Origin of the sequence: Streptomyces sp. NPDC006197, from assembly GCF_040613865.1 — a bacterium.
Classification (GTDB): Bacteria; Actinomycetota; Actinomycetes; order Streptomycetales; family Streptomycetaceae; genus Streptomyces.
The window spans coordinates 1-42,787 of the sequence record NZ_JBEXSZ010000068.1 but is presented as its reverse complement, the minus strand read 5'-3'; the positions used below and the strand labels follow the sequence as shown (position 1 = coordinate 42,787).

The window sequence follows — 42,787 nt, the reverse complement described above, 5'->3', positions numbered from 1 at the left end:
ACCGGGGCGACGCCGTCGTCGGCCGGGACGGGGGCGCGTGATGCACACCGTTCCCGACGGCGTGGAGGTCGTCGCGAGCCGGGAGGAGGCCCGTCCGACCAGGGCCAGGAGGGCCTCCGGGGTGGGGCGGGCGGCGGGGTCGGGGGCGAGGCAGGGGAGGACGAGCTCGGCCGCCCCGTCGGGCAGGCCGGTCAGGTCGAGGTCGGCCTCGGCCGCGCGCACCAGCTGCTCCATCGCCGTGCCGTGGCCCATGCCGCGGTACGGGCTGCGGCCGGTGACCAGGTGGAAGAGGGTGGCGCCGAGCGAGAAGACGTCGGAGGCGGGGGTGGTGGGTTCGCCGCGGGCCTGTTCGGGAGCGGCGAACGGGATGGTGCCGAGCGCGCTGCCGGTGCGGGTCAGGTCGGCGGCCTGCGAGATGCCGAAGTCGATCACCCGGGGCCCGTCCTCGGGCAGCAGGATGTTGGACGGCTTCACATCGCGGTGGACCAGGCCGGCGGCGTGGATGCTGACCAGGGCCTCGGCCGTCCCGGCGGCGATCCAGGGCAGGGCGTCGGCGGGCAGCGGCCCGAGGGCGGCGACCAGGTTGCTCAGGGAGGGTGCCGGGATGTACTCGGTGGCCATCCAGGGGACGGGGGCTTCGGCGTCGGCGGCCACGACCCCGGCGGTGTACGCGCCGCGGACGCGCTGGGCCAGGGCCGCCTCGCGGGCGAAGCGGCGCCGGTCCGCGGGGGCGACGGTGCCCGCGTCGGAGGGGACGAGCAGGGTCTTGACCGCGACGGTACGGCCGCCGGGGGAGCGGGCCACGTACACCCGTCCCATGCCGCCACTGGCCAGTTCGGTGAGCACGGTGTACGGGCCGATCCGGTCCCCGGGGCGCACGGACCCCGTCCACTCCGCCTGCACGGCGCCTCCCCCTCCGTCGTGATCGCGTTCCCCCGAGAGGCAGCCTAGGGGAACTGTCCGCAACTCCGGTCGTACGGTGGGAGGTTCGGTGACGGCAGATGTGAGGAGGGGCGGTACGGGAGGCCTGAAGCCCGCCCGTACCGCCCCTCCTCGGGTTGTACGGATCAGTGCGCGGCCGGGTTGGCGACGCTGATCGTCAGGTCGTCGCCGGCGTCACCGGTGACCGTGACGCGCACGCCGTGACCGGCGACCTTCACGCTGGCCTGCGGGGCCGTCGTGTCGTAGTACGCGTTCGGGTCGGTGTCGTCGAAGACCGGGATGCCCGGGGCGGAGGGGGCGCAGGCCGCCAGCGTCTGGACGGTCTGGTTCGGTCCCTTGCCGGTCAGGACCTCCTTGTGGAGGCAGGTGGCGTCCGTGGCCTCCAGGCCGAAGGTCGCGTCGAAGGGCTGACGCCGGTTGCTGGGCGCGGTCCCGTCGGCGTACCGGAAGGGGGCCGGGCGGGCGTCGACGGCCATCGCCGAGCCGCCGCCGGGGTGGTTGCTGACGTTGTTGTCGTCGAAGGAGCGGTCGACGTACCAGACCAGCATGCCGTTCTGGAACTTGAACCACTCGACCCAGTCCGGGGCGGTGACGCCCTTGCTGAACTGGTACGGGCCCTCGGCGAGGAGTGCGTCGGAGCCGACGTACTCGCGGTTCTCCACGAGGTAGTACCGCGGGGCGGTGGCCGTCTCGGTGCCGGTCGAGATCTTCCAGCGGCCCTGTGCGGTCCAGCCGCCCACGCCCTGCTCGACGTCGTCCGACGCCAGGGTCGTCCCGCCGGAGGTCAGCGTGACGTCGTCCAGGAACGCGCCGGCGAAGTGCACGCCGCCGTCGCTCTGGTAGCGGAAGCGGAAGAGGGACGGCTTGCCGGCGGAGTCGTACGAGTAGCGCAGCGTCGTCCACTTGCCGGCCGAGGAGCCGGAGACGGACGCGCCCGCGCGGGCCCAGGTCGCCCCGCCGTCGAGGGAGTACTCGGCGAAGAGGTAGTCGAAGTCGGCCTCGATCTCGTACCAGGCGCTCGCCTTGACGGTCACGCGCGGGGCGGCCGGGACGGAGCGGGTGAGGGACTGGTTGAGGCCGTCGGCGGAGCCGGTCCACCAGGCGTGCGTGCCCGAGGTGGGCGTGGCGTAGGTGGTGCTGCTCGTCTTGTCCGGGAGCGCGATGCGGACGGCCTGCTCCTTGCCGGTGACTTGGAGCGCGGCCGGGTTCAGCGTGTACGTGCCGGTGGCGCCGAGCGGCGCGTCGGCGTGGTCCAGCCAGCCGAGGAAGAGCTTCTCCTCGGCACCCATGAGGCCGGGGTGGGTGCCGATGCCCTCGTTGGCGGCGGCGCCGTGGCCGAGCCAGGAGCCGGAGCTCATCAGGGTCCAGAAGGCGGTGGAGTTCTCGCCGCCGTCGGTGTCGTAGTAGTCCGGCAGGCCGAGGTCGTGGCCGAACTCGTGGCAGAAGACGCCGAGTCCGCCGTTCTCGCCCTCGGTGGTGTAGTCGCCGAGCCAGTACCTGGACTGGCCGATGCGGGCGCCGCCGGCCTTGTTCTGCGTACCGGACACATCGGGTCCGGTCAGGCCGTAGTCGTCGCCGTTCACGTACCAGCGGTGGGACCAGATGGCGTCCTCGCCCTGTGCGCCGCCGCCCGCGTCCTCGCCCATGCCGGCGTGCACGGCCTGGAAGTGGTCGATGTAGCCGTCGGCCTCGTCGAAGTTGCCGTCGTGGTCCCAGTCGTTGCGGTCCCAGACGTCGAACTGGGCGAGGTACGCGTCGATCTCGGCCGGGGTTTTGCCGGCGGCGAGCTGGGCGTTCCACCAGGCGTCGCCGGTGTCCTGGATGAAGGCCCAGGAGCCGCCGGTGTCCTCGACGGAGTTGTCGCCGTAGGTGGAGGCGTTGCCGGGGACCTTGACCCAGTCCTCGACGGTGTTGGAGACCGAGTAGCGGCCGCTGGACAGCTTCTCGTAGAAGGTCTTCATGGACTCGCCGGAGCCGTTGAAGTGGTTCTCGTAGTAGGCCTTCGAGAAGTCGGCGGTCCAGGCGTTGGAGTTGTCCGTGGTCCGGTCGGGCTGCGGTATCCGGTTGTGCAGCGGGCCGGGGACGGTGCCGAGCTTGCCGGAGCCCTGGTCGCCGAACTCGGAGAGGATCGTGAAGATCTTCTCCTGGCGGGTGGCGGTGGTGGTCTCGGTCTCGGTGAACTTGCCGGGCGCGACCTCGACGACGCCCTTGGCGTTCGCCTTGGCCTTGCCCTTGGCGATCAGGTCGATCGCCTGCTCGCGCAGCTGGGTGCGCTGCTTCGTGAGGGGCCCGGGGCGGTTGTCGGGCCGGTGCGCGTTCGCGCCCGCCGGTGCGGCGTCCCGGGCTTCCTGCGCGGCGGCGGGGGTGAGCCCCGCGGCGAGGAGTGCGGTGAGCGCCGACCCGATGGTCATGCCCACGACAATCTTCTTCACGTGTTTTGCGATCCTTCCGCTTGCCTCATGCGTCTCATGGGGAAAAACGGATCGCCTGGGGGAACGATCGCCGTGAGTCTGACACGGGAGGACCCCTCAGGAGGAGGGGTCGGTCGTACCGATTACCAGTCACGGGTCACCGGTTACCGGAGCAGCAGGTCCACCACGCCGGTGAGGCCCTCCTCACCGCTGCCCGTCTCCAGCCGGCGGCGCATCAGCTCGAAGTACGGCAGGAGCAATTCGGTGCTCACCCCCTGCTGTTCGGCCGTGGCCAGGAAGGTCGGGGTCCCGGCCACCTGCATGGCGAGAGGGGACGCCACCCCCTCGGTGTAGTCGCCGGACCGCAGCTGGGCCGCGGTCCCATGGACGCTCCGGGCCATGGCGGCGAGCCAGTCGGCGAGCAGCGGGGCGAACGCCACGGGATCGACGTCCTCCCTCCGGACCAGCGCGAAGGCGTGCGCGGCCCCCGCGAACATCCCGTACATGGCGCTGAGCAGAGCCACGTCGTACAGGGCGGCGAACCCGGCGTCCTCCCCGACGTACTTCGCGCCGACGGGGACGGAGAGGGCGGCCCGACGGAACTCGAACGACTCCCGCGAACCGCTGTAGAAGACGTACCCGCCGGCCTCCGGGACGCCCACCATCGGCGGGACGGCCATGATGCCGCCGTCCAGGTACCGGGCGCCCCGCTCCTCGGCCCACGCGGCCCGGGCCCGGGCCTGGGCAGGGGTCGTGGTGGTCAGGTTGACGAGGTCCTTGCCGGCCAGGTCCGCGTCGGCGAGGACCGCGCCCACCGAGTCGTCGTCGAGGAGGCAGACCACGACGAGCCCGCTCGCCGCGACGGCCCCGGCCGCACTCTCGGCGGCCTTCGCCCCCTCGGCGGCGAGCGCCTCGGCGCGGCCCGGGGTGCGGTTCCAGACGGTGAGCGGATGCCCGGCGGCGAGCCAGGCGCGGGCGAGGGCGGTACCCATGGAGCCGAGGCCGAGGAGGGAGACGGGGGACTTGTCAGCACTGTTCTGCGTCATGCCCGAAAGGCTGCTCCAGCGCCTCCGACCTGCTCAAGTACCCACTTGGAAGTGGGTGGTTACCCTGAGGTGAGCGAACAGGTCAGAGGGGTGGGGCTGATGGCGACACTGAACCGGCCGGGTGCGCCCGACGGGCACATCTGCGGCATCGACACCGCGATGGAGGTGATCGGCGGCAAGTGGAAGGTGCTCATCCTCTGGGCCCTCCACGAGCAGCCCCACCGCCGCTTCGGCGAACTGCGCCGCCTGATTCCGGGCATCACGGAGAAGGTCCTCGCCTCCCACCTGCGCGAGCTGGAGACGGACGGCATCGTCGACCGCGTCTCCCACGACGAGGTCCCGCCCCGCGTCGAATACGCCCTCACCCCCTCCGGCATCCGCCTCAACGAAGCCCTGGAGCCGCTGGCGGCGTGGGGCAGGGAGCGGCGGGAGGAACGAACGACCGCCTGAGCCGCTGATGGGCCATGCCGTGACCTCGGCCCACGACAGCCCGCACGACGGCCTCGGTCCACGACGGCCCGCACGACGGCCTCGGTCCACGACGGCCCGCACGACGGCCTCGGCCCACCGGGGCGACACGGCCCTGGAGGCGGGCCGGGACGGTCGCCCCGCGGCTCGGTGAGAACGCCGAGCCGGCCTGGTCTAGCGTGGAAGGGACGCACCGCGGCAGACGGCAGACGCCCTCTGCCCGGAGCCGATTCCACCGGGCGGTGTGCTCGATCGGCAGGTGAGGTCCATGACCAGCACGGCCGGCGCGTCCGGCGCCGAAACCCATGACCACGACGTGATCGTCGTCGGCGCACGGTGTGCGGGTGCGCCGACCGCCATGCTTCTGGCCCGCCTCGGTCACCGGGTCCTCCTCGTCGACCGGGCGACGTTCCCGAGCGACACGATCTCCACCCATCTGATCCACCCGCCCGGTCTGGCCGCGCTCGAGCGCTGGGGGCTGCTGGACCGGGTGGTCGGGACCGGCTGTCCCCCCATCGACACCTATGCCTACGACCTCGGCCCCTACGTCATCACCGGGTCCCCTGCCGGTGAGGGCTTCGAAGCCTCCTACGCCCCACGCCGCACGGTCCTGGACGAGATCCTCGTCGACGCCGCCACAGAGTCGGGCGTCGAGGTCCGACAGGGCTTCACCGTCGAGGAGATCCTGTTCGACGGCGGCACGGTCACCGGAACCAAGGGGCACGGCAAGGACGGCAGGACCGTCACCGACCACGCCCGGATCGTCGTCGGCGCCGACGGACTCCACTCGTCCGTCGCGAAGGCGACAGGCGCCACGGCGTACGCGGAGAAGCCCAAGATCAACGCCTACTACTACACCTACTGGGCAGGACTGCCCATGAACGGGACCTTCGAGGCGTTCGACCGCGAGGGCCGCGCCTTCGCCGCATGGCCCACCAACGACGACCTGACGATGGTCATCTGCGCCTGGCCCATGCGCGACTTCGAGGCCAACCGCGGCGACGTCGAGGGCAGCTACCACGCCGCGCTGGCCCGCGAGCCGGCCTTCGCCGAACGGGTCTCGAAGGCCACCCGGGCCGAGCGGTTCGTCGGCACGGCCATCCCGAACTACCTCCGCAAACCCTACGGCCCCGGCTGGATCCTCGTGGGCGACGCCGGATACCTGAAAGATCCCATCACCGCCCAGGGCATCCAGGACGCCTTCCGGGACGCGGAGCGGTGCGCCCGAGCACTCGACGACGCGCTCGGCGGCCGTCGGCCCTTCGACGAAGCCATGGGGGCCTGCCAGGAGGCGAGGGACTCCGAGGTCATGAGCATGTACGAGTTCACGGCCGAGTTCGCGGTCCTGGAACCACCGCCCCCCGAGATGCAGGAACTGCTCTTCGCCGTGTCCCGGAGCCGCTCGGCACAGGACGAGTTCGTCCGGGTGACGGCCGGCGTGACGCGACCGGAGGAGTTCTTCGGACACATGCAGGAACGGATGGAGCACCAGGCGCCCCACGCCGCCTAGGGCCTGCCCCTTCGACGGGCCGGTCGGTCGAAGAGGCGGAACCTAGCTCCGCAGCGCCTCCAGCTGGTTCAGGAACCAGCGCTGCGGGGGCTGGGACGTGGCCGTGGACGCCAGGCGTTTCGTGCGGTCCGTGCGTTCGGGCGGGGGCATCGTGAGGGCCGCGTGCAGGGCCTCGGCGGTCTCCGTCACGTCGAAGGGGTTCACCGTGAGCGCGTCCTCGTGGAGTTCCTCGTAGGCGCCCGCCTCCCGGGACAGGACGAGGGCGCAGCCCGCCTCCGAGACGACCGGTATCTCCTTCGCGACCAGGTTCATGCCGTCGCGCACCGGGTTCACCAGGGCCACGTCCGCCAGGCGGTAGGCGGCCAGGGAGCGGGTGAAGTCGTCCTTCACCGAGACCAGGACCGGCTGCCAGTCCGCCGTGCCGAACTCGGCGTTGATCTCCTCCGCCAGATCCCTCACCGCCGTCGTGTACGTGCGGTAGGAGTCCAGGTCCTGGCGGGACGGGTACGCCGAGGCCAGGTGGACCACCCGGTCCCGCCATTCCGGGTGGGTGGTCAGGAGCTCCCGGTAGGCCAGCAGGCCGCGCAGGATGTTCTTCGACGGCTCCGTGCGGTCGACCCTGACGATGCTCTTGCGGCCGCCGATCTCCGCGCGGAGCCCCGCCAGGCGCTCGTCCACCTCCGGGCGGTGCGCCAGCGCCCGCAGCTCCTCGCCGTCGACGCCCAGGGGGTACGCCGCGACCCGCGTGCGCCCGAGGTCGCCCGCGCACTCCTCGAACGCCGACGCCCAGGCCCGGGTGTGGAAGCCCAGCCGGTCCGCGCCGAGCATGCCCCGGAGGAGTTCCTCGCGGATGTCGGTCGGGAGCATCCGCAGGTACGGGGGCGAGGCCCACGGCGTGTGGGTGAAGTGGGCGATGCGGAGGTCCGGGCGGAGCGCGCGGAGCTGACCGGGGACGAGGGCCAGGTGGTAGTCCTGGACCAGGACCGCCGCGCCCTCCGCGGCCTCCGCCGCCAGCGCCTCGGCGAAGGCGCGGTTGTAGGCGCGGTACGACTCCCAGCGGCGGCGGAACTCCGCGTCGAAGACCGGCTCGCGCGGGATGTCGTACAGGTGGTGGTGGAGGAACCACAGCACCGAGTTCGCGATGCCGTTGTACGCGTCGGCGTACACGGACGGATCGATGTCCAGCATGCGGACGCCCGGTTCGGCGATGCCCCGCCGGACCGCCTCCCGGTCGCCCTCGCCGAGCGCCGCGCACACCCAGAGACTGTCCTGGGAGCCGATGGCGCTCAGACCCGAGACCAGGCCGCCGCCGCCCCTTCGGGCGTCGAGCGAGCCGCCCTCGCCGAGCACGTACGAGACGGGGCCCCGGTTGGATGCGACGAGCACAGTAGCCATGTGGCGAACCTAGCCCGTCCCGTAAACGCTCAAACGTACGTATACGAGACAGGCTGATCCGGCCACGCTCAGTCGCCGCGGCGGGCGCCGCGTCACGCCACGCGCCGCTGCGCGTACTCCGTGATCTCGGCCATCGGCGGGCGCTCCTCCGTGTCCACCGCGTACGTCCGCGGCTCGAAGCCCTTCTCGCCCCGCTCGAACTGCGTCAGCCACGGCCGCACCAGATGCCCCCGCGAGAGCCGCAGCTGCGCCGTCCGGTAGATCGCCGCCGCCATCCGGCCCAGCGCCTGCCCGTCCTGGTGCCGGTGCTTGCGCACCCCCACGTCCACCTGTGCGAGCGCGTCCAGGCCCACCGTGTGCAGGGCGTCCACGAGCAGGCCCAGCTCCACTCCGTAACCGACGGGGAACGGGAGGCGCTCAAGGAGCGAGCGGCGTGCCGCGTACTCGCCGCCGAGGGGCTGCACGAAGCCGGCCAGCCGCGGCCAGTGGAGGTTGAGCAGCGGGCGGGCCACCAGCTCCGTCACCCTGCCGCCCTGGCCCGGAGTCCTGCCGGAGGCGAGCCCGTCGAGTTCGGTGCCGAAGGGGCGGTCGTACATCGCCTTCACGAAGTCGACGTCCGGGTCGGTGAGGAGCGGGCCCACGATCCCCGTCACGAAGTCCGCCGAGAAGTCCCGCAGGTCCGCGTCGACGAAGCACACGACGTCCCCGCTCGTCACCATCAGCGACCGCCACAGGACCTCGCCCTTGCCGGGCACGGCCGGTATCCGGGGGAGTATCGAGTCCCGCGCGACCACCCGCGCGCCGGCGGCCGCGGCCACCTCCGCCGTGCGGTCCGTGGAACCCGAGTCGATCACCACCAGCTCGTCGACGAGCGGCACCGCCTCCGTCATCAGCTCGCGGCGGATCACGGCGACGATGTCCCCGACCGTCGCCTCCTCGTTCAGCGCCGGCAGGACGACGCTGACCTTCGTGTTCCGCTTGGCGGCGAGGATCCGCTCCAGCGGCCTGTCCGCCACGGACCAGGACCGCCGGTCCAGCCAGCGCTCCACCTCTTCCAGCACCTGATCTCCATCTCGCGGTTCGGACGGCCGGTCCACGCCTCCGGGCCTTCGGTTACAGTCTTGAACAACGCGGATGCCCGATGCACGTCGGGGTGCCGCCCGCGTCGGAGCGCAGGAACGAAAGTCCACCGCGCTTCACAATCGAATACCGCTCATCCAGAGGGGCAGAGGGAAACGGCCCGTTGAAGCCCCGGCAACCCTCCAGTCGGTTTGTCTCGCCCACCCGTCTCCCGGCCACCACCCCTAGTGGTGTCCTGACGGACGCAGCTTGTTTGCGCGAGGTCCCCGGCTAGGGAAGGTGCCAAATCCGTCTCATGGCGAAAAATTCGTCAATGGGAAAGATGAGGAGAAAGGGCCTCGCCTCCATGGCTGTACAGACCGCTACCCCCGCCACCGTCGACCTCGGTCCCGCGTCCGGACTCTCCTGTCGCGAATGCGGTGAGGTCTTCCCGCTCGGCCCGATCTTCGCCTGCGAACTCTGTTTCGGACCGCTCGAAGTCGCGTACGAGCTTCCCACCGGCGACCCCGAGGCGCTGCGCAAGCAGATCGAGGCCGGCCCCGCCAACATCTGGCGCTACGCCCCGCTGCTGCCCGTCCCCGCCGACGTCGCCGAGAAGCCGAACCTGAACCCCGGCTGGACCAAGCTCGTCCAGGCCGACAACCTCGCCCGCGAGATCGGCGTCGCCCCCGGCAAGCTCTTCGTCAAGGACGACTCCGGCAACCCGACCCACTCCTTCAAGGACCGGGTCGTCGCCCAGGCCCTCGAAGCCGCCCGCGCCTTCGGCTTCACCACCCTCTCCTGCTCCTCCACCGGCAACCTGGCCGGCGCCGTCGGCGCCGCCGCCGCCCGCGCCGGCTTCCGCTCCTGCGTGTTCATCCCGCACGACCTGGAGCAGGGCAAGGTCGTCATGGCCGGTGTCTACGGCGGTGACCTCGTCGCCATCGAGGGCAACTACGACGACGTCAACCGCTTCTGCTCGGAGCTCATCGGCGACCCGCTCGGCGAGGGCTGGGGCTTCGTGAACGTCAACCTCCGCCCGTACTACGGCGAGGGCTCCAAGACGCTCGCGTACGAGATCTGCGAGCAGCTCGGCTGGGTCATCCCCGACCAGCTCGTCATCCCGATCGCCTCCGGCTCCCAGCTCACGAAGATCGACAAGGGTCTGCAGGAGCTCATCAAGCTGGGCCTCGTCGAGGACAAGCCGTACAAGATCTTCGGCGCCCAGGCCGAGGGCTGCTCCCCGGTCTCCGCCGCCTTCAAGGCCGGCCACGACGTCGTCCGGCCGCAGAAGCCGAACACCATCGCCAAGTCGCTCGCCATCGGCAACCCGGCCGACGGCCCCTACGTCCTCGACATCGCCCGCCGGACCGGCGGCGCCGTGGAGGACGTGAACGACGAGCAGGTCGTGGACGCGATCAAGCTCCTCGCGCAGACCGAGGGCATCTTCGCGGAGACCGCGGGCGGCGTGACCGTCGGCGTGACGAAGAAGCTCGTCGAGGCGGGTCTGATCGACCCGGACCTCACCACCGTCGTCCTCAACACCGGCGACGGACTCAAGACCCTGGACGCGGTGGCCGACACCTCTCAGGCGACCGCCACCATCCGCCCGAGCCTGGACGCGTTCCGCGACGCCGGCCTGGCGCTCTGAAAGGTTACGAACACATGGCCGTGAACGTCCGCATCCCCACCATCCTCCGCACCTACACGGGCGGCCAGGCCGAGGTCCAGGCCGAGGGCGCGACCCTCGCCGAGGTCATCGCCGACCTGGAGAAGAACCACACGGGCATCGCCGCCCGCGTCCTGGACGACCAGGGCAAGCTGCGCCGCTTCGTCAACGTCTACGTGAACGACGACGACGTGCGCTTCGAGCAGGGCCTGGAGACGGCCACCCCGGCCGGCGCGGGCGTCTCGATCATCCCGGCCGTCGCCGGAGGCTGCTGAGCCTTACCAGTCAGTACGAATTGCCCCTTCCGCGCGATAAGCGGAAGGGGCAATTCTGCATGGTTGAGCGCGGTAGAGTTGGGGAAGTCCCCTCCGCTGCTCATGCCAGACGCATATGAGAATGCGTCTCCGCGCGACAAGAAGCAGCCAAAGTGCGTGCGCGTTGTGTACCTTCTGCACGCTTTGCCGGGCCCGACTTGCCCCGTGATCCAGGGGATTCTCCCCAATTCCCCTTTCCGCCATGCCCAGAATTCTCGGTCGAATGGCCTGTTGCAGAGGGCAGTTGGGCAGATACATTCAGCCGCGGTCGACGCGTTCCGGCGCAGAGGTCTGACCCGGGTCCGCGAAGTGCGGGTCCCGCGCAAGGGCCAGTAATAGGGGAGTTAGGCATGGCTCAGGGCACCGTCAAGTGGTTCAACGCGGAGAAGGGCTACGGCTTCATCGCGGTAGACGGTGGTGCGGATGTTTTCGTCCACTACAGCGCGATCCAGATGGATGGCTACCGCAGCCTCGAAGAGGGCCAGCGGGTCGAGTTCGAGATCTCGCAGGGCCAGAAGGGTCCGCAGGCGGACATGGTCAAGCTCGCCGTCTGAGCGCGGCGCGATCGGCCACCGACGCAACGCCGTCGAGGGGTCCGCATCCCTGAGGGGATGCGGACCCCTCGCGCGTTCCCGGCCCTCCCTCGGTCCACCTCTGGATCCACCCCCTGATCCACCTCCCGAAACTCGAGAGTCGCTTGCACTCTCATAGGGCGAGTGCTAATCATTGGCGTTAGCACTCGGAAGGTGAGAGTGCTACGAGGATCGGGCAGACGAGGCCGCCGGCCGGGTGGGGCAAGGAACCACGCGGAGTCGCGGAGGCCGTCCGTCGCGGGCGTCGGCGCGGTCCTGGAGCGTTATCCACCCCATGTCCGGGAGGACCACTTCACATGGCCAAGATCATCGCGTTCGACGAGGAGGCCCGGCGCGGTCTCGAGCGCGGCATGAACCAGCTCGCTGACGCCGTCAAGGTCACCCTCGGCCCCAAGGGCCGCAACGTCGTCCTCGAGAAGAAGTGGGGTGCCCCCACGATCACCAACGATGGTGTCTCCATCGCCAAGGAGATCGAGCTCGAGGACCCGTACGAGAAGATCGGCGCCGAGCTGGTCAAGGAAGTCGCCAAGAAGACGGACGACGTCGCCGGCGACGGTACGACCACCGCCACCGTCCTCGCCCAGGCGCTCGTCCGCGAGGGCCTCCGCAACGTCGCCGCCGGTGCCAACCCGATGGCCCTCAAGCGCGGCATCGAGAAGGCCGTCGAGGCCGTCTCCGGCGCCCTGCTCGAGCAGGCGAAGGATGTCGAGACCAAGGAGCAGATCGCTTCCACGGCCTCCATCTCCGCCGCCGACACCCAGATCGGCGAGCTCATCGCCGAGGCGATGGACAAGGTCGGCAAGGAAGGCGTCATCACCGTCGAGGAGTCCCAGACCTTCGGTCTGGAGCTGGAGCTCACCGAGGGCATGCGCTTCGACAAGGGCTACATCTCGGCGTACTTCGCCACCGACATGGAGCGCATGGAGGCGTCGCTCGACGACCCCTACCTCCTGATCGTCAACTCCAAGATCTCCTCCGTGAAGGACCTGCTCCCGCTCCTGGAGAAGGTCATGCAGTCGGGCAAGCCGCTGCTGATCATCGCCGAGGACGTCGAGGGCGAGGCCCTGTCGACCCTGGTCGTCAACAAGATCCGCGGCACCTTCAAGTCCGTCGCCGTCAAGGCCCCGGGCTTCGGCGACCGCCGCAAGGCGATGCTGAACGACATCGCCATCCTCACGGGCGGCACGGTCATCTCCGAGGAGGTCGGCCTCAAGCTCGAGAACGCCGGCCTGGACCTGCTGGGCCGCGCCCGCAAGGTCGTCATCACCAAGGACGAGACCACCATCGTCGACGGTGCCGGTGACAGCGACCAGGTCGCCGGTCGCGTGAACCAGATCCGCGCCGAGATCGAGAACTCCGACTCGGACTACGACCGCGAGAAGCTCCAGGAGCGCCTTGCGAAGCTGGCCGGCGGCGTGGCCGTCATCAAGGCCGGTGCCGCGACCGAGGTCGAGCTCAAGGAGCGCAAGCACCGCATCGAGGACGCCGTTCGCAACGCGAAGGCGGCCGTCGAGGAGGGCATCGTCGCCGGCGGTGGCGTGGCCCTGCTCCAGGCGTCGAACGTCTTCGAGAAGCTCGAGGCCGACCTGTCGGGCGACGAGGCCACGGGTGCGAACATCGTGAAGCTGGCCCTCGAGGCCCCGCTGAAGCAGATCGCCGTCAACGCCGGCCTCGAGGGCGGCGTCGTGGCGGAGAAGGTCCGCAACCTGCCCGTCGGCCACGGCCTGAACGCCGCGACCAACGAGTACGTCGACCTCATCGCCGAGGGCATCATCGACCCGGCCAAGGTCACGCGCTCCGCGCTGCAGAACGCCGCGTCGATCGCCGCGCTGTTCCTCACCACCGAGGCCGTCATCGCCGACAAGCCGGAGAAGGCCGCCGCGCCGGCCGGCGGCGGCATGCCGGGCGGTGACATGGACTTCTGATCCTGACGGATCGGCAGTCCATCGCTGAACGCGAACGAGGGCGGCACCCCCTGGTGGGGGTGCCGCCCTCGGGCGTTCGGCGGATGCTGGAAGGGGCGGGACTCCCCCGGGAAGGGATCGGAACCATGGTCACCCTCCTCACGACGCCGGCCGATCGCGAACTGGTCGTCACCCGCACGTTCGACGCCCCGCCGGCCCGCGTCTGGGAGGCCTGGACCCGGCCCGAGCACGTACGGGAGTGGTACGGGGGAGCCGGGCTGACCACGTCCGTCGTCGACATCGACCTGCGGGTGGGCGGCGCCTGGCGCTGGGGCCAGACCGGGCCGGGCGGTCAGGAGATCGTCTTCTCCGGCACGTACGAGGACGTCGTCCCGGCGGAGCGGCTCGACTACACGGAGGTCTTCGAGCAGATGCCGGACGCCGGGCACGTCCGCGTGACCCTCACCTTCGACGCGACCCCCGACGGCGGCACGGCCCTGACCAGCACCTCCTTCTGGCCCTCGAACGAGATCCGGGACCAGGCGCTGGCGGCGGGCATGGAGGCGGGGGTGAGGGAGCAGTACGACCGGCTGGCGGAGCACCTGGAGGGGATGCGGTGAGCCCCCGGCGGGGTCAGCGCCGGAAGAGGGCCGTCCAGAGGAAGGACTCGCCGAAGACCGGGGAGTCGGCGGTCTGCGCGTGCATGCGGCGCAGCTCGATCTCCGTGAGGTGGGCGAAGATCGCGCGGAGCGAGGTGTCGGTGTAGGCGAGTCCGCCCTCCAGGCGGCCCTTCCGGTAGAACTCGGCGTCCGGGAGCTCGGAGCCCATGCCGCCCTCGCCGGCCGCGAACGCGGTGAGCGCGAAGTGGCCGCCGGGGGCGAGGACGCGGTCGAGGAGGGCGAGGTAGGTGACGCGGCGGTGCGGGGGCAGGTGGTGGAAGCAGCCGGAGTCGTAGACGAGGTCGTACGGCCCGTCGAGGGGCGCGGTGAAGGCGTCGCCGCACAGGAACCGGACGTTCTCGGCGCCCGTCTCGGCGGCCCGTTCCTCCGCCCAGGCGATCGCGGTGGGCGAGAGGTCGACCGCGGTCACGTCGAAGCCGCCCGAGGCGAGGTGGAGGGCGTTCCGGCCGGGCCCGCAGCCGAGGTCGAGCACCCGGCCGCCGGCCGGGAGCAGGCCCTGCTCGACGTACGCCACGAGGTTCTCGTCGGGCTTGGCGACGAAGAACGGCACGGGCTTGTCCCGGTCCGCGTAGAAACCGTCCCACCACTCGGCCCCGCCCTCCGTCCAGCGGTCGGCGCCGGGCGAGAACAGGCCGTCGAGCAGGGTGAGGACGTCGTCGACGGTGCGGATGGTGCGGTCGGTCTGGCTCATGTGGATCTCCCCTCCGAGTCCCCCAAGAATACGGGGAGTTGGGGTAAAAGCCCAGGTCGGAGGTGGTGTGGAGACCCGGCAGGCGGGGCCTGGGTGGCCTCGTGGGCGGATGCCGGGGGTGGGGGAGGGGAGGGGGTCGCCGGTGGTCGGGCGGGGGCCTCCAGGGCCGGGAAAGGGCCGTTCTCGGTCATCGCCGGGAGGGTTTTCCGGTCGGGCGCCGGAGGGGGAGTTGAACGGGTTCGAAAAATATTCTGCGGGTGCTCCGGCCTCTGCTAGTGTCTGGCTGCTCGCGGGGGACGAGAGGCGGGACCACAGGCCCCTCCCCCGCGCCGTATTCCCTGGGGAGGGACTTCCACGTGATCAACCCGTCGGATCGACGTCGGCGCCGCCGTGCGCTCGGCCGCATCGCCCTCACCGTCACCCTCGCGGTGACGGCGGGGGTCGGCACCACCGTGGGGGCGGTGGCCGACACTCCCGGCGCGACGGCCGGCGAGGCCGTCGTCGTCAGTCCGGGCGCGCGCTTCGTACCCCGCGCCACCATCGTCCTGAACGCCGGCGAGACCGGCTTCCTCACCGCGCAGGAGGGCGACGACCGGCTCCGCTGGATCGACTACGCGACCGGCGCGGCGACCGTCCTCGAGCACCGCCTGCCGAAGCCGCTGGCGTACGACGTCGACGACTTCCGATTCGCCGAGTACCCGGCCGGCTTCGGACACGGCTCCGACACCGTGGCCATCTACTCGGAGAGCCCGACCCCGCACGTGACGCTCCAGCAGCGGGCCGGCTACGGGGAGACGGTCACGGTCCCGATCCCCGACGGGCAGACGTACGTCGCGACGTACGGAAACACCGTCATCACCCGCACCGGCACCGAGGGCGCCGTCACCGGCCTGAACCTCCTGCGCCCGACCGACGGCGGCGTGCAGGCCCAGCGGGTGGAGGACCTGCCCGAGGACTGGAACCTCTCCGTCGGCGAGGGCGACGCACGGTCGATCGCCGTCCATGGCACCAAGTGGGTCGACGCCACGATGAGCCAGGGCTGGTGGGTCGTCGACCTCGCGACCGGGAAGGTCAAGACGCTCCCCAACCAGAGCGAGAGCGTCTCCTTCGACAAGGACACCGTCCTCCAGCTGGGCTCCGAGTACGGCATCGCCGAGGTGTACGACCGCGACGACCTCAACGCGTCCCCGACCCGCCTCGACGTCCGGGACATCGCGTACGGCGACGTCGTACGCAAGCTCGGCGACCACCTGGTCACCGTGACCCCGCCCAACCCCGGAAACAACGAGTACCGGGGCAACGCCCTCTGGCAGTACGGCTCCGACACGCCCCTGCTCGACGTCTCCTCCACCGCCCTCAACCGCACGCCCGACGGCTCGATCCTCGTCGCGGGCGCCGAGAAGCGCACGGACCAGGGCGCGCTCGACTGGGGCTACTACCTCTTCTCCAAGGCCCCCGACGGCACCGTCACGCGCAAGCGCGTCGCGGGCATCACGGACATGGAGGCCAAGCCCGCCGGGATCTCCCTCGGCAGCGGCATCCTCACCACGGCCGACGACTCCCACCTCTACAGCCCCTCCACCTACATCGGCGGCTACCGGAGCACCTGGCTGAAGACCTCCGGGCGGCCCGAGGAGCTGCGCTCGACGGTCGACGGCCTCACGGGCGGCAGGGACGACGACTGCGGAAACTCCTCCGACGGCGGCTACTGCGTCAGCATGTTCGCGAGCGGTGACGGCCACCACGGCCGCAAGGCGGGCACCGAGCAGGACGTGACCATGCTCTACCGGAACGGTTCCGCCGCGTGGGGCCCCAGGCTTTCGACCGGTCTCGGCAGCCCGCGGCTCGTCGACCTCTCCGGTCGGTTCGGCGTCGTGGACCAGGGCTGGGACGGCAGCCAGGCCGTCGTCGAGTTCCGCGGCACCGACTCCGGCGCCGTGCTCCAGAAGCGCACCCCGGTCGCCTCGGCCGTCTGGGGCAACACGCTGTGGAGCGCTCTCGGTCGCCCGGACGGCAGCGGCAGCGTGTCGACCACCGTGGTCTCCAAGACCCTCCCGGCGGCGACCACCACCGTGCGGTCCTTCGACGCGGGCTGCGTCCCCGGCCAGCTCCAGGCCGTGGGCCGCCTGGTGTACTGGAAGTGCACGAACTCCTGGGGCGACGACTTCAAGGGCGCGGGCCTGTACGACCAGGCCAGCGGGCGCATCCTGCGCCTCGGCAAGGACGACGTCCTCCTCGGCGACGGTTACTTCGTCTCCCGCTCGGACGCCGACGGCCTCACGCTCTACGACGTCCACAACGGCCTCCCGACGAGCGGAAACCCCGCCGACGCGCCGCACCGCGTCGTCGCCACCCCCGCCGCCCTCGGCAAGAACACCGTCCGCCGCGCCGGCTGGACCGTCGACCGCTTCGGCGGGCACGTCGCCTACACCGGTGACGACCGCCGCGTGCGGATCGTCCCCTCCGGGGTCCCGGCCTCCCGGGCCGCCGTCATCGACGCCGACGCGGCCGCGTCCGTGAACGTCGCGACGGGCACCTGGAAGCCCCGCTGGTGGCTGTCCAAGCCCGCCGCCTCCTGGTCCCTCGAGCTCAGGCACAAGGGCACCGGCAAGGTCGTCCGCACCCTGACGGGCGGCGAGGCCCGTGGCCTGGTCGCTCCCACGTGGGACGGCAAGGACGCGGCGGGGAAGCTGCCTCCGAAGGGGGCCTACACGTGGACGCTCAGGGCGACGCCCGCCGACGGCGTCGACGCGGAACTGTCCGTCTCCGGCGCCCTCTCCGTCACCGGTGGCGCAGCCGTCTGGCGGGACCTCGCCGGGGACGACGGTTTCGGGGACCTGCTGGTGATGGACACGGCCGGGCTCGTGTCGATGTACCGGGGGACCGGGACGGGCGCGCTGTCCGCGCGGATCGCCGGTACGGGGACCAAGTTCGCGACAACCTCGGTGTTCGTGCCGACGGGAGACCTCGACGGCGACCGGTGCTCCGACGTCTACGCGCGCGTGGGCGACCAGCTGCGGGCGTACCGGCCCGGGTGCGGGAAGGTCGTCTCGGCCTCCTCGCCGTACACGGCGGTCGGCTCGGGCTGGGGACAGTACGACGTGATCACGTCCTCCGGCGACGTGAACGGCGACGGGTACGCCGACCTGATCGCCCGCCAGGCGTCCACCGGTGACGTGTACTTCTACGGCGGCACCGCCGACCACCGGCTCAAGACCCGGGTCCGGATCGGCACCAACTGGAAGCTGTACAAGAAGCTCGTCGGAGCCGGCGACCTCAACGGCGACGGACGCGGCGACCTGCTGGGCGTGGACGCCTCCGGTGTTCTCTGGCGGTACTACGGCACCGCGACCGGCGGCGTCGGCGCGCGCGTGAAGGTCGGCGGCGGCTGGGGCGGCTACTCCTCGCTCGTGGGCGTCGGCGATCTGTCGGGTGACGGCCGCGCCGACCTGCTGGCCCGCGACACCGCCGGGAAGCTGTGGCGCTACAGCGGTACGGGGACGGGCCTCTACGGGACCCGGGTGGCCGTCGGCAGCGGGTGGAGCGTCTTCAAGGGGCTCTACTGACCTGTGGGGGCTCCACTGCCCCCGTTCGACCCCGAGGGCCCGGTCGCGCAGTCGCGGCCGGGCCCTCGGGCGTCCCCCCGTCCGTCAGGCCGGCGGGGCCAGCAGGCCCGCCTCCTGGCCCGAGCGGCGCAGCGACTCCGCGACGAAACCGTTCGCCTTCAACTCCTCGACCGTGTCGCGGAGGAAGGCGACCGTCTCGGGGCGGCGCCCGACCGTCGTCCCCACGGCCTGCCGGATCTCCATGAACCGGCCCTCGATCAGCCGGACCTCCGGGTGCGCGGCGGCGTACGCGGTCATCGGCTGGCGGATGCCCGCGCCCGCCTCCAGGCCCTCGGACCGGAACACGTCGACGCCCTCCTCACCCCGTACGACCGTGGCGCGGTCCAGCGACCGCGACAGGAACAGGTCGTACGCGGAGCCCTTCTTGACCCCGATCCGCACGCCCGGCGCGTCCACCTCGGCCACGGTGGTGAGCGCCGAGTCGCGCGGCACGGCGTACACCCCCTCGATGACGACGTACGGGGCGGTGAACGCGACCTCCGCCTCCCGGGCCGGGTCCACGGCGAGGAAGCAGAGGTCGGCCCGGCCGTCCGCCATCGCCTCGAAGGACTTCCGCGCCGCGTCGAAGCAGAGCAGCTCGACGGGGAGGCCGAGCCGCGCCCCGATCTCCCGTGCCAGGTCCACGGTGATCCCGCCCGGCGCCTCGGGCGTGCCCTGGGCGAGGACGGGATTGCCGAGGTTGATCGAGGCCCGCAGGACTCCGGTGGGGGCGAGGTCGGAGGCGAGGGACTTCGGCGCGGTCGTCATGGGGCGGAGTCTAGGCGGCGGCGTTCCGGCGGACGCGGCCGAGGAGGACCGGCTCGTCCGCGTCCGTCGGCGCGGCCGGTGCCCCTCCTCCGGATCGTGCACGCTCATGCCCTGAGTCAACCGGCTCCGGCCGTACGGGGGTTGGCCCCACCCCCGACCCGCCAGCCCGCCGGATGGGGGCCGACGGCGCCGTCCGCGAGGCTGTGCGCATGACAACGAATCGTGGACGCAAGGCCCTGATGCTCGCCCTCTCCGTCGCCGCCGTCGCCGGCGTCGGACTCGCCGCCGGGGGCGCCGCCCCCGCCGCTGCCGCCCCCGCCGGGCTGGACTGGGGCGACTGCGACGCCGCCGTGAAGCCGCTGCCGGGGCAGCGGTGCGCCACGCTCTCCGTACCCCTCGACTACGCCGACCCCGACGGCGAGCAGATCGGTCTCGCCGTGGCCCGGCTGCCCAGCACCCGGCCCGAGGCGCGGCGCGGGACGCTCATGGTGATCCCGGGCGGCCCGGGCAGCTCCGGTGTGCAGCGGCTCGGGCAGAAGGGGGCCGCTCTGGCGAAGGAGATGGACGGCGCGTACGACCTGGTGGCCTTCGATCCGCGCGGGATCGGCGGCTCCGCCAAGGCCCGGTGCGGCTTCGCCGAGGAGGACCGGCGCCTGGTGACCATGCGGGCCTGGCCCGCCGCCGACGGCGGCATCGGCGAGAACGTGGCCCGCTCGCGCCGGATGGCCGAAGCGTGCGAGCGCAACGGCGGGGCGATGCTCCGCAGCCTCACGACGGCCAACCAGGTGCGGGACCTCGACCGGCTGCGGCAGGCGCTCGGCGAGCGGAAGCTGTCCGCGTGGAGTGTGTCGTACGGGACGTACGTGGCCGCCGTGTACGCGCAGAAGTTCCCGGAGCGCACCGACCGCTGGGTTCTCGACAGCAGCTCCGACCCCGACCCGAAGCGCGTCGCCCGCGGCTGGCTGGCGGCCATGGCGCGCGGCGCCGAGGACCGCTTCCCGGACTTCGCGACCTGGGCCGCCCACCCCGACCGGGCGGGCGAAGGGCTGCGCCTCGCCGAAAGGGCCGAGGACGTACGGCCCCTGTTCCTCGACCTCGCCGCCCGCCTCGACCGCGCGCCGCGCGCCTCGACGACCCCCGGCGTACCGCTGACCGGCACCGTGCTGCGGCAGGCGCTCCAGCAGGCGCTGTACTCCGATGCCTCCTTCCCGGCCTTCGCGCGTCTGGTGTCCCAGGCCCTCGACCCGGCGGGCGTGCCGGTCCTTCCGCCCGAGCTGGCCGGGCCGATGCCCGACGAGGCGGCGACCGTCAGCGTGGGCGTGGTCTGCAACGACGTGGACTGGCCGGCCTCCGTACCGGCGTACGGTCGGGCTGTCGCCGCGTACCGCGAGCGGTACCCGCTGACGGCCGGGATGCCGGCGAACATCACGCCGTGCGCCTTCTGGAAGGGCGGCGCGGTGGAGAAGCCGACCCGGATCACCGACCGGGGCCCGTCGAACGTGCTCATGATCCAGAACCTGCGCGACCCGTCGACCCCGTACTTCATGGGGCTGAGGATGCGGGAGGCCCTCGGCGACCGGGCGCGCCTCGTCTCGGTCGACAAGGGCGGCCACGCGGTCTACCTCGGGAACGGGAACGCGTGCGGCGACCGGGCCGTGACCCGCTTCCTGACCGAGGGCGTGCGGCCGGCGGAGGACGTCCTCTGCCGGTGACGGGGCCGGGTCAGGTGGTGGGCGCGTGCAGCGCCGCGCGCAGGTGTCCCCGGGAGGCGGTCAGCCGCTCGGCGGCCGTGGGGGCGTCGATGTCGGCGAGGATCATGAGGATGGCGTTCTTCACCTCGCCGTCGGCGGCGGCGAGCGCGGTCTCGATCTGCTCGTCCGGCGCGCCGGTGGCCAGGGCGACGATCCGCCGGGAGCGGGCCTGGAGCTTGTCGTTGGAGGCGCGGACGTCGACCATCAGGTTCCCGTAGGTCTTGCCGAGGCGGATCATCGTGAGGGTCGAGATCATGTTGAGGACGAGCTTCTGGGCGGTGCCGGCCTTGAGGCGGGTGGAGCCGGTGAGGAGCTCGGGCCCGGGGACGACCTCGATGCCGTGCTCGGCGGCGGCGGCGAGCGCGCTGTCCTCGTTGCAGGCGAGGCCGATGGTCAGCGCGCCCTGGGCGCGGGCGTGTTCGACGGCGCCGACGGCGTACGGGGTCCGGCCGGAGGCGGAGATGCCGACGACGGTGTCGTCGGCGGTGAGGCCGAGCGCGGTGAGGTCCGCGACCGCGAGTTCCTTGGAGTCCTCGGCGCCTTCGACGGCCTTGACCAGGGCGGTGGGGCCGCCCGCGACGAGACCGACGACCTGCGACGGGTCGGTGTTGAAGGTGGGCGGGCACTCGCTGGCGTCGAGGACGCCGAGGCGGCCGGCGGTGCCCGCGCCCATGTAGACGAGGCGGCCGCCGCGGGCCATGCGGGCGGCGGTGGCGTCGATGGCGGCGGCGATCGCGGGGAGCTGCCGCTCGACGGCCTCGGGGACGGTCCGGTCCTCGCCGTTCATGAGGCGGGCGATGTCCAGCGTCGGGAGCCGGTCGATCTCGGCGAGTTCGGGGCGGAAGGCCTCGGTGGTGAGGGTGGCGAGCTGGGCGCGGAGTGCGGAGTACGTGGTGGGCACGGGAGCTCTTTCGGTACGGCGGCGCCGGTTCTGGGCGGGCTGCGGTCAGCGGGTGCGGGGGGAGTGGCGGTGGGCGAGGGCTTCGTACGAGGCGGCGAGGGCGGGGGCGGCCGTCTCGTACGTGCGCTGGGTGACGCAGGTGAACAGGCAGTCCACGACCAGGAGTTGGCTGGTGCGCGACGACATGGCGGCGGGGCGCAGTTCGCTCTCGCGGGCGGTGGAGGTGGTCAGGACGTGGTCGGCGTACTGGGTGACGGGGCCGTCCGGGCGGCCGGTGATGGCGACCGTGGTGGCGCCGTGGTCGAAGGCCACGCGCAGGGGTTCTATGACGTCGCCGGTGGAGCCGGAGTGGGTGATGGCGATGGCGACGTCTCCGGAGCGGAGCTGCACGGCGTTGGTGACGGCGAGGTGCGGGTCGCTGTGGGCGTGTGCGATCAGGCCGATCCGGAGCAGCTTCTGGCCGAGGTCCTGGGCGACGAGGCCGGAGGCGCCGATGCCGTAGATGTCGATGCGGCGGGCGGCGGCGAGGGCGGCGACGGCGGCGCCGAGCTGGACGGTGTCGAGTCCGGCGGCGGTGTCGGCGAGGGTCTGCTGCTCGTCGTAGGCCAGCTTGGCGACGACGTCGGCGACGGGGTCGTCGACGGCGATGTCGGCGGTGACGGCCGGGGCGCGGCCGGACTGCTGCTGGGCGGCGAGGCCCGCGAGGGCGAGGCGGAGGTCGCGGTAGCCGGGGTAGCCGAGGAGCCGGGCGGTGCGGACGACGGTCGCCTCGCTGGTGCCGGTGAGCTCGGCGAGGCCGGTGACGGTGAGGGCGGCGCAGCCGGCCGGGTCTGCGGCGACGGCCTCGGCGACCCGCTGCATGGAGCGGGTCATGGACGGCGCGAGGGTCCGCACCTTGGCCGCGAGCGCGGCGGGGGCGGGGGGAGCGTCGCCGGTGAAACTTTCCTTCACATCATGGGTCACATGTGAAAGATACTTTCGGCGGGGTGGGGCGACAAGACCCCGTGGGCCCCGGATCGGGAGGAAGCCTTCGCCCTTTCCCGTAGCCGGGCGACAATGAGTCCATGGACGACATCGACCCCGTGGAGCAGGCGCTGCACGCCGCTCGCGCGCTGGTTCTGGCCGACCTGGTGGCCCGGCAGGTGGCCGCCGCCGAGGTCGTGTCGATGGTGGAGGACGCGGTGACCCACCGTCGCTGGTGGGTCGAGCAGTGGCCCGAGGGGGTGTCGTACGTCGCCGGGCTCGTCGCCCAGGACGTGCAGGACGCCCTGCTCGAACGGTACGGACGCTGGCCGCTCTGCCCGGTCTGCGCCTCGGGCGACCCGCACGCCCTCGACGTGGAGCCGGAGCTCGGCCCCGACCCGCACTGGGTCTGCGGCAAGCAGGGCGTGGTGGTGGCCCCGGTGGGCGGCCTGACGTGACGGGAGCTCTCGCGTGACCCTCTACATCGACCCGCCGACCTGGCCGGGCCACGGCCGCATGTGGTCGCACCTGGTCAGCGACGTCTCCTTCGAGGAGCTGCACGCCTTCGCCGCCTCGATCGGCGCCCCGCCGCGCGCCTTCGAGCGGGACCACTACGACATCCCCTCCGACCGGTACGCGGACGCGGTGGCGGCGGGCGCGATCGAGGTCGGCTCGAAGGAGCTGCTCCGGCACCTCACGAAGGCGGGCCTCCGCAGGCCGAAGGGCCGGCCTGCGGAGGGGTGACTCAGATGCCCTCGGCCACGAGCTGCTTCAGCCAGGCCCGGAAGTCGGGGCCCAGGTCTTCGCGCTCGCAGGCCAGGCGGACGATGGCACGCAGGTAGTCACCGCGGTCGCCGGTGTCGTACCGCCGGCCGGAGAAGACCACGCCGTGGACCGGGCCGCCGAGGGTCTCGTCGTCGGTGAGCCGGCGCAGGGCGTCGGTGAGCTGGATCTCGCCGCCGTGGCCGGGCGCGGTGGTGTCGAGCACGTCGAAGACGGCGGGGGTGAGGACGTAGCGGCCGATCACCACGTGGTTGCTGGGGGCTTTGCCCGGGGCGGGCTTCTCCACCAGGTCGGTGATCCGCACGACGTCCTCGTCGGCGGTGGGCTTCACGGCCGCGCAGCCGTAGAGGTGAACCTGGTCGGGGTCGACCTCCATGAGCGCGACGACGCTGCCGCCGTGCTGCTGGTGCACCTCGATCATCCGGGTCAGGAGCGGGTCGCGCGGGTCGATCAGGTCGTCGCCCAGCAGCACCACGAACGGCTCGTCGCCGACGTGGGGCCTGGCGCAGAGGACGGCGTGGCCCAGCCCGCGCGGGTCGCCCTGGCGGACGTAGTGCAGGGCCGCGAGGGAGGTGGACTCCTCGACGCGGGCCAGGCGCTGGTGGTCGCCCTTCCGGCGGAGCGCGTCCTCCAGCTCGTGGTTGCGGTCGAAGTGGTCCTCCAGGGCCCGCTTGTTGCGGCCCGTGATCATCAGTACGTCGGTGAGGCCGGCTGCGACGGCCTCCTCGACGACGTACTGGATGGCCGGCTTGTCGACCACCGGAAGCATTTCCTTCGGGGTCGCCTTGGTGGCGGGGAGGAACCGGGTGCCGAGACCGGCCGCCGGGATGACGGCCTTGACGACGCCGGGCTTCTTGGTGCTCACGAATGCTGGTCCACTTCGTACGGATGGAGGGTCTGGGTCACGGGGCCGCCCGGGGTGTCGGGCGTGCCGGGGGCGGGTGCGGGGGCGGGGGTGGCGACGGCCGCGGCGGAGCCGGCGGTGGCGTCCCCGGTGGTGGCGGTGGCGGTCCCCGCCCGGCGCCGCACCACATGGGCGTAGCCGATCATCATCAGGGAGATGGTCCCGGCGATGGCGGGCCAGTACACGTAGCGGTAGCTGGACTCGGGTGCCGTCGGCAGGTAGGCGAGGAGGTACAGGATCGTGCTCGCGCCGAGGAGGCGGATCTCCCTGGTGTACGGGCCGATCCAGCGGCGGCGCAGGGTGAGCACCAGGGCGACGGCCAGCCAGAACCAGCCCTTGAAGAGGATCGGGGTGTCCTTGACGAAGCCCTGCACGTAGTACTGGAGGCTCGACTTGAGCAGGTCGTTGGCCGGCTCCTCCCGGAGCGGGACGGGCTGGAGCTCCGGCTTGGCCCGCGTGCCGTCCTGGAAGGTGTAGTTGGTCTGGAAGATGAGCCGGTTGAAGAGCTTCACCCGGTACTGGGTGTAGGCCTTCCAGTGGCGGGGCATCTGCTCGATCCACATGTCCACCATGACGTCGACGTTCTCCGGCCTCATCGGGGCGGGTCCCGTCTTCCTCGGGTAGCAGTGGAAGAGCGCGTCCGAGGGGATCTTCTTGGTCTGGCAGACCGAGGCGGTGGTGGCCAGGGCGTCGCGGAAGGCGGGGTCGGCGCCCGCCCGGTCGGCGGCGGACCGGATCTGTCCGGGCGTCAGGACGTGGGTGAGGTCGTCGAGCGGGATCTGCGCGTACTGGCGGGTGGCGATCGGGTCCACGACCGCGTTCACGCCCGCGCTGGCGCCGGCGGTGACGGCGATCAGGACGCCGGTGGAGACGAGCCAGCGGCGGCGGCCCGGCTTGGGCCAGAGCGCGAGGACCAGCAGGGCGAAGACCGGGATGACGGCCGGGAAGGCGTTCTTGCGGACGAGGATGGCGTACGCGAGGAGCAGGACGCCCACCACCAGCAGCACCCAGCGGGTCCTGGTCCGGTCGGCCGGCAGTTCGCGCGCGGTGAGCGCGATCGCCACCGTGGCGAGGAGGACGTACGCCATCTGGACGTCCTTCCACACCACGCCGGTGAAGTTCAGGACGTACGGGAAGAGGCCGAGGGAGAGCGTGAGGAGGGAGAGGTTGCGGCTGCGGGTCTTCAGCCACGTGAGCCGGGCGAGCAGCCACAGGGACGCCCACAGCAGGGCGGCCTGGAGGGCGGCCATGGTGGCGAGGGTGCCGGTGGCGCGGATCAGGACCTTCCACAGGACCACCATGACCGGCGGGTGCCAGTCCTCGACCGGGGTCTCGCCGAGCGTCTGCCGCAGCTGGGAGAGGCTGTCCGAGCTGAGGTAGCCGGGGTGGAACACGACCGACACGAGGTATCCGCAGACCGCGGCGATGACCGCCAGCGTCCAGGGCCAGAGCGCGTCGCGACGCCAGGCGTTCCGCAGCGTCGCGCCGGGGCGCTCAGTGGTTCCGGGCACGTGTGTGGAGTCCTCTCCAGGGCTGACGAACACGAGGCTGCGGTAGGCGACGAAGCGCACCACCGTGGCGGCCGCCCACCCGACGAGTCGGGCCACGTTGTCGCTCAGCGGCGATCCGAGCCCGAGGAGCGAGTGGGAGACGTAGAGGGGGAGGGCGGTGACGGCCATCCCGACGAGGTTGACCCCCACGAAGAGGGTGACTTCCCGTCGGTCGAGCGGACCGCGCCGGTCCCGGTAGGTCCAGTAGCGGTTGCCGAACCAGCTCACCAGCATGGCCAGCACGGTCGCGAGGACCGAGGCGACCACCGGGTTGGCTCCGCGCGTCCCACCGTCGGAGGCGGAGCCGAGGATCAGGAGATTGAAGCTCGCGGTCTCCACGACGAAGGCGACGGCACCGACCACGCCGAAGGCGGCGACTTCTCGCCAGATCTTCCGCGCCCACGAGGGGGCACGTCGGCTCCACGCCGACCACTGAATCATGGCGGAAACGTAAGCTTGTGCGAGTCAAATTTACAAATCAAGATAACATCCCCTCGAACTTCAAAGAAACGCCACACTGCGTGCGTCCCCAGAGGAACCTTCACATGAGTCCCTTGATCGCCTGCGTCGTCCCCTGTTACAACGAGGAAGCCGCGATCGGCAAGGTCGTCCGCGACCTGCGCGCGTCCCTCCCCGAGGCCGTCATCTACGTGTACGACAACGCCTCCACCGACAACACCGTCGAGGAGGCCCGCAAGGCCGGCGCGATCGTGCGCCACGAACCCCGCAAGGGCAAGGGCAATGTGATCCGTCGCGCCTTCGCCGACGTCGAGGCCGACGCGCTGCTGATCATCGACGGCGACGACACGTACGACGCCTCCCGCGCCCGCGAGATGGTGGACCTGCTCTTCGAAGGCCCCTACGACCAGGTCGTCGGCGCCCGCCGCGAGACCACGGACGCGGCCTACCGGCCGGGCCACGCCGTCGGCAACAAGATGCTCACGGGCGCCGTGCGATCGCTCTTCGGCAACGACGTCAGCGACATGCTCAGCGGCTACCGGGTCTTCTCCCGCCGCTACATCAAGTCCTTCCCGGCGCTCTCGCACGAGTTCGAGACCGAGACCGAGATGACGGTGCACGCCCTCAGCCTGCGCCTGCCGACCGCCGAGATGGCCGTCGACTTCAAGGACCGGCCGGCCGGCAGCGTCAGCAAGCTCCGCACGTACCGTGACGGCTGGCGCATCCTGAAGCTGATCCTGGGCCTCGCCCGCCGTCAGCGCCCCTCGCTCTTCCACTCGGTCATCGCCGGCGTGCTGGCCCTGATCTCGCTCGGCATGGGCATCCCGGTCATCGCCGAGTTCATCGAGTCCGGCACCGTGCCGCGCTTCCCGACGGCGATCCTGGCCTCCGCCATCATGATCATCGCGGTGCTCGTGCTGCTGGTGGGCTACATATTGGAGTCCTTCATGCACATGCGCCAGGAGCAGTCGCGTCTCTCCCACCTCGCGTACCCGGCGCCGTCCCGCAGCGCCGACTTCGTGCCGGAGAGGCTTCCGCAGCCCGTCTCCTAGGCGGACAGCCGCACGGTCCGACCCCGCGCGAAGCATCCCGACGCATTCCGACGCCTCCCGCCGCTCTCCGGAGCGGCGGGAGGCGTCGTGCTGTCCGCCGTCCTACGAGCGGACCCGGGCCCTGATGGCGTGGGCGCCGGCCCAGGCCCTGTCGTCAGTGGACGACGTCGAACACGTTCTTCTGCAGGCCGTTCGCGTAGACCTCGTGCTCGACCAGCTTCAGCTTCTGCGCGTCCTTGTCGGTGGCGCTGAAGAGGCGCTTGCCCGCGCCGAGCAGCAGCGGGAAGACGAGCAGGTGGTACCGGTCGATCAGGCCGGCGTCCGAGAGGGCCTGGTTCAGGGAGGCGCTGCCGTGGACGATGATCGGCCCGCCCTCGGTCTCCTTCAGGGCGGCGACCTCGTCGAGCGAGCGCAGGATCGTCGTCTCGCCCCAGTTCGACACGAGGTCGTCCTCGGTGAGGGTCGTGGAGACGACGTACTTCGGCATCGCCTTGTAGTCGGCGAAGTCCTCCATGTCGGGCCACACGGGGCTGAACGCCTCGTAGCTGGTGCGGCCCATCAGCATCGCGGCCGCCTCCTTCTGCTCGCGGCCCTTGATCTCGAACGCCTCGGGGAGGAACTCCACGTCCTTGAAGGTCCATCCGGAATTGCGGTAGCCGGGCTCGCCGCCCGGGGCCTCCACGACGCCGTCGAGCGAGATGAAGGCGGTGCTGATCAGGGTGCGCATCTGGGGTTCCTCGGCTTCCGGTGTCCGGTGCGTTCTGCTGTGCGGTGTGTTCTCGTGTCCGGTGCGGACGTTCATGACCTCTGACCGCCGGTCACGGGGAAACTCATCGCCCGCCCGCCGCCTTCTTCCCGGCGGGTTTCTCAGCAGGACGCCCCGGCCTGCCGCTCCTGCTCCCGGTCCTCCCGGGTCGTGCCCGAAGTCACCACCCGGGACGGGGACTTGTGGAGCCTGAGGGCGACCGCCGCCGTGGCGAGGCCCAGGGCCGTCATGGCCGCGCCCGCCCAGGCCGTGGAGGCGTAGCCGAGGCCGGCGTCGATGACGGTGCCGCCGAGCCAGGGGCCGCCGGTGTTGCCGAGGTTGAAGGCGGCGGTGGTGGTGGCGCCCGCGAGGGTGGGGGCGGCACCGGCGACGTTGAACATGCGGGCGTTGAGGGCCGGGGCGGTGTAGAAGGCGGAGACGCCGAGGAGGAAGGCGAGCAGGACCGTGGCCACGGGACTGGACGCGAAGAGGGCCAGGGCGACCAGGAAGACGGTCGAGGCGGCGATGCCGCTGAGCATCACCCCGAAGAGGTGGGCGTCGGCCACGCGGCCGCCGATCGTCGTACCGACCAGGGCGCCGATGCCGAAGAGCCCGAGGACGGCCGAGACCCAGCTCTCGTCGAGTCCGGAGACGTCGGTGAGGAGCGGGGCGAGGTAGGAGAAGGCGCAGAAGACGCCGCCCGCGGCGAGCGCGGTGACCGCGACGGAGAGGAGGACCTGCCGGTCGCGGTAGATGGCCAGTTCCCGCTTGAGACGGGGCCTGGTCTCGGGGAGGGGGAGGTGCGGGATGCGGGTGACGACTCCGACGAGCGCGATCGCGGAGGCCGCGCCGACCGCCCAGAACGCCGAGCGCCAGCCGAGGTGCTCGCCGAGGAACGCGCCGGCGGGGACGCCGAGGACGTTGGCGATGGACAGGCCGCCGATCATGACGGCCATTGCCTTGGCGCGGGAGCCGACCGGGACCATCGCGATGGCGACGGCCGCGCCGACCGCCCAGAACCCGGCGCAGGCGAGCGCGCTCACGACGCGGGAGGCGAAGAGGACGGCGTAGTTCGGAGCCAGCGCGCCGGCGATCTGCCCGAGGCCGAAGACGGTGATGAGGACGACGAGCGTCGTCTTGCGGGGCAGCCGGAGCGTCGCGACGGCGAGCAGCGGCGCGCCGACGACCATGCCGATCGCGAAGGCGGAGATGAGCAGCCCGGCGCGGGGGATGGAGACGCCCATGTCCTGCGCGATGGGTGGCAGCAGCCCGGACAGCATGAACTCGCTCGTGCCGAGGGCGAAGACGGAGAGCCCCAGGACGTACACGGCCAGGGGCATGCGGGCGGGGGGTACGGAGGGGGTGGCGGTCGCGGCGGACGTTGTGTGCTCGGCTGACGGAGACGGCATGACATGCGTCAACCTGCGGTTCGTTCCTGTCATTCCGTGATCGCCGGACTTCTCGGGATGTGGGACGCCGCGCCCCCCGCTCGGGTCGTCAGCCCGTCAGCCCGTCAGCTCCGCCAGTTCCCGCTCCAGGTTCTCCCGGGCCCGTTCCTCCCAGGCCGCCGCGCCGTAGGGGGTGCGGAAGAGGCGGGGGAGGGCGAGGAGTTGGCGGAGGACGGCGGCGCGGCCTTCGCGGAAGGCGTCGGCGGGGACGAAGGAGTACTCCTCGCGGACCGCCGCCGTATACCCCCCGTACGTATCGGGGTCCGTGGCCAGGATCGCGAGGTCCGCGTCGCAGAGGGTCTCGCCGTTGAGGTCGCCCGGGGCGGGGTCGTGGGTGGTGGTGAGGCGGACCAGGCGGGCCACCTCGGTGACCTCGTGGGGGGTGAGTCCGGCTTCGGTGAGGGCCTTCTCGGCCAGGGCGGCCGAGCGTTCCTCGTTCTCCGAGCGCTCCGGGCGGTAGACGGCGTCGTGGAACCAGGCGGCGAGCCGTACGAGCTCCAGCTCGCCGCCCTCCCCGCCCTGGTCGGCGAGCTCGTCGATGCGGTCGAGGACCGCCCGGAGGTGGGCGACCGTGTGGTAGCGGCGCTGCGGTTCGGCCCAGCGGGACAGCAGGTTCCGGCCGTACGGGGCGGGGTCGGGACCCTCGCGGCCGGCGCGGGCGGCGAGCAGGGTGGTGTTCCACCGCCGCAGTAGATCCAGGTCCAGGTCCCGGGCGTGCTCTTCCTCGGTGGTCATGGGGGCATTCTGCCCGGCCGGGGGTGCGGAGCGAGTGCTTCCCGCGCGCCCTCCCCTCACTCTTACATACCCCCCATGGGTATGCTACGGTGCTCCGCACAGGTACCCCCTAGGGGTATGCAGCAGCGAGTGAAGGGTCAGGGCAATGTCAACCGTCAATCCCCGGCGCTGGTGGGCACTTGTCGTGCTCGCCGCCGCTCAGTTCATGGTCATCATGGACACCTCGATCATCGGGGTCGCGCTCCCCGAGATGCAGAAGGACCTGGGCTTCTCGCAGAGCGAGCTCCAGTGGATCTTCAACGCGTACGTGATCGTCTTCGGCGGTCTGCTGCTCCTCGGCGGACGCCTCTCCGACCTCGTCGGAGCCCGCAGGATCTTCGTCTCCGGCTGGGCGGTCATGATCGCCGGTTCGGTCGTGGCCGCGGCCGCGCAGACCGCCTGGGTCGAGATCGTCGGCCGCGCCGTCCAGGGCGTCGGCGGCGCGCTGATCGCGCCCTCCGCCATGACCCTGCTCATGATGCTCTTCATGCACGACCCGAAGGAGCTCGGCAAGGCGATGGCGCTCTACGGTGCCGCCGCCCCCGCCGGCGGCACCGCGGGCGTCTTCCTCGGCGGCGTCTTCACCGAGTGGATGAGCTGGCAGTGGGTCTTCATCATCTACATCCCGATCGGCCTCGCGACCCTCGCGGCGACCAAGCTCCTCCCGGACGTCGAGTCCCGCCGCGGCTCCGTCGACGTCCTCGGCGCCGTCGCCGTCACCGCCGGTCTCGCGCTCGCCGTCTTCGCCGTCGTCCGCGCCCCCGAGGTCGGCTGGGGCGCCACCGCCACCATCCTGGAGCTGGCCGGCGCCGCCGTCCTCCTGATCCTCTTCTTCGTCGTCCAGAAGAGCATCCGCGAGCCCCTCATGCCGCTCAGCGTCTGGCGGGTCCCGCGCCTGGGCTCGGCCAACCTGGCCATGACGCTGCTCGGCGCCGCGTGGATCCCGATGTGGTACTTCCTCAACCTGTACCTCCAGCAGGTCCTGGGCTTCGGCGCCTTCGAGTCCGGTGCCGCGCTGCTCCCGATGACCGTGCTCCTCATGATCTTCATGACGGCCATCACGGCCCGGCTCATGATGAAGGTCGGCGCCAAGCCGCTCATCGCGGGCGGTCTGCTGGTCCTCGCCGCCGGTCTGGTCTGGCTCGCCGCCGTCCCGCCCACCGGCTCCTTCCTCGTCGACGTCCTGCCGGCCTCGCTGGTCGCCGCGCTCGGCATGTCCCTCGCCTACATCCCGACGATGATGACCGCGATGTCCGGGGCCCCGCAGGAGCAGGCCGGTCTCGCCTCCGGCATCGTCAACACCACCTACAACGTGGGCTCCGCGCTCGGCCTCGCCGCGCTCACCGCCGTCGCCATGTCGCAGGGCGCCGACCAGCTCGGCAACCTGCCGAAGCTGACGGACGGCTTCTCCTCCGCCTTCGTCGGCGCCGCGATCGTCGCCGCCGTCGGCGGTGTGGTCACCCTCCTCGTCATGAAGGGCGACAAGGCGGTCGCGGCCGAGGCCGCCGCCCCCGCCCCGCAGGCCGAGAAGGTCTCCGCCTGATCCCCGCCCCGAAGGGGCCGCCCGATGTCCGCCCGGACGTCGGGCGGCCCCTTTCCCGTCCCCAGGAAGGAATCCCGTGGAGCTCAACACCCGTGCCGTGCACGTCGTCAACGAACCTTTCCAGGCCGGCAGCTGGCCGCTCTCCGTGCCCCTCGTCCAGTCCTCCGCCTTCGCCTTCGACTCCGCCGCCGAGCTTGCCGGGGCGATGGCCGACCCCGACGGCCGGTACGTCTACGGCCGCCGCGGCAACCCGACCGTCCGGGCCCTGGAGCAGACCCTCGCCGGCCTGGAGTCGGGGGAGGGGGCCATCGCCTTCGCCTCCGGCATGGGCGCCATCAGCGGAGTCCTGCTCGCCCTGCTCAGGCCCGGCGACCGGGTGGTCGCCCAGCGCTGTCTGTACGGGGGGACGCACGCGGTCCTGTCGGACCTGGCCGAGCGGTACGGGATCGAGGTCGTACGGATATCCGGCGACGATCCGGCCGAGTTCGAGGCCGCCGCCGTCCACCCCGCCGCCCGGCTCCTCGTCCTGGAGACGATAGCCAACCCCACCGGCCAGGTCCCGGACCTGCCCGGGCTCCTCGCCGCGGCCCGCGGCCTCGGGGTGACGAGCCTGGTCGACAACTCGCTCGCCTCGCCCGTGCTGTGCCGCCCCCTGGAGCTCGGTGCCGACGTCGTCGTGCACTCCACCACCAAGTACCTCTCCGGGCACTCGGACGTCCTCGGCGGCGCCGCCGTCTTCGCGGACGACGGACTGCGCCGCCGGGTGTGGCCCCGCACGGTCGAACTCGGCGCCTGCGCCGACCCGTTCGCGGCCTGGCTCACCCTGCGCGGGATCCCCACGCTGCCGCTGCGGATGCGCGAGCACTGCGCCAACGCCGCGGCCCTCGCCGAGCTCCTGGCGGCCCGCGCCGGCGTCACGGCCGTCCACTACCCCTGGCGCGCCGGCCACCCCTCGTACGACACCGCCCGGAAGGTCCTCGCGGGCGGCGGCGGGCTGCTCTCCTTCGAGCTCGCCGGGGGCCGGGAGGCGGGCCGGGCCTTCATCGAGCGCGTACGGCTCGCGAAGCTCGCGCTCTCGCTCGGCGGCGTGGAGACGCTGGTGGCCCATCCGGCGTCCACCTCCCACCGCGAGCTGGACGAGGCCGCCCTCGCGGCCGCGGGGATCGCTCCCGGGCTCGTGCGGATGTCCGTCGGGATCGAGGACGTCGAGGACCTCTGGTCCGACATACAGCAAGCCACGTGATGAAGGGCCCCCGGGCCCTTCTTTTGGGTTGACAAAATAAATGGTCGATTCGTAGATTGGGTGATGCCAGGAAACGTTGACTCCTAGGTCAAGGGGGGCGCGCGATGCGCTACTTCGAGGACTTCCGGCCCGGCGACGTCCACGAACTGGGCACCGTCACCGTCACGACGGAGGAGGTGCTGGAGTTCGGCAGGCGCTTCGACCCGCAGCCCTTCCACACGGACCCCGAGCTCGCGAAGGACTCCCCGTTCGGCGGTCTGATCGCGAGCGGGTTCCACACGCAGTCGATGTTCATGCGCCGCTACGTCGACGGACTGCTCGCCTACAGCGCCTGTACGGGCTCGCCCGGCATCGACGAGGTCCGCTACCTGCGGCCCGTCCGCCCGGGCGACGTCCTCACCGCCCGCGTCGAGATCCTCGGCGCGACCCCGTCGCCGTTCCAGCCCGCCACCGGCACCGTCAAGCCGCGGTGCACGCTCGTGGCCCCCGACGGGACGGCCGTGTTCAGCATGATCCTGCACAGCATCTTCCGCCGGCGCCCCGCCGACACCGAGGCCGGCCATCCGTCGTCGATGCCCGCGGCCGAGGACCCCGTCGCCTGCGGGCGACCGGCCAGGACCTGCGCCCCGGCCACGAGCGCCTGACGGACCGTCGTTTCGTCGGGCCCCTTGAACACGGCCGTTCCGTATCTCCGCACACCCACCGAAGCGAAGGGGGACCTCCTGTGGAGGCCGTATCCCGCACCGCCCAGTGGACCGCCGCCGCGCGTGCCCTGGAGACCAAGCGCGAGGACCGGCTGTTCGCCGATCCCTACGCGCGCACCGTCGCCGACGAGATCGGCTTCGAACTGCTCGCGCGCTACGACGGGGGCGGCATCGTGCCGTTCCTCGCCATCCGCACCACCTACCTCGACCGGGCCATCGTGAAGGCGGTGGAGGAGCGCGGCATCCGGCAGGTCGTCTTCCTCGCCGCCGGCATGGACACCCGCTTCTTCCGGCTGCCCTGGCCAGACGGCGTCACCGTCTACGAGCTCGACCGCCCGGCCCTCCTGGAGGCCAAGGCCGAGATGCTCAAGGACGAGCCGCAGCCCGCCGGCCGCACCCGGGTCCCGATCCCGGTCGACCTCACCCAGGACTGGACCGGCCCCCTGAAGGAGGCCGGCTGGAAGAGCGAGGAGCCGGTCCTGTGGGTGGTCGAAGGGCTGCTGTTCTTCCTGCCCGAGCAGGCCGTGCGCACCCTCATCTCGACCCTCTCCGCGCACGCCGCGCCCGGCTCCGTGCTGGTCGGCGACGTCATCTCGAAGTCCGCCCTGGAGAACCCGCTGGCCCGCACCTTCATGAGCGCGCTCGAGGAGGACGGCAACCCGTGGCTCTTCGGCACCGAGGAGCCCGAGGCGCTGCTCGCCGACTGCGGCTGGGCCGTGCGCGAGGTCAAGCAGCCCGGTGAGGACGGCGCCGCCTTCGACCGCTGGCCCTACCCGGTGCCGGCCCGCTCCGTGCCGAGCGTCCCCCGCTCCTTCCTCTTCACGTGCGATCTCCCGAGCCACCGGGAGGAGCAGGCCGCATGAGCGCCCACGACTTCCACCAGCGGGTCATCACCGACGCGGGCGCGGCCGTCCGCGGTCTGACCGTCGCCCTCGGCGAGCGCCTCGGCCTCTACAAGGCCCTCGCCTCCGAAGGCCCCCTGACCTCCGCGCAGCTCGCCGCGCAGACCGGCACGAACGAGCGGTACGTCGAGGAGTGGCTGCACGCCCAGCTCTCCGCCGGGTACGTCGAGCGGCACCCCAGCTCCCTCACGTACACGCTCCCCGCCGACCACGTCGAGGTCCTCGCCGACCCGAAGGCCGTCACCTACGCCGCCGGGTTCTTCACCGCCCTCAAGGCGCTGTACGCCACGGAGGACCTGCTCGTCGAGGCGTACCGCACCGGCGAGGGCGTCGGCTGGGCCGAGCACGACGCGGCCCTCGACACCGGCATGGGCTCCTTCTTCCAGCCCACGTACGAGCACAAGCTCGTCCCGGACTGGCTGCCCGCCCTCCACCAGGTCACCGACAAGCTCGCCGCCGGCGGCACCGTCGCCGACGTCGGCTGCGGCGTCGGGCACACCACCCTCCTCATCGCGAAGGCCTTCCCGAACGCCACCGTCCACGGCTTCGACTACTCCGAGGAGGCCGTCTCGATCGCGCGGGAGCTCGCCGAGGAGGCCGGCCTCTCCGACCGGGTCGTCTTCGAGGTCGCCTCCGCCGACGACTACCCCGGCTCCGGCTACGACCTGGTGTGCTTCTTCAACGCCCTGCACGACATGGGCGACCCGGTGGCAGCCGCCCAGCACGTCCACAAGTCGCTCGACGCGGACGGCACCTGGATGCTCGTCGAGTCCAACGTCTCCCCGCAGGACGTCGACACCCAGACCCCCGCCGCCCGCATGTTCATGGCCCTGTCCGCCGTGATGTGCCTGCCGGTCGCCGTCGCCCAGCGCGGCCCGCACGCCCTCGGCAACCACTCCGGCGAGAAGGCCTTCCGGGCCATCGCCGAGGAGGCCGGCTTCACCCGCTGGCGGCGCGCCACCGAGACGCCGGTCAACGCGGTCTACGAAGTCCGCCCGTAACCCCCTCCGAAGGAGCGAGAACATGGGCGTCACCGCCCCGCTGCCCGTCACCGACCGGTTCATGGAGGTCCTGGAGCGTCTCAGCGAGCGCTCGGTCGAGGACTACTACAACCCGTACCAGACCTTCCAGTGGCCCGAGACGCTGGAGGAGAACCGTTTCTGGATGACGCCGGAACTGCTCACCGTCTACGGCACCGAGCACTACGACACCCTCGGTGAGGAAACGCTTCAGCGCCTGTCGAAGTGGGAGTCCGTCAACTTCTACAGCCTCAACGTGCACGGCATCCGCGAACTCCTCATCGAGGTCGTCGGCCGCATCCACATGCCCGGCTTCGAGGTCCCCTCGGACTTCTTCCACCACTTCATCGGCGAGGAGAACGAACACATGTGGTTCTTCTCCGAGTTCTGCCGGCGATACGGCCACAAGATCTACGGCTCCACCGCCATGCGCGCCGACGCCGCCTGGGAGCCCGAGGTCGAGAACTTCCTCGTCTTCACCCGCATCCTCTTCTTCGAGGAGCTCGTCGACCACTACAACTCCCGGATGGCGAAGGACGACTCCCTCTGCCACACCATCCGCGAGGTCAACCGCATCCACCACCAGGACGAGTCCCGCCACATCGCCTTCGGGCGCGAGCTGGTCTCCCTGCTGTACCAGCGGATGTGCCAGGCCGTGAGCGCCGACCGGGTCCGCGAGGTCGAGGCGTACCTCAAGCGGTACGTCGTCTACAGCATCAACTCCCTCTACAACCCGCACGTCTACCGCGACGCCGGCATCGCCGACCCGCTGGCCCTGCGCAACGCGCTCATCGCCGACGAGTCCCGTCGTGCCCACGAGCGCAAGTCCATCCGCAAGCCGCTCGGCTTCTTCCTGAAGACCGGCATCTTCTCCGACGACATCCTGCCCGTCCTCTGAGCGACGCCCTCACCCGAGAGGTGCACCGACCATGACCGTGACGACCCCCGAGACCGTCGGGGAGACCAGGGGCCTGCCCTCGCTCGGCCCGGAGGGGACCCGCCTGCTGCGGCTCCTCGACGACACCTTCGAGGGCTGGGGAGTGGCCGCGGGCGCCCGCCCGATGACCATGCCCCCGCTCCTGCCCGCCGCCGACCTGGCGAAGCTCGACTACTACGACAACTTCCCCCACCAGGCCGTCGTCGCCACCCCGCTCGACCTGGAGCGCCGCGCGACCACGCCCTTCGACACCACCGCCGGCCGCTTCCCGAGTGACGCGCTCGAACCCGCCGCGCTCGGCCTGCCCTCGGCGTCCTGCTACGCCGTCTACCTCGACCACCGGGGCACCCGGGTCGCGGACGACACCCTCGTCACCGTCTGCTCCTGGTGCTTCCGCAAGGAGACCCACTACGAGGGCATGCGGCGCCAGCTCGGCTTCCGCATGCGGGAGATCGTCGCGATCGGCTCGCGCGAGCACGCCGAGACGCACCTCGCGGACTTCACCGCCCGCGTCCGGGCCTTCGCCGCGGCGCTCGACCTGCCGCTGCGCAAGGAGGCCGCCTGCGACCCCTTCTTCGACAAGGGCAGCTCCAAGGCGGTCCTCCAGCGGCTCACCCCGGTGAAGTACGAGTTCCTGTACGAGGACCTGGCGATCGCCTCGGTCAACACGCACCGGAACTTCTTCGGCGACCGCTGCGACATCACCCTCGCGTCGACCGGCGGACCGGCCTTCACCAGCTGCGTCGCCTTCGGCCTGGAGCGCTGGCTGTCCGCGCTGACCCGCCGGTACGGCGACTGGGAGGCCGCCACCCGGGCGGTCCTCGACGCCGGTGCGAACCGCGCGGCCGGGCCGGTGACCTGACGTGCCGGCCCGTCCCGCCGCCCCGCCGGCGGGCGGCCTGGGGTGGGCGAACCTCGGCATGGACATCGTGTCCGTCAACCGCGTCCGCAGACTCCTCGCGCAGTACGGGGAGAAGTTCTTCGAGCGGATGCTCACCCCCGGCGAACTCGCCGACTGCCGCACCTCCTCCGGGCTCGACGTACTGAGCCTGTGCGGACGGATCGCGGCGAAGGAGGCGGCCTTCAAGACCCTGCGCGTCCGGGGCAGGTTCCTGCCCTGGCCCGACATCGTCGTACGCCGCTCCGAGGGCGGCTGGCCGCTGGTGGAGCTGCACGGTCCGGCCGCCGAGATGGCGGCCGAGTCCGGCATCTCCGAGATCACCGTGTCCATCAGCCACGACGTGGACTACGCGGTCGCGGTCGCCGCGCCGATCATCGCCCCCACCCATCCGTAACCAGCAGTAGCTAAAAGGAGAGCAACCATGGCCGACGGCCTGCAGACGGTGAAGAACTGGATCCTCGAGCGTCACCCCGAGCGCGACGACATCGCGCCCGACCTCGACCTGGTCGAGAACCGGCTCATCGACTCGCTGTCCTTCGTCGAGTTCGTCTTCCTCCTGGAGCAGGAGAGCGGCACCGCCATCCGGATGGAGACCCTGGAGGTCGACTCCATCCGCACCCTCGGCGCCATCGAGCAGCACTTCTTCACGGCGAAGGCGGAGGTGGGCCAGGCATGAGCCGCCGCCTCTTCACCTCGGAGTCCGTGACCGAGGGCCACCCCGACAAGATCGCCGACCGGATCAGCGACACCATCCTCGACGCGCTGCTCGCCGAGGACCCGTCCTCGCGCGTGGCGGTCGAGACCCTGATCACCACCGGCCAGGTCCACATCGCCGGCGAGGTCACCACCTCCGCGTACGCGCCGATAGCCCAACTGGTGCGCGACGCCGTCCTCGACATCGGCTACGACTCCTCCGCGAAGGGCTTCGACGGCGCCTCCTGCGGCGTGTCGGTGTCCATCGGCGCCCAGTCGCCGGACATCGCGCAGGGCGTCGACACCGCCCACGAGGTCCGGGTGGAGGGCGAGGCCGACGAGCTGGCCGCGCAGGGCGCCGGCGACCAGGGCCTGATGTTCGGCTACGCCTGCGACGACACGGCCGAGCTGATGCCGCTGCCGATCGCCCTCGCCCACCGCCTCTCCCGGCGGCTCACCGAGGTCCGCAAGGACGGCACCGTGCCGTACCTGCGGCCGGACGGCAAGACGCAGGTCACCATCGAGTACGACGGCGACCGCCCGGTCCGCCTCGACACGGTCGTCGTCTCCTCGCAGCACGCCGCCGACATCTCCGTCGAGGGCCTGCTCACCCCGGACGTCCGCGAGTACGTCGTCGAACACGTCCTGAAGCAGCTCGTCGAGGAGGGCGTCAGCCTGGAGTCCGACGGCTACCGGCTCCTGGTCAACCCGACCGGGCGCTTCGAGGTCGGCGGCCCGATGGGCGACGCCGGACTCACCGGCCGGAAGATCATCATCGACACGTACGGCGGGATGGCCCGGCACGGCGGCGGCGCGTTCTCCGGCAAGGACCCGTCGAAGGTGGACCGCTCGGCGGCGTACGCCATGCGCTGGGTCGCGAAGAACGTCGTCGCGGCCGGCTTGGCGAAGCGCTGCGAGGTGCAGGTCGCGTACGCCATCGGCAAGGCCGAGCCGGTCGGCCTCTTCGTGGAGACCTTCGGGACGGGCACGCTCCCGGACGAGAGGATCCAGGAGGCGGTCGGCGAGGTCTTCGACCTGCGGCCGGCGGCGATCATCCGCGACCTGGACCTCAAGCGGCCGATCTACGCGGCGACGGCGGCGTACGGCCACTTCGGCCGCGAACTCCCCGACTTCACCTGGGAGCGCACCGACCGCGTGGAGGCCCTGAAGAAGGCGGCGGGGGTTTAAGGCCATGCGCATCGCTGTCACGGGATCCATCGCGACCGACCATCTGATGACCTTCCCCGGCTGGTTCAGCGAGCAGCTGCTCGCCGGCCGGCTCGACCGGGTCTCCCTGTCGTTCCTCGCCGACGACCTGGAGGTCAGGCGCGGCGGAGTGGCAGCGAACATCGCCTTCGGACTCGGCGTCCTCGGCCTGCGGCCCGCCCTCGTGGGCGCGGTCGGCGCCGACTTCGAGCCGTACCGGGTCTGGCTGAAGGACCACGGCGTGGACACCGACTCGGTGCGCGTCAGCGAGTCGCTCCACACCGCCCGCTTCGTCTGTACCACCGACCGGGCCCAGAACCAGATCGCCACCTTCTACGCGGGGGCGATGGCCGAGGCGCGCGAGATCGACCTCCGCGAGGTCGTGGCGCGCACCGGCCGCCTGGAGCTGGTCCTGGTCTCCCCGGACGACCCCGAGGCCATGCTCCGGCACACCCGCACCTGCCGTGACCTGGGGATCCCCTTCGCCGCCGACCCGTCGCAGCAGCTGGCGCGGCTCGACGGGGGCCAGGTGCGGGAGCTGGTGGACGGGGCCCGGTTCCTGTTCACCAACGAGTACGAGGCGGCGCTCCTCCTGGAGAGGTCCGGCTGGCCGGAGGCGGAGGTCCTGCGTCGCGTCGGCACCTGGGTCACCACCCACGGCGAGGCCGGCGTCCGCATCCGCGGCGAGGACCGGGGCCCCCTCTCCGTGCCCGCGGTGGAGGTCCCCGCGGTCGTCGACCCGACCGGCGTCGGGGACGCCTTCCGGGCCGGGTTCCTCGCGGGGACGCTGTGGGGCGTGCCCGAGCGGTGCGCGGCGCAGCTGGGCTGCGCGGTCGCGGCGACCGTCCTGGACTACGTGGGGACGCAGGAGTACCGGCTGCACCGGGACTCCCTCCTGGACCGGATCAGGACGACGTACGGCGTCGGCTGCACGGCGACGCTCGTCACCCATCTGAGGGGGCTGACGTGAGGCGCTCCCTCCGCGAGGAGTTCGCGACGCGGGTCGTCGTCGCCGACGGGGCGATGGGCACCATGCTCCAGGCCGCCGACCCGTCGATGGACGACTTCCGGCAGCTGGAGGGCTGCAACGAGATCCTCAACCTCACGCGCCCCGACATCGTCGCCGCCGTCCACGACGCCTACTTCTCGGTCGGCGTGGACTGCGTCGAGACCAACACCTTCGGGGCGAACCTGACCGCGCTCGCCGAGTACGGCATCGAGGACCAGGTGTACGAGCTGTCCGAGGCCGGCGCCCGCATCGCCCGCGCCTCCGCCGACGCGCACACGGCCGCCGACGGCCGCCCCCGCTGGGTCCTCGGCTCCATGGGACCCGGCACGAAGCTGCCGACCCTGGGCCACGTCACGTACGAGCCGCTCCGGGACGCCTTCCAGCAGAACGCGGAGGGCCTGATCCGCGGCGGCGCCGACGCCCTGCTCGTCGAGACCTCGCAGGACCTGCTCCAGACGAAGGCGGCCGTCATCGGCGCCCGCCGGGCCCTGGACTGGATCGGCGTGGACCTGCCCGTGATCGTGCAGGTCACGGTGGAGACGACGGGCACGATGCTGCTCGGCTCGGAGATCGGCGCGGCGCTGACCGCCCTGGAGCCCCTCGGCATCGACATGATCGGCCTGAACTGCGCCACGGGCCCGGTGGAGATGGCCGAGCACCTGCGGCACCTCTCCCGGCACGCCCGCGTCCCGATCTCGGTCATGCCGAACGCGGGCCTGCCCGTCCTCGGGAAGGACGGCGCCCACTACCCCCTGTCACCTGCCGAACTGGCCGACGCACAGGAGCAGTTCGTACGGGAGTACGGCCCCGCCCTGGTCGGCGGCTGCTGCGGGACGACCCCGGAGCACCTGCGGGAGATCGTGGCGCGGGTGCGCGGCGCGGCCGTACTCGACCGCCGGCCGGTCTCCGAACCCGGCGCGTCCTCCCTGTACGGGCACGTGCCGTTCCGGCAGGACACCTCGTACCTGGCGATCGGCGAGCGGACCAACGCCAACGGGTCGAAGAAGTTCCGTGAGGCCATGCTGGAGGGCCGCTGGGACGACTGCGTGGAGATGGCGCGGGACCAGATCCGCGAGGGCGCGCACATGCTCGACCTGTGCGTGGACTACGTGGGCCGTGACGGCGTGGCGGACATGCAGGAGCTCGCCGGTCGCTTCGCGACGGCCTCCACGCTGCCGATCGTGCTGGACTCCACCGAGGTGGACGTCCTGCGGGCGGGTCTGGAGAAGCTCGGCGGCCGGGCGGTGATCAACTCGGTCAACTACGAGGACGGCGACGGGCCCGACTCCCGCTTCGCGAAGGTCACGGCGCTCGCCAAGGAGCACGGCGCGGCGCTGATGGCGCTGACGATCGACGAGGAGGGCCAGGCCCGGACGGCCGAGGCGAAGGTCGCGATCGCCGAGCGCCTCATCGAGGACCTCACCGAGAACTGGGGGATCAGGGAGTCGGACATCCTCATCGACACCCTGACCTTCACCATCTGCACCGGCCAGGAGGAGTCGCGGGGCGACGGCATCGCCACCATCGAGGCGATCCGCGAGCTGAAGCGCCGCCACCCGGACGTGCAGACCACGCTGGGCCTGTCGAACATCTCCTTCGGCCTCAACCCGGCCGCCCGCATCGTGCTGAACTCGGTCTTCCTCGACGAGTGCGTGAAGGCGGGCCTGGACTCGGCGATCGTCCACGCGTCGAAGATCCTGCCCATCGCCCGCTTCGACGAGGAGCAGGTCACCACCGCCCTCGACCTGATCTACGACCGGCGCGCCGAGGGCTACGACCCGCTGCAGAAGCTGATGGCCCTCTTCGAGGGCGCCACCACCAAGTCGATGAAGGCCGGCAAGACCGAGGAGCTCCTCGCCCTGCCGCTGGACGAGCGGCTCAAGCGGCGGATCGTCGACGGCGAGAAGAACGGCCTGGAGGCCGATCTGGACTCCGCTCTGGCGGAGAGGCCCGCCCTGGAGATCGTCAACGACGTGCTGCTCGACGGCATGAAGACGGTCGGTGAGCTGTTCGGCTCCGGTCAGATGCAGCTGCCGTTCGTGCTCCAGTCCGCCGAGGTCATGAAGACGGCCGTGGCGTATCTCGAACCGCACATGGAGAAGTCCGACGCGGACGGCAAGGGCACGATCGTGCTGGCCACCGTCCGCGGCGACGTCCACGACATCGGCAAGAACCTCGTCGACATCATCCTGTCCAACAACGGCTACAACGTCGTCAACATCGGCATCAAGCAGCCGGTCTCCGC

At 71.5% G+C, this 42,787-nt stretch carries 38 protein-coding genes and 1 riboswitch; of the genes, 24 read left to right on the top strand and 14 right to left on the bottom strand.

What is annotated here, in order from left to right; all coding sequences use genetic code 11:
- From ABZ318_RS21765 to ABZ318_RS21755, 3 genes are all read right to left on the bottom strand, one after another.
- The coding region (locus ABZ318_RS21765; RefSeq protein ID WP_356904135.1) for a serine/threonine-protein kinase at positions 1–903 on the bottom strand (903 nt) is incomplete at its 3' end.
- Between the two features lie 164 nt (positions 904–1,067).
- On the bottom strand, positions 1,068–3,374 hold the full coding sequence (locus tag ABZ318_RS21760; protein WP_356904134.1) for an immune inhibitor A domain-containing protein: 2,307 nt from the start codon (positions 3,372–3,374) through the stop codon (positions 1,068–1,070).
- 143 nt (positions 3,375–3,517) lie between these two features.
- Complete coding sequence (locus ABZ318_RS21755; protein WP_356904133.1) at positions 3,518–4,399, bottom strand: NAD(P)-binding domain-containing protein; 882 nt, start codon at positions 4,397–4,399, stop codon at positions 3,518–3,520.
- Positions 4,400–4,498: 99 nt separating this feature from the next.
- On the opposite strand from ABZ318_RS21755, the gene ABZ318_RS21750 reads away from it, so the two are divergent.
- Both ABZ318_RS21750 and ABZ318_RS21745 read left to right on the top strand, forming a co-directional pair.
- On the top strand, positions 4,499–4,849 hold the full coding sequence (locus ABZ318_RS21750; protein WP_356904132.1) for a helix-turn-helix domain-containing protein: 351 nt from the start codon (positions 4,499–4,501) through the stop codon (positions 4,847–4,849).
- Positions 4,850–5,135: 286 nt separating this feature from the next.
- The gene (locus tag ABZ318_RS21745; protein WP_356904131.1) at positions 5,136–6,377 is read left to right on the top strand and encodes an NAD(P)/FAD-dependent oxidoreductase; all 1,242 of its coding nucleotides are present in this window, start codon (positions 5,136–5,138) and stop codon (positions 6,375–6,377) included.
- 42 nt (positions 6,378–6,419) lie between these two features.
- Here the strand turns inward: ABZ318_RS21745 and ABZ318_RS21740 are convergent, their stop codons facing one another.
- Both ABZ318_RS21740 and ABZ318_RS21735 read right to left on the bottom strand, forming a co-directional pair.
- Entirely contained in the window at positions 6,420–7,772 is a 1,353-nt protein-coding gene (locus tag ABZ318_RS21740; protein ID WP_356904130.1) for a trehalose-6-phosphate synthase, read from the bottom strand.
- Positions 7,773–7,864: 92 nt separating this feature from the next.
- A complete protein-coding gene (locus ABZ318_RS21735; protein ID WP_356904129.1) occupies positions 7,865–8,833 on the bottom strand; it encodes a glucosyl-3-phosphoglycerate synthase in 969 nt (322 codons plus the stop codon).
- Between the two features lie 149 nt (positions 8,834–8,982).
- A riboswitch (SAM riboswitch) is annotated at positions 8,983–9,181 on the top strand.
- On the opposite strand from ABZ318_RS21735, the gene thrC reads away from it, so the two are divergent.
- The 5 genes from thrC to ABZ318_RS21710 all read left to right on the top strand — a co-directional run bounded on the left by thrC (position 9,175) and on the right by ABZ318_RS21710 (position 13,931).
- Positions 9,175–10,482: a threonine synthase gene (thrC, locus tag ABZ318_RS21730; RefSeq protein WP_356904128.1), complete on the top strand. Its 1,308-nt coding sequence runs from the start codon at positions 9,175–9,177 to the stop codon at positions 10,480–10,482. It overlaps the preceding riboswitch by 7 nt.
- Before the next feature lie 14 nt (positions 10,483–10,496).
- A complete protein-coding gene (locus tag ABZ318_RS21725) occupies positions 10,497–10,775 on the top strand; it encodes a MoaD/ThiS family protein (RefSeq protein WP_351180164.1) in 279 nt (92 codons plus the stop codon).
- 389 nt (positions 10,776–11,164) lie between these two features.
- The gene (locus tag ABZ318_RS21720; RefSeq protein WP_015035246.1) at positions 11,165–11,368 is read left to right on the top strand and encodes a cold-shock protein; all 204 of its coding nucleotides are present in this window, start codon (positions 11,165–11,167) and stop codon (positions 11,366–11,368) included.
- A 335-nt stretch (positions 11,369–11,703) separates the two neighbouring features.
- Complete coding sequence (gene groL, locus ABZ318_RS21715; protein WP_030693129.1) at positions 11,704–13,332, top strand: chaperonin GroEL; 1,629 nt, start codon at positions 11,704–11,706, stop codon at positions 13,330–13,332.
- Between the two features lie 125 nt (positions 13,333–13,457).
- Positions 13,458–13,931, top strand: a complete 474-nt coding sequence (locus tag ABZ318_RS21710; protein WP_356904127.1) for an SRPBCC domain-containing protein — start codon at positions 13,458–13,460, stop codon at positions 13,929–13,931.
- A 13-nt stretch (positions 13,932–13,944) separates the two neighbouring features.
- Here the strand turns inward: ABZ318_RS21710 and ABZ318_RS21705 are convergent, their stop codons facing one another.
- Positions 13,945–14,682, bottom strand: a complete 738-nt coding sequence (locus ABZ318_RS21705; RefSeq protein ID WP_356904126.1) for a class I SAM-dependent methyltransferase — start codon at positions 14,680–14,682, stop codon at positions 13,945–13,947.
- 356 nt (positions 14,683–15,038) lie between these two features.
- On the opposite strand from ABZ318_RS21705, the gene ABZ318_RS21700 reads away from it, so the two are divergent.
- Positions 15,039–18,248 (top strand): FG-GAP-like repeat-containing protein, encoded by a 3,210-nt coding sequence (locus ABZ318_RS21700; protein WP_356904125.1) that lies wholly within the window; start codon positions 15,039–15,041, stop codon positions 18,246–18,248.
- Between the two features lie 84 nt (positions 18,249–18,332).
- On the opposite strand, the gene ABZ318_RS21695 is transcribed toward ABZ318_RS21700, so the two are convergent.
- Complete coding sequence (locus ABZ318_RS21695) at positions 18,333–19,055, bottom strand: transporter substrate-binding domain-containing protein (RefSeq protein WP_356904124.1); 723 nt, start codon at positions 19,053–19,055, stop codon at positions 18,333–18,335.
- A 209-nt stretch (positions 19,056–19,264) separates the two neighbouring features.
- Between ABZ318_RS21695 and ABZ318_RS21690 the strand changes: the two genes are divergently transcribed.
- The gene (locus ABZ318_RS21690; protein ID WP_356904123.1) at positions 19,265–20,767 is read left to right on the top strand and encodes an alpha/beta hydrolase; all 1,503 of its coding nucleotides are present in this window, start codon (positions 19,265–19,267) and stop codon (positions 20,765–20,767) included.
- 10 nt (positions 20,768–20,777) lie between these two features.
- Here the strand turns inward: ABZ318_RS21690 and murQ are convergent, their stop codons facing one another.
- Together murQ and ABZ318_RS21680 are read right to left on the bottom strand one after the other, a co-directional pair.
- Positions 20,778–21,707 carry an N-acetylmuramic acid 6-phosphate etherase gene (gene murQ / locus ABZ318_RS21685; protein ID WP_356904122.1) on the bottom strand — a complete coding sequence of 310 codons (930 nt, stop codon included), beginning with the start codon at positions 21,705–21,707 and terminating at the stop codon, positions 20,778–20,780.
- 45 nt (positions 21,708–21,752) lie between these two features.
- Positions 21,753–22,670, bottom strand: a complete 918-nt coding sequence (locus ABZ318_RS21680) for a MurR/RpiR family transcriptional regulator (protein ID WP_356904121.1) — start codon at positions 22,668–22,670, stop codon at positions 21,753–21,755.
- A gap of 101 nt (positions 22,671–22,771) precedes the next feature.
- Here ABZ318_RS21680 and ABZ318_RS21675 point away from each other — a divergent pair, with 101 nt between their 5' ends.
- Together ABZ318_RS21675 and ABZ318_RS21670 are read left to right on the top strand one after the other, a co-directional pair.
- Entirely contained in the window at positions 22,772–23,128 is a 357-nt protein-coding gene (locus ABZ318_RS21675; protein WP_351180124.1) for a hypothetical protein, read from the top strand.
- 13 nt (positions 23,129–23,141) lie between these two features.
- On the top strand, positions 23,142–23,414 hold the full coding sequence (locus ABZ318_RS21670) for a DUF4031 domain-containing protein (protein WP_356904120.1): 273 nt from the start codon (positions 23,142–23,144) through the stop codon (positions 23,412–23,414).
- Between the two features lies 1 nt (position 23,415).
- Here the strand turns inward: ABZ318_RS21670 and galU are convergent, their stop codons facing one another.
- Positions 23,416–24,318, bottom strand: a complete 903-nt coding sequence (gene galU, locus ABZ318_RS21665; RefSeq protein ID WP_356904119.1) for a UTP--glucose-1-phosphate uridylyltransferase GalU — start codon at positions 24,316–24,318, stop codon at positions 23,416–23,418.
- On the bottom strand, positions 24,315–26,348 hold the full coding sequence (locus ABZ318_RS21660) for a GtrA family protein (RefSeq protein WP_356904118.1): 2,034 nt from the start codon (positions 26,346–26,348) through the stop codon (positions 24,315–24,317). The genes galU and ABZ318_RS21660 overlap by 4 nt, the downstream gene beginning before the upstream one ends.
- Before the next feature lie 104 nt (positions 26,349–26,452).
- Between ABZ318_RS21660 and ABZ318_RS21655 the strand changes: the two genes are divergently transcribed.
- A complete protein-coding gene (locus ABZ318_RS21655; protein WP_356904116.1) occupies positions 26,453–27,418 on the top strand; it encodes a glycosyltransferase family 2 protein in 966 nt (321 codons plus the stop codon).
- Positions 27,419–27,572: 154 nt separating this feature from the next.
- On the opposite strand, the gene ABZ318_RS21650 is transcribed toward ABZ318_RS21655, so the two are convergent.
- The 3 genes from ABZ318_RS21650 to ABZ318_RS21640 form a co-directional block, all read right to left on the bottom strand.
- On the bottom strand, positions 27,573–28,145 hold the full coding sequence (locus tag ABZ318_RS21650; protein WP_356904115.1) for a dihydrofolate reductase family protein: 573 nt from the start codon (positions 28,143–28,145) through the stop codon (positions 27,573–27,575).
- A gap of 140 nt (positions 28,146–28,285) precedes the next feature.
- Positions 28,286–29,503 (bottom strand): Cmx/CmrA family chloramphenicol efflux MFS transporter, encoded by a 1,218-nt coding sequence (locus tag ABZ318_RS21645; protein ID WP_356904114.1) that lies wholly within the window; start codon positions 29,501–29,503, stop codon positions 28,286–28,288.
- Positions 29,504–29,668: 165 nt separating this feature from the next.
- The gene (locus ABZ318_RS21640) at positions 29,669–30,346 is read right to left on the bottom strand and encodes a hypothetical protein (RefSeq protein ID WP_356904113.1); all 678 of its coding nucleotides are present in this window, start codon (positions 30,344–30,346) and stop codon (positions 29,669–29,671) included.
- Between the two features lie 145 nt (positions 30,347–30,491).
- Here ABZ318_RS21640 and ABZ318_RS21635 point away from each other — a divergent pair, with 145 nt between their 5' ends.
- The 12 genes from ABZ318_RS21635 to ABZ318_RS21580 form a co-directional block, all read left to right on the top strand.
- Positions 30,492–31,928 carry an MFS transporter gene (locus tag ABZ318_RS21635; RefSeq protein WP_356904112.1) on the top strand — a complete coding sequence of 479 codons (1,437 nt, stop codon included), beginning with the start codon at positions 30,492–30,494 and terminating at the stop codon, positions 31,926–31,928.
- A gap of 76 nt (positions 31,929–32,004) precedes the next feature.
- Positions 32,005–33,171: an aminotransferase class I/II-fold pyridoxal phosphate-dependent enzyme gene (locus tag ABZ318_RS21630; RefSeq protein ID WP_356904111.1), complete on the top strand. Its 1,167-nt coding sequence runs from the start codon at positions 32,005–32,007 to the stop codon at positions 33,169–33,171.
- 104 nt (positions 33,172–33,275) lie between these two features.
- On the top strand, positions 33,276–33,815 hold the full coding sequence (locus ABZ318_RS21625) for a MaoC family dehydratase (RefSeq protein WP_356904110.1): 540 nt from the start codon (positions 33,276–33,278) through the stop codon (positions 33,813–33,815).
- Between the two features lie 80 nt (positions 33,816–33,895).
- The gene (locus ABZ318_RS21620; RefSeq protein WP_356904109.1) at positions 33,896–34,738 is read left to right on the top strand and encodes an SAM-dependent methyltransferase; all 843 of its coding nucleotides are present in this window, start codon (positions 33,896–33,898) and stop codon (positions 34,736–34,738) included.
- Complete coding sequence (locus tag ABZ318_RS21615; RefSeq protein WP_356904108.1) at positions 34,735–35,778, top strand: class I SAM-dependent methyltransferase; 1,044 nt, start codon at positions 34,735–34,737, stop codon at positions 35,776–35,778. Before ABZ318_RS21620 ends, ABZ318_RS21615 begins: the two co-directional genes overlap by 4 nt.
- Before the next feature lie 22 nt (positions 35,779–35,800).
- Positions 35,801–36,694, top strand: coding sequence for a diiron oxygenase (locus ABZ318_RS21610; RefSeq protein WP_356904107.1), 894 nt, complete (start codon positions 35,801–35,803; stop codon positions 36,692–36,694).
- 31 nt (positions 36,695–36,725) lie between these two features.
- Entirely contained in the window at positions 36,726–37,595 is an 870-nt protein-coding gene (locus ABZ318_RS21605) for a hypothetical protein (protein WP_356904106.1), read from the top strand.
- Between the two features lies 1 nt (position 37,596).
- Positions 37,597–38,028, top strand: a complete 432-nt coding sequence (acpS, locus tag ABZ318_RS21600; protein ID WP_225803526.1) for a holo-ACP synthase — start codon at positions 37,597–37,599, stop codon at positions 38,026–38,028.
- A gap of 27 nt (positions 38,029–38,055) precedes the next feature.
- A complete protein-coding gene (locus ABZ318_RS21595; RefSeq protein WP_356904105.1) occupies positions 38,056–38,310 on the top strand; it encodes an acyl carrier protein in 255 nt (84 codons plus the stop codon).
- The gene (gene metK / locus ABZ318_RS21590) at positions 38,307–39,515 is read left to right on the top strand and encodes a methionine adenosyltransferase (RefSeq protein WP_356904104.1); all 1,209 of its coding nucleotides are present in this window, start codon (positions 38,307–38,309) and stop codon (positions 39,513–39,515) included. The genes ABZ318_RS21595 and metK overlap by 4 nt, the downstream gene beginning before the upstream one ends.
- Positions 39,516–39,519: 4 nt before the next feature.
- Positions 39,520–40,503: a carbohydrate kinase family protein gene (locus tag ABZ318_RS21585; protein ID WP_356904103.1), complete on the top strand. Its 984-nt coding sequence runs from the start codon at positions 39,520–39,522 to the stop codon at positions 40,501–40,503.
- A gap of 53 nt (positions 40,504–40,556) precedes the next feature.
- The coding region (locus ABZ318_RS21580; RefSeq protein WP_356904136.1) for a homocysteine S-methyltransferase family protein at positions 40,557–42,787 on the top strand (2,231 nt) is incomplete at its 3' end.

Bases quoted from the DNA above. Each gene is read 5' to 3' on its own strand.
- ABZ318_RS21740 (WP_356904130.1), bottom strand. From the start codon at position 7,772: ATGGCTACTGTGCTCGTCGCATCCAACCGGGGCCCCGTCTCGTACGTG.
- ABZ318_RS21585 (WP_356904103.1), top strand. From the start codon at position 39,520: ATGCGCATCGCTGTCACGGGATCCATCGCGACCGACCATCTGATGACC.
- ABZ318_RS21595 (WP_356904105.1), top strand. From the start codon at position 38,056: ATGGCCGACGGCCTGCAGACGGTGAAGAACTGGATCCTCGAGCGTCAC.
- thrC (WP_356904128.1), top strand. From the start codon at position 9,175: ATGAGGAGAAAGGGCCTCGCCTCCATGGCTGTACAGACCGCTACCCCC.
- ABZ318_RS21720 (WP_015035246.1), top strand. From the start codon at position 11,165: ATGGCTCAGGGCACCGTCAAGTGGTTCAACGCGGAGAAGGGCTACGGC.
- ABZ318_RS21640 (WP_356904113.1), bottom strand. From the start codon at position 30,346: ATGACCACCGAGGAAGAGCACGCCCGGGACCTGGACCTGGATCTACTG.
- ABZ318_RS21655 (WP_356904116.1), top strand. From the start codon at position 26,453: ATGAGTCCCTTGATCGCCTGCGTCGTCCCCTGTTACAACGAGGAAGCC.
- ABZ318_RS21605 (WP_356904106.1), top strand. From the start codon at position 36,726: ATGACCGTGACGACCCCCGAGACCGTCGGGGAGACCAGGGGCCTGCCC.
- ABZ318_RS21625 (WP_356904110.1), top strand. From the start codon at position 33,276: ATGCGCTACTTCGAGGACTTCCGGCCCGGCGACGTCCACGAACTGGGC.
- ABZ318_RS21635 (WP_356904112.1), top strand. From the start codon at position 30,492: ATGTCAACCGTCAATCCCCGGCGCTGGTGGGCACTTGTCGTGCTCGCC.
- ABZ318_RS21690 (WP_356904123.1), top strand. From the start codon at position 19,265: ATGACAACGAATCGTGGACGCAAGGCCCTGATGCTCGCCCTCTCCGTC.
- groL (WP_030693129.1), top strand. From the start codon at position 11,704: ATGGCCAAGATCATCGCGTTCGACGAGGAGGCCCGGCGCGGTCTCGAG.
- ABZ318_RS21610 (WP_356904107.1), top strand. From the start codon at position 35,801: ATGGGCGTCACCGCCCCGCTGCCCGTCACCGACCGGTTCATGGAGGTC.
- ABZ318_RS21745 (WP_356904131.1), top strand. From the start codon at position 5,136: ATGACCAGCACGGCCGGCGCGTCCGGCGCCGAAACCCATGACCACGAC.
- ABZ318_RS21615 (WP_356904108.1), top strand. From the start codon at position 34,735: ATGAGCGCCCACGACTTCCACCAGCGGGTCATCACCGACGCGGGCGCG.
- ABZ318_RS21675 (WP_351180124.1), top strand. From the start codon at position 22,772: ATGGACGACATCGACCCCGTGGAGCAGGCGCTGCACGCCGCTCGCGCG.
- ABZ318_RS21710 (WP_356904127.1), top strand. From the start codon at position 13,458: ATGGTCACCCTCCTCACGACGCCGGCCGATCGCGAACTGGTCGTCACC.
- ABZ318_RS21750 (WP_356904132.1), top strand. From the start codon at position 4,499: ATGGCGACACTGAACCGGCCGGGTGCGCCCGACGGGCACATCTGCGGC.
- metK (WP_356904104.1), top strand. From the start codon at position 38,307: ATGAGCCGCCGCCTCTTCACCTCGGAGTCCGTGACCGAGGGCCACCCC.
- ABZ318_RS21650 (WP_356904115.1), bottom strand. From the start codon at position 28,145: ATGCGCACCCTGATCAGCACCGCCTTCATCTCGCTCGACGGCGTCGTG.
- ABZ318_RS21725 (WP_351180164.1), top strand. From the start codon at position 10,497: ATGGCCGTGAACGTCCGCATCCCCACCATCCTCCGCACCTACACGGGC.
- ABZ318_RS21645 (WP_356904114.1), bottom strand. From the start codon at position 29,503: ATGCCCCTGGCCGTGTACGTCCTGGGGCTCTCCGTCTTCGCCCTCGGC.
- ABZ318_RS21705 (WP_356904126.1), bottom strand. From the start codon at position 14,682: ATGAGCCAGACCGACCGCACCATCCGCACCGTCGACGACGTCCTCACC.
- ABZ318_RS21755 (WP_356904133.1), bottom strand. From the start codon at position 4,399: ATGACGCAGAACAGTGCTGACAAGTCCCCCGTCTCCCTCCTCGGCCTC.
- ABZ318_RS21660 (WP_356904118.1), bottom strand. From the start codon at position 26,348: ATGATTCAGTGGTCGGCGTGGAGCCGACGTGCCCCCTCGTGGGCGCGG.
- ABZ318_RS21695 (WP_356904124.1), bottom strand. From the start codon at position 19,055: ATGACGACCGCGCCGAAGTCCCTCGCCTCCGACCTCGCCCCCACCGGA.